The following is a 43,696-nucleotide window of genomic DNA, read 5'->3' on the forward strand; positions in this document are numbered from 1 at the left end:
CCGTAATTATAACATCTATTTCAATACGCATACCATCAGCGGTATCATCATCTGTGCCATCCTATACGTGATTTTCTTTGCCGGATCGTTTTCTTTTTTCAAAGACGAAATATCCGCATGGCAAAAAAACCGATCGGCCCATACCCACCAGGCCGCGGCCAACGATTATGATTTCCTCCTGGATTCGCTCCATGCCGCACACAACCTCCTGGGCAGAGACATTACCTTCTATATACAGGATAACAACGTGCAGACCTATGTAAATATGGGCGCTTCCCAGGATACCACGGTCAAGAAAAAAGCTGCCGCGCAGCTGAAGCCTGAGGGAAGAAGGGGACGTGGCAGAGGCAACGGGGATGCCGCGTACTTCCAGTATGATTTTCAGCGCAAACAACCTGCATCCTATGCGGAATCCTATGACATGGGCGAGTTTCTTTACCGGTTGCACTTTCTCGCGCAGCTCAACCAGGTGCCCATCCGTATCGGAACTCCTTTCGGCTATCTGGTGGCGGGTATCGTCTCCTTCCTCTTTCTGTTTGCACTGATTACCGGCCTGTTGCTGCATTGGGATAAGATCGTGTCCAACTTCTTTACGTTCCGGCCTTGGAACAAGTGGAAAACCGTGTGGACCGATATGCATACCGCATTGGGTGTGATCGGTTTCCCGTTCCAGCTCATGTATGCGGTCACCGGAGTAGTGCTGATTGTAAATAGCGTCTTGATCCTGCCGTTCAGCAAATTCTTATACGATGGCGACAGTGAGAAACTCTATACCGAACTTGGCTACAACGACGACACCACCTATGAATACCGCTATCAGCCGCTGCCCGACCGCGTAGCGCTCAACCCGTACCTGAAGCAGGTGGCCGACCGGTGGCCCGATAGCCACGTAAGCCGTATATACATCAAGAATTACGGCGATGAGAGCATGCACATCGCCATTGACGCGGTTCCAAACTTCAGTAGAAATTTTGCCGGTGCCGGTAAGATTGTTTTCCACCCCGCCACGCAGTCCATTGTCCATGAGAAATCGCCAGTAACATCTGCCTCTTACGTAGACCGCGTCAAGGCACTTGTATACCGGCTGCACTTTGGGGATTTCGGTGGCTATCCCGTTAAAATCAGCTTTTTCGTGCTGGGCATTATGGGGTGTCTCGTCATTATCTCGGGTATTCTGATCTGGCTGGTAGCGCGGGATAAGAAGAGCATACCCGCCCACAAGCGGAAGTTTAATTTTTGGGCGGCCAATGTATTTGTAGCCATCTGCCTGACCATGCTACCCGTCACGGCCCTTACATTTATTGCCATCAAACTCAATCCCGCCGCAGATCAGGCTTTTATCTACCGGGTGTATTTTTACAGCTGGCTGGCGCTGTCTGTTTTTTACATCGCGCGTCACAAACTGCATGTCACCAACCGGGAAACGTTGCTGACAGGTGGGCTGCTGGCGCTGTGTGTACCCCTAGTGAATGGCATCCAAACAGGCAAATGGATGTGGAATGCCCAACGCATGGGGGCTATGGATATCTTCGTGGTCGATTTTCTCTGGTTGTCTGTAGGCGTGGTTAGCCTCATCGCTTTTTACCGGATCCGGCTGGATGGCAAAAAAGCAAGCAAACCGAAACAAAAGGTCACTGCCAAAAAGGGAGTGGTGCCCATTGCCTGACGTGTTCATGAAGAAACAGGTGTTCCGGAGGATCTTCAACATCGCGGAGATCGCAAACTTATGACGACCCGGTAACCCTTTTTCCTTCTGCTCGGCTTTTCTTTGAGTATTTTGGCTACAGCAGCCTGTTTGGCGTTTTGGAGTTGGGCGATTTTTCGGCGGGTGGATATCGGAAGTTGGTCAAATTTAACAGTATCGAATTCGTGATTTACAAATTGATAACACATTGGGCATATCCGCGCGCAATAGCTATGCTGTAAAGCTAATTTATTTAGTTTTTCACCATCGTGTTTCTTATATTTGCGATATGCCTAATGAAAAGAATAAGATTACTGAAGCCGCTATCTACGATAAACTGTTTCGTGAGATATCGCCTGTTTTCCTGACGATGTTTGTGGAGAAGGTTCTCGGGTTAGATATTGTCGAGTTTACTGAACTGAAAGACAAATTGCAGATTACACGGCAGAAGGAAACCGATACGTTGCGGAAAGTAAAAGATAGCGAGGGCAACGTTTTCATCCTACAGGTCGAGATACAGGTCAAAAACAATCCCAAGATGGCTGTACAGATGGCTGATTATTGGATTCTGCTGCATCAGATACACGGATTGCCCATTAAGCAATATGTCCTGTATGTCGGGGCTGATCCATTGGCGATGCCCGATAGACTGGAGCAGTACAACTTTAATTTCCAGTATACGTTGCTGTCTTTCTCCGATCTGTCGTATGATTTGTTCATTGGAGCAGAACAACCGGAAATTAAGATGCTCGCATTATTGGGGGATTTGAAGGGAGCAGATCCATGCGGCCTTACCGAAGACATTGTGAGAACAATTGATACACTGCCCGAGCCGGTGAGCATCAAAGAAAGCCGGCTGATGCAGTTGCGGATATTAATTCAATTACGTAAATTTACACCACGATTGGAGGTAGCTATGTTAAAAGCAGCATCATTTTTTAAGGAAGAAAGAGACCCATTTTATAAAAGAGGGCAAGCGAAGGGTATCGAGAAGGGAGCGGAAGCTAAAAGCTATAAGGTGGTGGCCAATCTAATCCAGCAATTGGGATTGGATGATGCGACTGCTGCAGGAGTGGCCGAGGTCCCAGTCTATTTTGTGCAAAAAGTTCGTGCTGATCTAGACAAGAAAAAGAGGTAACGGTAACGTGTAACGTTTTATCAATAATGATATCAAGCCATGCCTTTACGGGTGTGGCTTTTTTCTTTACTTCTTCGCCGCCGCGATATTGATACTGCTGTTCGGGTTTCCATAGTCCGCTTGATTCGCTGCCTTCACCACGAATCTTACGGCAGTACTCTTCCCCTTCGGTTCTAACTTATTCAGCAATTTGGCAAACTTACCCTTACTAAGCGTGCCGGTGATTTTAGTAAGTTCTTCGGTGTAGTTCCCAAAAGTGGATTCGGGGATGCCTGGGTTCAGTTTAGCAAAGGCTTGCCGGGCTGTTTTAGGTCGCTTGAAAAAGCCCTTGTCAATCAATGCATGTAATTGGGCCGCCCTGCCAGGCAACCCTTTTTCCTTTTGCTCGGCTTTTTCTTTGAGTGTTTTGACTTTAGCAGCTTGCTTGGCTTTTTGGAGTTGGGCGATTTTTCGACGGGTGGATGTCGGGAGTTGATTTATGAAGCTCCCGTTTGCATAAGTGAGGCATAGTCCCCTTACTTCTTACAACAAAAAAAGCTAATTTATTTAGTTTTGTCAATTTTATGTCTATCTTTGTCACAAATAAATCTATACCATGGAAAGACAACTACCTGAACTGCCTGGCGAGGGTAAGTACATTGACATCCTCACCGACTGGGCTTTCAAGCGAATTTTCTCCGGGGATTCCAACAAGAGAAATCTCATCGAGCTGCTCAACGACCTGCTTGCCGGAGAAAAGCATATAACCGATCTGGCCTATATACCCACCGAAGAACTCGGCGGCAACAGCAGCCACCGCCGGATCATTTTCGACCTGAGGTGCGTGGGCGATTGGGGCGAGGTGTTCCTGATCGAGATGCAGCGGATGGACCACCGCAATTTCCGTGACCGCACGGTGTTCAGCACCTCGCGCATCATCAGCAACCACTACGCCCAGGGGGATGATTACCGCACCACGGCCCTGCCGGAGGTGTATTTCATCGGCATTCTGGAGTTCCGGATGGATCCGGACGAGCGCGAGCGATACATCCGCAGGATGGAACTGGCCGAACGGGAGACGGGGCGTAAATTTTACAATAAATTGCAGTATATATTCCTGGAGTTGCCTAACTTTGTGAAAGCGGATGAGGAAATCCGGACGGCCATGGACCAGTGGTTCTGGTTGTTCAAGCACCTGAGCGGGGCTGACCGATTGCCGGCATTCATGAAGAAACGGGTTTTCCGGAGGATTTTCAACATCGCGGAGATTTCTAACTTGACGGAGGAGGAACTGATGGCATACAACGCAAGCATACAGGCCAAGTGGGACTGGCAGAACGCCGTGTCCCTAGCCGAGGAACGGGCGGTGGAAAAGGCACTCAAAAAAGAGCGGGCCCAAGCCGCGAAGCTTCTCGAACAGGAACGGATTAAAGCCGAAGCAGAGAAGATTCAATCTGTACAGAAAATGCTTGCCAAAGGCCTTTCTATTGCCGACGCAGCCGAAGTTTCAGGCCTTTCCATCGAGGAGGTCGCCGAAATCCAAACCCGGATCGGTAAGTAGATGATGGCATACAACGCAAGCATACAAGCCAAGTGGGACTGGCAGAACGCCGTATCTCTGGCTGAGGAACGGGCTACGGAACGGGAGCGCGCGAAAGCGGCCAAACTTCTTGAAAAAGAACGAGCCGAAGCAGAAAAAATCCAATCTGTTAAGAAGATGCTAGCCAGAGGCTTGTCTATTACGGATGCCGCTGAATTTTCTGGTCTTTCCATTAAAAAAGTAACTAAAATCCAGACACAGCAGGCTGATCTCACTGGGAAAAAGAAATAGCGGAAGCTTTTTTGCCGTTCCGCGATATCAAGCTATACCGTTAGGGATGTGGCTTTTCTTTACTCTTCTCCGCTGCAACGTTGCCGTTTACGTGCAAGTCCGCATATCCGGTTTGATCAACAGCCTTCTCTACAAAGCGCACGGTAGTAGTGCCCGGTGCGGGATCTAATTTATCAAGAAGTTTAAGGAATTTACCCTGTCCCAGGGTAACCGTAATCTTGCCGATTTCGGCCGTATGGTCAGTAAGCTGCTTTTTGGATATACCCGGGTATAATTTTAGAAAGGCATCCTTTCCTGTCTTGGGTTTTTTGAAGAAGCCAGCTTCCAACAACGTATGTAGCTGTTTCGCACGGCCCGGCACCCCCTCCTGCTTGTTGGTCTTCTTTTGTACCTCCACCTTTTCCTTAGCTTTTTGTTGCCGATTTTTCAGTGTATGAATCGCCTTTCGGGTTGCGGAAGGAAGCTGATCAAAGCTGGGAATAGGAAAATTTGGGTTGGCCAACTCGTAAAATTCGATACCGTAGAAATTCGCATAGCGGATTAGCATTTCCAAAGAAGGGTTAGATAGACCATTTTCCAATTCAGAAATATAATTTGATTTGGTATTCATAAAGTCAGCGAAATCCCGTTGGGTCAAATCCGCTGCTCTCCTGAACTCCTGTAATCGTTTCCCGAATCTTACCTTTTTGGCTAAAACTTTTTTCGTTACCAAATTAAAATATTTTGTATTTGTTTTGTTATCAAATATTATTTGCTTACTTTTGTCTTAACGGTTTAATCAAGCAGCCAAGAGACGGCACCAGTGTTTAAACCAAAAAATAAACAGCGGCGCAATGCTGCTCTTAACAGGTCTCTCGCCTCGAAACCGCCAGTTTCATCCGACGAGAAGACCGAATGTTCGCCCATTTTCTTGGGTTTGCGTACCTTTGCAGGTGCCATCCAGTGGGGCGGGCTTCGTGTCTTGCTTTTGTCGGACTTAGATTTCGATCTAAGGGGTTCTTGGCGGTACCAGAGGCAAAGCAACCGAGGCTCGCCCCGTTGGGGTTTTAAACCCGTTTGCTATTTGCCCGCATCCGCGGGAGACCTGTTTTCAAACTGACTAATTTATCAATTATGAAAACAGGAGCGACCAAACCCCGATTAACCCTTTACCGCAAATTACTTGCGACACTCGATGCTTATTGCATCCAGCAAAGCGCGTCTAGCCAATCCCAACAAAACCCGCTAAAAAACATCATCCGGTCACCCGAATAAACGATAAATCGCAAACACCGGTCACAAAAAACGGCCTCGGCCGCATACCGGTGCTACCGACCTCCTACCAGCGGAAAACGCATAAGTTTGCCATAGGTTGAGGACGGCCTATTTTTATCGGTTATTCGCAATCTCCATAAAAGTAGCGTCTTTTCCCTTTATCCGCAAATAAAAGCAGTCATTTTCTTCCGGTATGGCGGTCGGTTACACAAAACTTGAACTTGTAACTGACTTAAATCCAATATTGAATGAAGCAAAAATTACGCTTAATGGCCGCGCTTTGGCCTATATTAACCTTATTAACGAGCATGTGTTTGGAAGCCCGCGCACAGTCCCCGGATTATTCCGGGGCTGTGCCTCCGGGCAATCTTCCGGATACAATTACGCCCCTGCAAATCGGCGATACCATCCCCGATTACCTGTGGCATTTGCCTATACAGGTGGTGAACCATCCGGATCAAAAAGAAATAATAACTCTCAACGACTACAAAGGAAAAGCCATTCTGCTCGATTTCTTATTCACCGGATGCAAGGGCTGCATAGCTGCATTACCGGTATTGGAAAAGATAAGCTTAGCGTTTGACAGTGAAGTGGGAATAGTAGCGGTTACACCAGAAAAGCGACAACGGGTAACCGACTTCATTCCCAGTAATAGTTATGTGAATAAAAGCCAGCTGCCATTTATAGTGGAAGACCGGATACTTAAACAGCACTTTCCCCACTTATATATTTCGCATGTAGTGTGGATAGATGTACAAGGGATAGTCCGTGCATTCACGGGGACAAAGCATGTGACCACACGCACCATACGCGAGTTGCAAAACGGCAATACCCGTAACTGGCCGGTGAAAACGGAAATGACATCATTTTTTAATGCACCACTCGTGAGACTCAATCCGGAAGCAAACAGCATGCGAAATAATGTCGGTCGTCCCTTATACTATTCGGCTATTACCGGTTATACGGAAGGGGTGGGGGTCTTGGTCCCTACCAAAGCAGATAGTCTTCTGGGAATAAAACGCATATCGTTTAAAAATATGCCGATCATCGATCTGTACAGGATAGCTATAGGGAGTGAGTTTCCCCTAAGAAAACAGATCTGTTGGGAAGTCGAGCATCCCGAGAGGTACGCGGTTTGGATGGCCACCCTTGATAGTGGGCAAACGTTAGAAGAATGGTATCAGCAAAATAGCATTTGTTACGAGGGAACATTCCCCATAGCGACCGATGAGGAGACGTGGCAAGCATTTCTACGTGCCGATCTAAACAGATTTCTGAACCTAAACGGTCGTCTGGAGCACCGCGAAGGTGAGACTTATTTCGTGCTTTCCGAACTGCCCTGAGCATTCAGATTTTAATCAAATAAACCAACAACAATGAAACTTTTTATTCTTACCGTACTGATATGTTGCACAATCAGCACAAGCAAGGTATGGGGCCAAACAACAAAACTAACAGGCCGCGTTGTGAACGATGCAGACGGCAAGCCGCTGGTCGGAGCACTGGTGAGGTCTTCCAACGGAAATTCGCCCACGAAAACTGACGAATCAGGAATGTTCGTCTTAACAATAAGTCCAAAAGATACAGTGCTGTACGTATCCTTTCTGGGATATGAAACCAGCGAAATAAACCTACGTACGCCCTATGCAAAGCCGCTGACGGTGATGCTCCAGCCTGGAGTCCGGGCACTAGAGGAGGTTATCGTTTCAACCGGTTATGAAGAAATCCCCTTGGAACGCGCTACAGGATCCTTCGAAAAAATCGACAATGCCCTGTTAAACCGCAGTGTAGGTATGGACGTACTTAGTCGCATTGAAAACATCGCTTCGGGCGTCTATTTTAACAATCGAAAGGTTGACATCAACTCGGTTGGGCCTCCGGACCATGATCTTTACGTGCGTGGAATCAGTACGCTGCGAAATGCTCAGGTCGGAGCGACTGCCCCGCTCATCGTGTTGGATAATTTCCCCTACGAAGGTAGCATTGCCAACATCAACCCGAATGACATAGAAAGCGTAACAATACTGAAGGATGCAGCTGCCTCATCGATTTGGGGGGCCAAAGCGGGTAATGGCGTAGTCGTCATTACCACTAAAAAGGCGGACTTCTCGCAGCCTACGCGTGTCTCCTTCAATCATTCGGTCAATGTAACGGCCAAACCCGATCTATACGCCCGAAAAGTGATGGAAGCTAGCGATATTATAGATATGGAGATGTTTTTATTCGACAAAGGGTTTTATAACAGCAACGAAACAAAACGGTCCAAGCCTGCGCTATCACCCATTGTAGAGTTGCTTATCCAGCTCCGAGACGGCAAAATGGATACAACAAACGCATACAACGCGATTGATCAGTACCGGGCAAACGATATCCGGGAAGACATGCTGGATTACATATATCGACAATCGGTTAACCGGCAATATGCGCTCAGCATGGATGGAGGAAACGCGTACCACAGATTCAGGCTATTTGGCGGGTATGACAAGATGTTGAACTCACAACGGGGCAGTGAGAATGACCGCATTAACGTCAAGCTTGAAAACTCATTTAACATCGGTACAAAACTATTACTGGACAGCCGGATATTTTGGACACAGACCCGGAATACATATGCTTCCCTCGGCACCACCGGTGCCAACTATGGAAGTAATGGCTATCCGTATCCTTATATCCGCTTTGCCGATGACGATGGGCAACCACTGCCGGTTCCCAACGATTACCGGATGGGATTTTTAGATACCGCGGGGCAGGGTAAACTGTTGGACTGGCAATATAGACCGTTGGATGAGATTCGAAATCCCGCAAACCACGTGTTAACGCGGGAAATTCTCATGAATGTTGGGTTAACGTACAAAATTGCTCAGTGGGCTAATGCGGAACTAAAATACCAGTACGGCAACGAAAACGGCATTCATCAAAACCATGGATCGCTTGAAAATTATGCAACACGAGACCTGATCAACCGCTATACCCAAATTGATGCAAATGGTGTAGTAAGCTACGCTGTGCCTCTTGGAGGAATCCTCAGATTGACAAACACAGCAGCTTCGTCACACCGGTTAAGGGGACAGGCCAATATAAACAAGGATTGGACAGATAGACACCGGCTAAGAGGGCTTTTGGGAATGGACGTACAGCAACGTAAAACCACTTCCAACGCTTACGATACCTATGGGTATGATGACGAATACCTTACCTTTGTGACCAATATTGACCATAATACCCGGTATCCGATTTATGCCAATCTTGCCGCTGCGAGCTTTATCCCCAATACCAGGGCATTTGCAGGCTCCGTAAACCGGTTCGTATCGGTCTATGGGAATCTGGCATATACCTTTTTGGATAAATATACTATAACAGGTAGTGCCCGGAAAGATGCTTCTAATCTGTTTGGTGTTAGCACCAATAACAAGTGGACGCCTTTATGGTCGCTGGGCGTAAATTGGAATTTGGCCAAAGAATCCTTTATCCCGGATGGTTGGTTCGATCGTTTAAACATTAGATTTTCGACCGGCTACAGCGGTAACGTAGATAACAGTATGTCGGCGCTTACTACGATTTCTTATACCACGGTAAACAGTGTGTGGGGAATCGATTGGCCTGCTGCACAAATTGCAAATCTCCCGAACAGGGAATTGCGGTGGGAAAAAGTATCGACCCACAACCTCGGCTTGGATTTTTCGATCTGGAATCGGCGGGTTTCCGGTAGTATAGATCTATACAAGAAAAACACCTTCGATCTGCTAAGCCCGTTTCCGGTAGACCCATCCACGGGTAGAAGTTTACTGATTATGAACGTCGCGCGTACAGAAAGTCGGGGGCTCGATTTGCAGTTGCACACACAAAACACGGTTGGAAAGTTGAAATGGTCAACGGATTTGGTGTTCGCATATAACAATAACTGGATTAGGGAAACCTTCGAAGATGAACTGAATCCGGTATCTTATACAAATTTAGGATCCTTGATTGTTTATAAGGGAGCGATGGCATACGGGGCCTACAGTTATCAATGGGCCGGGCTGAATCCGGAAAATGGCCAGCCCATGGGGTATCTCAACGGGGAAGCAAGTGCGGACTATCGGCAGATTGCCTCGCGGGAAAATACCAGGTTAACAGACTTGGTATTGCATGGATCAGCCAGGCCGCTGTATTTTGGTTCGCTGAGAAATACAGTCACCTTCCGTAACGTCTCTATATCGTTCAATTTAACAGGCAAATTTTCATACTACTTCAGAAGAGAAGGACTGGATTATGGCAGTCTCATCGAGTTAAACAATGGACACGCTGACTATTACCGACGGTGGCAACATCCGGGGGATGAACTCCACACCAACGTACCTGCCTTTGTCTATCCTACGGACTCACGGGCAAATAGCTTTTACAGGAATTCCGAGGTGCTCGTCGAACGGGGGGATCACATACGGCTACAAGATATACGGATTGCCTATCGACTCGATCCCGTTCGTGCTGGCCAAACCGTGCTTCTGAAAAACGCCGAGGTGTTTCTGTTCGGAAATAATGTGGGATTCGTCTGGCGTGCCAACCGCCTTGGACTTGATCCCGATGTGGCAGACGGCATTCCACTACCGAGGAGTATAGCAGCAGGCATCAATCTTTCATTTTAATAACCTGATAAAAAACTGACATGATGAAAACACATTTGATTCGGGGTGTCGCATTTCTAATTGCGCTGATACTGTGGGGCTGTGAAGATTTTCTCTCCATAAAGCAAGACCAAACCATGGCCGTACCACACACGGGAGCGGATTTACAAGCGCTTCTTGATTATGCGCTCTTAGCGAATAACGAGTACACCGGATTGGGAGAAATAGCTACCGATGATTACTATTTGGAGGATGCAATATGGGCGAGTTTGACCGTCCAATACAAGGAATATTATGGCTGGGAAAAAGTTCCCGTAAATGTGCTCCACTGGCGATCTACCTACAATAAGGTAACGCATTTCAATACGGTCATCGATTTGATTGATGAGGTAAGTTATGATAATTCCTCAATAGAAAGGGATCAACTATTGGGTGCAGCGGTTTTCTTCAGGGCGTATGCATTCTATATGCTTACGCAAGTTTTTACGAAGCCTTATGATCCGATAAAGGCTGAAACGCAACCCGGTGTTGTATTGCGGCTCACCGCGGATGTTAATGCCGAATCAACGCGATCTACACTGGAAGACACCTACGGGCAGATAATCAAGGATCTGAATACGGCCGTGGCCCTGCTTTCTTTGGACAAACAGCGATATCCCACCCGACCCACGAAACAGGCCGCTTATGGAATGTTAGCAAGGCTTTATCTATCGATGGGTAACTATGAGCAAGCCGGATTGTACGCCGACTCCTGCCTTAAGATGGGTTATGAAATGATGGATTTTAACAGTTTGCCAAAAAACACCCCCTACCCATTTGAACGCTTCAATAGCGAAGTGATTTTCTTTTCAACTATTTTGGGCGATGTGAATCTGGTTCCATCAAGAGCGAAAGTCGATTCGGTTTTATTCGACATGTATATGCCTGACGATCTAAGGAAACAACTTTTTTTCACGCTTAACACGGATGGCTCCTATTTCTTCTCGGGGAATTTTAATCCGGTTAATTCCAGTACGCTTTTTAATGGGATCACATCGGCGGAAGTCTTGCTGATCCGTGCGGAATGCAATGCCAGACAGAATAACTTAAACGGGGCATGGCAAGATCTAAACGAGATTATGAAACATCGTTTTGCAAACGAACACGTGATAAACGGACTGAATCAAGACGAGACGGTTCGATTTATATTGGATGAACGCAGAAGGGAATTGGCCTTTCGCGGATTGCGATGGGAGGATATAAGAAGATTGGCCGCAGATGATCGCTATGCGGTGACTCTCGTAAGAATAGTGGATGGTCAGGAGATAAAACTAACGCCCGCGGATCAGCTGGATTTTGCCTTTTTGATACCGCTGGAAGTGATTGAACTGACTGGAATTAAACAAAACTGATATAAAATAAGCCGATGCCTTACGTTGAAGGACATCGGCTTAACCTAATAGAGATTAAAGAGTTTGGAATGCGATATCTGAATCCGACATGTTGCTTAGAATCTCTGTTTGACGTGATTCTAGTTCTTCTTCGTCTGGTTCTTCGCCATTGTCTGTAAGTTTGATGGCACAAAGTGTGGTGCCATTGACACAACCAGCGGTATTTGTTGAACCAATGTTGGTGTAATGCTCTGGTTTCATCACTTCTTCCTCATAATCAAAATTAGGATCGGTAGCGGATGGTCCGGTATATTGATACCAGGCTTCGCTCAAAACTTTAGGGGCCTTGTCTAAAACTTCTATCGAAAGCGGATTGCCTACTTTCTTTTGGAATCCATCAGTATTCAATTTCTGCACGGTAAAAGCAAATATTTTGGCCTCAACAAATTCCGCGCTTGCCTTATCGGTCGGAGCGTCTACGTGATCCTGCGCAACTACGCTAAGCGTCATCGCGAACATAAAGGCGAATGCCATACAAGCACTCAAGCCCATTTTTACTATTTTTTTCATGTTTATGTTTTTTCATTTAAGAATATTGATAGTCAGTCATCGACAGACCACGCCGCGAACGCCCCGGTATCTGGAACGGAGACATCCGGTATAAATTATCCACGGCCCCACGCCGAAACAGCGCATACCTACTGTCATGGACGGATACGCTTATGGTTACCGAGTTCCTATAGCTTCCCTTACCAATTGCTTTCATCATGAAAGCAAAAATAAAGTGGGTTTGCAGCGATCATACGACAAACGCGGACAAGCCTACGCGACAATTTGGGACAGACTACGCTAGAGGCTGTCGTTTTTATCTTCCCACAGAAGCTTCAATGCCTTTTGACCATGCGATACCGTCTTGTAGTGATCATTGAAATCGGCAAGCATGTCTGTGGCGATTGGCAGGTAAAAATCCATGAGCGCTTTGCCGGTTTTGAACCGGGTGTGCTTTTTTTGCATGTAGCCAACCAAGGTATCAGCGAGTTGTTCGCTGTCGGGGTGGACCAAAAGTTTGCAAAATTGATCGGCCATTTTAGCAAAATAAAACGACTGCATACCGTCTAATTCGAATCTGGTCATGTTTATCCGGGCTTGTTCTGCCGCGGAGATGAGTTCAAAAACACGGAACTCGTCAAGCTGTTTGATGGCCTCCGCGTTCGATTTTTTCAATAAAGGACCGATGCCTAAATGCTGGATAAAAAAAATGGTGACATAACCGAAATCCCATTCGTCGCCCCCATAGGCGAATCGGAATTGGACAACACCTCGTTTACCAAATTTTGGATCAGAACGATCTGCGTAACTCATTGAAATTGGTTTTTAAGGTTTATAATAATCGAAAGGTGCTTATTGTTTTCCATTCCGGTAAACTTCGCCGGGTGTTTTTCCATAATATCGCTTAAACGCCCGCTCGAACGTACGGAAATGTTCATAGCCGAGTTGGTAAGCTACGGGCGTAGGCGGTAGGCCTTCCATAGCCAGCAGCCGTTCCGCTTCGACCATCCGGATGCGATAGATGTATTGGGACGGCGTGTCGCTCAGTACACGTTTGAAATGCCGGATGAGTGTTTTTTCGGTGTACCCAAATTGTTCCGCCAGATCGGCAAGCGTAGGCACGTTGCCTTTGATAACCTCCCGCTGCAAGTACCGGCTAATTTCTGCAACGTTTTCTTCTGGCGTGTCGATAGAAGGATCTTTCTCCGTTGAACTGATTTCGGCCAGGTAAAGGTAAAAAAGGTCAGCCAGATAATCGTAAAGGGTTACATCCTGCCGAAAACCTGGAGTACCCGTGATCTGCTGTAAGCGGAATAAACAGCGGAGATGCCGGATGTGAATGGGCTGTGGCTCGCCGGTAACGAAGCCCGTCTCCGGGCCAGATAATAGATGTTGGATGGGCGCAAAACCTGTATCTGCATATCGTTTTACCCAGTTTAGCTGGGCGGCTAGCAGCAACAGCCGATGCCTGCCCGGAGATACAGTGATTATGTAGTCGCCCGTACCGGCAAACAACGGCGCATACTGTCCTTCTTTTAGGGAGAGGTATCGCGTAGGCGGACCATCGCCATCGGGAGCAATCCGCAATGCGCCTTCCAACTGGTAGAGCCAAAGTAAATCGGGGTGGACGGCTTTGGCAGATAGCGCCAATCTGATATCGGTGTCAATTTCAACCAACGCAGCATACGCGTGCTTTCCATTGTGATATTGTTCGGCCATCCAGAATTCAGGATGTTGCCAACTCGCCCTTTCGGCATGGTGCAGGCGGTAGCGCACACCGAAAGGAAGTCTGCCGCGGTTTGGCAGCGTGAAATAACGCGGATAAAGGTCAAACGTTATCGATTTAATCATGGTTTGGAGTGTGTCTGTGCCGTTAAATTAGTAATGCAGGATACATCCGTCAAGTGACAGGCGTGACGTACAATGCCTAGGGTAAGGGAGAAGAAACATTGTTTAATGCGGAGAAAACCCTAAGCCGCATAACATCTTCGGTAAAAAAATTAGGGATAGGCAGGGTGTATCCGGTTTCTAAAAACGGGTGGTTCCGTTGGCCAATTTATCGGATTTTTTGCGACGTAAATTGCCGGATTGGGCATAACACGCGTGACAATAGCAGCTAGCCATATACGTTCGGTCGGCAGGCGTAACAGTATGAGGCGTAACATACGTGACATATTACAGAAGTGAATAGTGGGGCAAATTTTCTCTTTTCCGGGTGTTCGTCAGTTAGTTTAGGGGTTTCATCAGATGGAATTTTCAACCCGGAAAACTGTTGCCATCTTCGTTCTGTCGACAGCTTCTTCCATCGGCCAATGGAAGCAGGACGAAGCCGAGCCTGTAAGGAAATATAGACGGCAAGATAAATCTAGTAATGAAAAGAAGAACAATGGAAACGTTATTCAATGCTGATTTGCTGAACAATCTGGAACAACTGGTGACTAATCCCATCCCGCTTGACCAATTGCTTGATTCGGTTCAACTGGACGACCTTTGGCGGTGCGATGAGTTCATTTTCTGACGTTGATCGAGGGGCCACATGGCCCCTTCTTTGAAAATACCTTACCTGATTTGAAGACCTATGGAAACCGAAGATTACCAAAAAAGAGCTTCGTATATACGCAAACTGGCGGCTACGATGAACCCTTACGAAACGATGAATAGACTGTATCAGTTTACGTTTTTAAGTGCTAACTTGATCAATTTTTTGCCGACAATGGCCTACAGCCAGCATCTCAGCATGTTCGGAGCGTCTTTTTTTAATCAACAGATGAACCGGTTGGATTATGAATGCTTTGCGGACGAACTTCCATACGGCACAACCGGTTGGACGGAGGCAACAATCGATCGGTTAAAGGCAACCCCAGGGATCATTTGTACCTTACATATGGGAGCATATAGGCTCATCAACTACCTATTGGCCCGCTCGGGCGTACCGTTTGCCATATTGATGTCTGCACGTGCCAGCCAACAGCAGGGTGAAGACTTCAAACGGCTGTTCCAGGCAATCCAAACCGGACAGCCGGATGCAAAACTGGCCATCATTGAAGCGGAAAGCCGTGGTACAATTTGGCAATTGATGGGCTTGTTAAAACGGGGATATAACCTACTGATGTACCTCGATGGTTATAGCGGACAACCTACCCAGCAAGACCAACTGGTGACCGTCCCGTTTTTGGCGCAGCACGTATTGCTGCGAAAAGGCGCTGCTTTTTTGGCGAACCGCTTGGAGAAGCCGCTTTATCCGATTCTTTGCGTGAGGCAACCGAACTACGATGTCCGGATACTGGAGGGAACTTCCCTCTATGGCAGTCGGACTGCCGATGAGACTTGGCCCGAACTGGCAATGAACCATCTTTTTGCGTTTTTCGGTACCGTAATACAGCACCATCCTGCGCAGTGGGAAAACTGGTTTTTCCTACACCAGCAAGTGAATGTCAAGCAGTTGTATGCAGGCCAAACAAACAATTTTTTCCATTCCGCCCTTGACCCTGCTGATTTCGGGATATTTGGCCTGCACGGAAAGCACTATCTCCTGCGTAAGCGTGGATATGAGTCGTTCGAGATTAGCAAAAATGTATTCCATGAAGTATGGAAATTGTGGACTAAAAAGGATTAGCAGATACCAAATAGCTATATTGGTGGTTTTTACAAAACCTAATAGCTATTATGAAAAGTATCAAACACATCAAACGAACCTATTTGAAATGGTTTATCGCGTTAAATTTCGGGTTGGTAATTGCATTATTTTCCATGAATCTGATCTATAATCACATCCTGAACAAAGATCTTTGGAATACGTCCCGTTACACGGTATTGTCTGTCGTGGCAATCTACACACTCGCGGCAGCTTATTACTTTCTTCTCTTCAACAGCAAACGGAAATGGGGCATCCTACTGTTTTTGGCGATATTGGTTTTTTTGTTTTATTCCACACGGGCGGTCATTTTCGAGATATTTCCGCAGTGGGACAATGAGCTGTATAACGTGGGTCAGCAGCCCGATATGAAAGCGTACGTAATGATCATGTTGCCGCGGCTTTTTTACTATTCATTCATTGCGATTGCCATTGTGCTCAACCTCCGCATAGGAATGTTGTTGCTGCGTACTATGCGTGCAGAAATGGAAAAAATAGCAGCAATTCAACAAGCCAAGGAAATGGAGCTGAGGGCATGGGGGGCCTATACGAACCCTCATCTATTCCACAACGAACTGAATGGCATTGCGAATGAATTGGCCGACGAAGATTACCCCGAAAAGCGGCAATACGTAGCCAGGCGTTTGACACTGCTCGCGGAAATTTCCAAGTACAATACCGAAAACGTTCGGTACGACCGGCGCATCGTGGTGATTAAGCGTGAGTTGGAGCAACTTGAAAATTACCTCGAATCCCGCGATGTGGGGCGGCCTGGATACGTACGTCCCGTGGTCGATGTCATCGGTGCAGTAAAAGCGCAGAAAATCGTACCCATGACACTCGTATACCTGGCAGAAGGAGCTTTCAAACATGGCGATTTGGTCCATGAACCCTTGGCCATTCGCGTGGAACTGCAGGACGCCCAGATTGGTATAACCTTCAAAAACCGCATCTCGACCGCATCAAGGACGAAAGAATCGCTGGGGAGCGGGCTTGATGTGATACGGCGCCGGTTGGAACTGGCCATTCCGGGCCGGTTTTCATTTGAGGCGGGCGCTAAGGGGGCATATTTTGAAGCCGTAGTAATCATTAACCAATCCTAACAACATGCCAGTATTGAAAACTTATATCCTGGACGACGATCCGCGCGCTGTAAAACGCAGCCGCAAACTTGTAGACAGCAGAAAAGATCTTGTTTTGGTCGGTACCGCCACCGATCCGCAGAAAGCGTTGGACGATATCGTGAAATACAGGCCGGAGTTGATTATCCTGGACCTGGAGATGCAGCCCATGGACGGCTGGCAGGTAATGGAAAAGCTGGACCCAGCCATTCGCGTGGTCATCTGTACCGTAGAAACCACGGCTGGACCGAAATCCTATAAATTCCGTGCTACCTACTACTTGTCCAAGCCCTATAGCAAGGCTGACTTTGACCAAGCCATCGATTGCGTATGGAAAAGTGTGGATACCAATGATTTGTGGCCACTGCCGGTGCATCGCAGCGATATATGGTTTACCTCAGGCGGTAGAAAGCGAAAGGTGAGGCTTTACTTGGACGATGTAGAGGCGGTTGTGGCAGACGGCAATAATAGCAAAGTCTTTTATTCGCACGGAGTGATGATGATTGACCAAAGTCTGAAAGAGGTGGAGCGGATGTTACCGGCACACCGATTTATGCGCATCCACAAGAGTCACATCATCGCACTCGATAGATACTTAGAGCACGACAACGACAATGTGCGGCTGCAACATGTGGAAAATAAAGAAATCGAACGACTGAAAATAGGCGAGCGTTATGCCGAGCGTTTTTACGATTATTTGGATGGAAAGTAAAATTGTAGATGTATGGTATTCAGTAAATTAGAGCAATTGTCGCTGCAGGTGGAAGGCGGCGTTGGCCTAGCGGGTGACGTGCAAAACTTCCTGGAGCAACTGCAACATATAAACGGTGGAATAAGCGAGATGTTGGAAGCCGTTGTGGCCCGCCAACAGGAATTTGAAAACCGGCTGGCCATTCGCAGGCAGCTGCAGGAAGTATTCGGCTCGGGGAATGAAATGCCCGCCGGGGCTAGAAGGATGTATGTTGAAGACCAACTGGCTTTCTACCGCCAGCTGATCGGTGAGATGCTGGCTTTCTTCACGGGGAGCGAGCATGGCCGCTGCGTTTCCTTTTCGCTAACGGTGGAGGAACTTCTTTTTTTTATTCGCCTATTGCTCGAAGAAAAAGTAATGGATGCCGGAGCACTCAAACCGATTTTTCTGTTTCTGAGTAGGCACGCTCGCACAGCAGGGAGCGGAACACTCTCTTATGAGAGTCTCCGCAAAAAATACAGCGGCGTACAGCTAGGTGCTAAACGGCGGGTGGGCGAGTTATTGTTGAGGCTCGTGCAACGTGCGGAACGTCATATAACAGACAAATAGTTTTTATCCGGACATCAATAAACAATTACCAAATACAGAAGGAGGTCTCTATGGAAAACAATCCTTATCTTTCGTATCCTAACCAGGGTAAGGGCATGGTGGAAGCTGTGCTCCCTTTACTTAACCTACTGGCCGAACTGCTTAAACGCCTGCTCGCCGGACTCGGTAATCCGGCACACCGGCATGGGTTGCTATTGCCCGAAGAGGTGACCCGGATGCTGCATATCAGCGAACGTACCCTGCGGCGATACAACGAACACGGCATCCTGCGGCCGCTTAAGATTGGAAGGATGCGCTACTACCTGATGAGCGATATCATCAACGCGGGAAGGAGCGACGACGTAGGTTGATCAATGTCGCGAAATAAGCCCCATCGCCGGTATGCGCGGTGGGGGCTGTTTACCTCGTTAGCACCGGTAGCTTACCAGTTGTTTAGTCTTCGCTTACTCCTGGTTTACTTCTTCCTTACAATCGGGTTACCATTTCTTTACCAACTCCCTATCATTTCCTTACCAAACGTTACCTCCAGCTTACCAGTTCCTTACCAAATGCTTACCAATTCTTTGCCTCCGCCATACCAAAAGGGTAAAGAATCGGTATCGAAAAGGTAAACGAAAGGTATACGGATCAAGTCTCGCTCAATAATCGGTCGCAAACGTTGATGCAACGAGCGGGCAGTTACCAAATCTACTCGGATGCCTAGTTTCTTGGATAATTCGTTTTCAAGACCAATGAGATCCAATAGATTCACTCGATGATCGAAATCGATCAATATATCAAGATCGCTTCGAATCCCTTGTTGACCCCGAGCATAGGAACCAAACACACCAACCAGCGATGGGTTGAATTTCGCAGTGATTTCTTTGATAATCTGTTGTTTTTTCGAATCAATCATTTGTTCAAAATATAAATTTCGTCGGAGCATTCAACGTATTTACCGGAATCCGCGGCCAACTCCGGCTAACTTCGGTCATTGCTGGCCATTTCCGGCCACTGGCGGTCACGCCCTTTCGTTGATGACACTTATCGTTGATGTTTGTCTTCGGAAACGGCAGCGTACCGGTACGCAAACGAGTAATGAACGCCTGTTGTCATCCGCTGTTTCCCGGCAACAGGCACAGGTTTAATTTTTTAAAGGAAGTAATTATGGGAAGTTTCAATAGAGGAGTCCATGGCGGATTCTCAGGTAAAATAGGAAATGTGGTAGGTGCTCATTGGCGCGGCATCGATTACATGCGTAGCCTGCCGAGGGTATCGAAAGGTAGGCCCGTTACCGAGGAGCAGATGCAGCATCGGGTGCGGTTTGCTGCTGCCGTCGCTTTTGCCAAGCCGATTAGTTTTGTGTTTGATGCGGGCTACGGCAAACTTGCTAAGCGGAAGTTGACGGGCTATAACCTGGCCGTTCGGCAGATTTACAAGAAGGCACTTGTGGGGGAGTATCCCGATATATCGGTAGATCCGACGCTGGTACGCATCAGCGCGGGTGATCTGGTGCGGCCACATAATCCTGCGATGGAAGCATTACCCGGACAGGTGCTGCGGGTCTCGTGGAAAGACAAAACGCAAAAACGCAAAAAGATGGACCACAGTGATCTGGCAATCGTGGTGGCGTACAGCCCCGCCAAGGCGGAATATCAGTATGATATTGGCGGCGCCAAGCGCCTTGATGAGGAGCTTATGCTGGAACTGCCGGATTATTTCGCCGGTGATGAGGTCCACGTATACCTGGGTATGGTGAGCAAGACAGGTGGTATTGCCTGCAATAGCCTGTATCTGGGAACGGTCGTGGTGGATGAAAATCCTGCCACCGAACCAGAAGAAGAGCCCGAACCGTAGCGGCGCTTAAGCAGTGGGGCAAGGGAAGCCCCGCTGCTTTTTTCGCATGGCTAGTTCGCAAATAGGTAATTCATCGGCTTCGCGATTTTGCAATTCAGCGGCTTCGCAACTCAGCAAAAAACAACACAAGCAAATGATAAAAATCATCCGCGTGGCGCAGGGGAAGAACAGTACCCTCAGTCACCTGTATATCCATGGGCTCTTCGCCTGCTACCTACTGGAAGACAGCATCCGCAAGGAGAAGATCCCGGGCCTCACCTGCATTCCCGAAGGGGAATACGGATTGTCGCTCAATCACGGTGCAGGTATGAACGCCCGCTATGGGGTCAAATACCCGCACATGCATGCCGGCATGATCGAAATTACCGAAATACCCAACTATCGCCTGGTGTTCATCCACATCGGCAACTACCATACGCAAACGGCGGGCTGTCCGCTTACCGGCTCGTACTGGCAGCGGCTGGATGGCGACTATCAGGTGATGCATTCGGCGGCGGCGTATCACTATGTGTACCCGTTGCTGCTGGATCAGATTGAGCGGGGTAATGACCGGGTAGTGGTAAAGAATGGGTTTTACGCCTGCTGCACGCCAGCTGGACCTCCGTCGCTGCGCTAGGATCTCCTAGGCTGGCTTTGCGGTAGGCGTAAAACCCGGGGGGAAAAGAGGGGATGGAAAGGGCGATTTGGGTGCGCGTAAGCAACCTAGGGGCGTAAGCGGAGCGAGCGTTCCAATTGCGTCGCACATCCAAAGCGCCTTATCTCAACACCGGAGTCAATAATCAAAAAATCAGAAATCAAAATGAACCCGACATGCTTAAAATAATCATTAAGCACACAGGGCAATGCTTAATTTAAGCATCAAAGGCTCCATCTGACAACTGAAAAACAAAAAATAAACAGATGAAATCAAAAGAAAAGGCTGTTGGACTTCCCGAAGCGGAGAAGCCGACATTATTTAATAGGATCAAGGAAACATTGGCCATAGCGAGTCAACTCATCATGGCCGCACCGGTAAAACTTCCGCCCAAAGTGGTGATGGTTGCCAACTATGTGGCCTTGGCGTTGGGCGTGCTGGAAGCAGTGGAAGGTGCAGCAACGAAGCAGGAAGGCAACGACGATGAAGAATAGCCAGCAACTGGGTATTGGCACGGGCAGTGGTACGCTGCTCAGTGCCCTGGCCTTCATCGGGGTGGATGATGTGGCCCAGACTGTCGTGCTGGCGGCTATCGGCGCCGTCGTGAGTTTCGTAGTGAGCTGGCTGCTTCAAAGGTTGCGACGAAAAAGCTAACCCGTGCGTCGCTTAAAGGTGTTTATCGGCAAAATCCAGGTATCGCTCCCAATCGTAACGGTTGATGTCATGCTTGCCGGGACGGTTGTGGTAGCCTAAGTTGCCGACGGTCCTGACCTCACCCACAACAGGCGGTTCGGCATCCTGCAACACCGGTTGTTTATACAATCGATATACCGGACCCGCGTGATACAGCGACAGGTACTCGCCTTGGGGGTCGGCCCAAAGGTCTTCGGACCCACTCGCCACATACAAGGGTCGCGGGGCAATCAAGCTGAGCAGCTCGTGAAAGTCTACAGGCAATTGGTCTTCTTTTCCATCAAACTGCTTGAAATTACCATTGAACCAATGTGGAAATGACCGATTGAGGTCTTCTATCCGCTCGCCATAGGCCCGGCGGGCGATGGCTGCGCCACCCTCTCCGGAGTTGTTGGAGATGGCCATCGCAAAACGTTGGTCTTGTGCCGCAGCCCAAAGCGCGGTTTTGCCGAGTCGTGAGTGGCCAATTACCGCTACCCGTTTGCTGTCGACATCGCGATCTTCTTCTAGATAATCAAGCATCCTGGAAAGCCCCCAGGCCCAGACGCCGATGGCTCCCCAGCTGCTGCTATCCTGCTGTTTGCCGGTTTGTTGAGCAAACCAGCGATGGAAACTATCGTCCATTGTATCGATGTCCGGACGGTCGACCTGCAGGTCTCCGTAGTAAGAGGTAACAATTCCGTATCCCCGCGAAAGGATCAGCTCAATGGGCCACCGGGAAGCGTAAACCCCTCTGCTTTGCGCATTGGCATACCCATCGGGGAAACCGGGTTGCTTAGCAAAACGTGTCCAGCGGGTAGTGATCCGGATACCCGGATCGGCAGATACGCCTTGATTGCCGGCATAATTTAACCCCATGAATACCGGTACAGCACCTGAACGGTTATTGGGTAGGTAGATGAGTACGTGGAGCGGCCGCGAATGGTCGGCAGTAAGGTAAATTACTACTTCTTTGCGGGTAGCCAAGCCACCGAGTGCCTGCTTATCAACGGCAATGACCTTGTGTGCTAGGGTATCTCCGCCCAGGGTATGTCCATATACATACTGGCTAAAAAGTAATAAAATTTCGGGTCTACGTTGCTTCTCCCATTGTGAAATGTTGCGTACGGACTTTCCATCTTCGGCGAGCAGCGGATCTGGCAGGGTATAAGGGGGCACGTTTGCTTCATCGTAGTTGGTTTGGGCCAGTGCCGTGCCGCTGATGGCTACTAAGAGCATACTGATGATGGTGTTCATGCTTATCAATGTTAATTTTTTCAATCCATTACCTGTGTTTTGCGGAAACGCGCCCGCTCCGCCCTCAGTGGACCGGTTCCGAACCCGATGGTTTCAACTGGCAGTTTCTATATCGCAATGGTAACTAAAGTTACTTCGATATGCAAATTAGGCTGAGAAGGAAAGCGTGAAGGATAAAAAGTACTAAATAATTTGGAGTTTCATTTTTCAATTCTATATTTGTAGGACATATCCCTCAAATGGGATTTATAGGACTAATTATTTATCCGACAAATATGGAAGATTATAAAGGTGCGACGTTGGTCGATTGGGTTGAAAACAGCATTATCAAGGATATCCGCGACAATAAATTGTCAAAGGGTGCCGAAATTCCTAACGAGCTCGAGTTGGCCGAAAAGTTTGATGTGGGTCGAAATGTAATCCGTGAATCATTGAGTCGCCTGCGGATGTTGGGCATTATCGAAAGCCGAAAGCGCCGCGGGATGGTCGTTGCCCAACCCAATGTGATGGCTGCTTTTCACAAAGTGGTCAACCCCCACATGCTTAGCCGCGAAACCATTATCGATCTGTTGGGTATGCGGGTATCGCTTGAAATCGGTTCGGCGCCGATGATCATCAACAACGTGACCGATGAAGACATTGCAGCGCTCAAAAAAATAGTCGCACAAGAGCGGGTCACTAAAAAATCAAAGGTGGACATTGAGGCTGAAAAGGCGTTTCACTTCAAGGTATACGAAATCTCGAAAAACAAGGCCATGTTGGATTTCCTTTCCTTGCTGTTGCCGGTGTTCACCTTCGTCTATGAGAATTTTTCGGATTTCGACCGCTTCAACAAGGGGAAAAAAGAGGGGCAGCGTATCGTGCGTCACAAAGACCTGGTAGGCTACCTCGAAGCGCGGGATCTGCCGGGGTATCAGAAAGCCATGGAAGATCACCTGATCGCGTATATAGACTTCATCAATTACTGGAATAATCAAGAATCAGAAAAATAAACATGAGCAAAACTGCTAAAATCAATGGCCTCATAGCGGCCACATTCACCCCATTTCATGAAGACGGAACCGTAAATACGTCCATCATTCCGGAATATGCCGAGCGGCTCAAAGCCGGTGGTGTAGCGGGCGCATTCGTCAACGGGTCGAGCGGGGAAGGAGTGTTGCTCTCCAATGACGAGCGGAAATTGCTTGCGGAGGCGTGGGCCCCGTACAGCGATGAAAATTTTAGAATTATCGTGCACGTGGGTAGTACGAGCGTAGCCATCGCGAAAGAGCTGGCCGCCCACGCAGCGGCTTTGCCCGGCATCGATGCGATAGCCAGCATGGCACCCAACTTCTTCCCTTCTTCAGAAGTTCCCGTTATCGCCGATTACTGCCAGCAGGTTGCCGGCTCGGCGCCGCAACTCCCGTTTTACTATTACCATCTGCCCGCGGCTACCGGCACATACATCAAGGTGCACGAATTGTTGCAGTACGCGGGGCATGCTATTCCCAATCTGGCGGGTGTGAAGTATACGCATGTCGACTTCATGGATATGCATCAGTGCTTGCAACTCGATGGTGGACGTTTCGACGTGCTGCATGGGCACGATGAAATTCTCATCAATGGGTTGGTTCTTGGCGTGAAAGGGGCTATTGGAACTACATTTAACTTCATTCCCCAGGTTTACCACCGCCTGATGGAGGCGTATCATGCGAATGACCTCGACTCGGCACGTAGTTATCAGATGAAATCCATTGAAATCGTATCCATCATGCTTCGTTATGTCAATGCCATCGTGGGGGGCAAAGCCATCATGAAGCTGACCGGCATCGACTGCGGCCCATGTCGTACCCCGCTGCGTAACCTCGATGCCGCAGCTTTCGGCTTACTGGAACAACAGCTGTCTGAAGCCGGCTTCTTTGAACTGCTGGCCAATCCCAATTAACCATGGCACTTGCATCGCTCATACTCCTTTCTACCTCCCTACTGGGCGTTACTGTACCGGCGTGCGGCGGCGATACGACGGCGCGCAGCAGTTATATGGCCCTGTTGACGGAGGCATTGGCATGTGACGATTTCTGGGTAGCCGTGCATGCGACCGAGTATATGATTGATTTAGGGCACACGACTCAGGCGGAAGCCAACTGCAGGGAGCGCCTGTCCGCATACGAAGCGATACCCCAGAAGCGTGTCGGCCTGTGGCGCGTACAGTATCAACTGGCGTCTGCCGAAGACGCAAAAGCCCGGATCCTTGATAAACTCGTTGCTGCTTACCTCGCGCCGGAGGGGCCCGACCGGGTGCATGCAGCCGAAACGCTGGCCAAACTCCGTTTCTGTTTCAACGCGCTCGATCAGCAAACGTTGCGAAAGGATAGGGAACAGGGCGGTATGATGGGAGCGTTTGTGACCTGGGGCCTATCCGTGGCCTGTGACAGGCAACGTCTTGATGACCCAACACGGCTGCTTGATCTGCTGAACGCAGGGGCAATAGAACAGAGGTTGGCGGCCTACGGGCTCTCATTCCTCGGTAAACCGACCGCGCAGCAATGGCAGGTGCTGGCAACGGCTGCTTTGAAAGAAACGGAAGAAGAACCAAAGGCATACCTGCTCGGAGCGGCCTATCAGCTGTATGATACCGGCTACACCGCCGATGCAACGATGTATAGGCAGGTACGTGCGCAATTGCTTACCCTTAGTCATTCGAATGTTAAATCGGTCTGCATGGAGCTCTGCCGGGCACTGGCAAGCCGGAAAGACAAAGCGGGTAAAACGGTGCTGGCGCGATTGGCAACCTCATCGAATACCGATATCCGGGCTACGGCAGCCTATGCCTTGCTCAAGCAATACATAAATGAATAATTAAATGAATAACAACTAATGAACGTTATGAAAAGAAAGTTAAAATTAACTTGGATGCTCGTGGTAGCGCTCCTCATGGGTGCGCAGGCGCAACTTCCCAAAGGGGTTACCGTGACTAAAATCTGGGATCAAGCCCCTCACAGCGCTTTTACAGATTTAATTTGGTTCGATGGAGCCTTTTATTGCTCATTCCGCGAGGGTGAACACCATGTGTTTGGCGAGGATGGTACCGTACGGGTTTTAAAATCGGCCGACGGTAAAAGTTGGAAAAGTGTGGCTGATCTGGCTGTGCCGGGTTTCGACCTGCGCGACCCCAAGCTTTCGATCACCCCGGATAACCGGCTGATGGTCATCATCGGCGGATCGATCTACGAGGGGAAAACACAGAAAGGACGTAAACCGCATGTGTCGTTCTCTGCAGACGGTGAAAACTTCAGTACACCCGAGCAGGTGACAATGGATGCAGACCTTGCTTACTGGGGAAACTGGATTTGGCGTGTTACCTGGCACGAGGGCGTAGGGTATGCGGTTGATTACCAAATCGGACCTGACGAACGCAAGGGGCCAACCCGGATTTTTGTCGTCAAAACCACCGATGGCAAGCACTTCAGCAAAGTGTCGGCGCTCGACGTCGACGGATTTCCGAATGAGTCGACCGTCAGGTTTAACAGCGCCGGCAAGATGTACGTGATGGTGCGCCGTGAGCTGGACGACCAGATGGGGGTAATGGCCACCAGCACGGCACCGTTTACCGATTGGACTTATGAGAAAATGAATTATCGCCTAGGCGGCCCCAACTTTATTTTCGGAGACAAGGGGGTCATCCTCGCTACCAGCCGGGTGCATGGGGCAGAAGTACACACCGGATTACTGGCCAATAAAGGCAGCGGCGCAACGTTCCATGAAATCTTGTCGCTTCCGTCGGGAGGCGATAACAGCTATGCAGGGATGGTTCTCAAAGGGAAATACCTCTGGTTGTCCTATTATTCGGCGCACGAGGGAAAGAGTGCGATTTACCTGGCGAAGGTACCCAGGAAATTTATTCGAAAACAATTGCGTGAGCTGGCGGATTAACGCGGGCGAAGCGCCTGAATAACGGAAAGAAGGAGCTTTCCGAGAGCTCCTTCCTAATTAACCAATCATTGGCTAACATTAAAATTATGCAAAATTATGAAAAATGCAGTGAAAATTCTCTTTTTGCTTTCCTTGACGCTCTATGGGTACATGGGGGCTGCACATGCGCAGGCTAACCCCGTGACAGGCCGCGTTACCGATTCGTCGACGGGCGATGCGGTTGCAGGCATCACGGTAACCGAGAAGGGAACAGCAAACCAAACCGTCACGAACAGTCAGGGTGTCTTTGATCTTTCAGTCGCGTCGGGAGCGGTATTGGTATTCTCCGGTTTGGAGTATACCACACAGGAAGTTGCCGTAGGCAGCAGTACCACCGTGAATGTCGTGCTCGAGGCAGCGGTGTTTGATCTCGATGAGGTGGTTGTGGTTGGATACGGTCAGCAGAAGAGTTTCGAGATCACCAGTGCTATCAGTAAGGTGCGGGGCGAAGATCTTGACGAGCGGCCGATTAGCCGGGTAGACCACGCCATGGCCGGCAAACTTTCAGGGGTACAGGTGCAGGAGGCTAGCGGTAGCCCAGGCCGCGGCTTTACCGTGAAGGTGCGGGGCATCGGCTCCATCACCAATTCCAGTGCGCCGCTTTATGTGGTCGATGGCTTCCCCTTGAGTTCGGGGCTGGATAATATCAACCCGGCGGATATCGAATCCATTGAGGTACTTAAAGATGCCGCTTCGGCCGCTATCTACGGTTCGCGAGGTTCCAATGGTGTGGTGCTGGTCACCACTAAATCAGGTAAAGGCGGTAAGCCGGTTATCAGTCTTGACAGTTACTACGGAATCCAAGAGCGGTTCAGTAAGGTCGATGTGCTTAACCGCGATGAATACATTCAGTTTGCAATCGAAGAGCGCAACAACAGCTGGATACTGCAAGGCGGCCAAGCCTCGGATCCCAACAGCGCACGTTCCAACGCCAACTATTGGATAGACCCGCTTTGGATAAGCGATCCCCAGTCTTTCCCAGATCACGATTGGCAGGAGCTCATCTCCCGAAATGCGCCGGTGCAGAGTTACCAGCTCTCGGCCTCCGGCTCATCAGATTTCATCAAATATTACATTTCAGGTAACCATTTCAATCAGAAAGGTATTATCCTAGGCTCCGATTTCAAGCGGTTGTCCTTTCGTGGCAATGTGGAGGCCAAGGTGAGTGATTGGTTTTCCCTAGGGCTAAATCTATCGGCCAATTCTGTAGACCGCAATGATTCCGACGGCGATGGCAACCAAGGACCGGTGAGCCGTTCTACCAGGGTGGCGCCCATCGTTGGATTAGAACAGCAGACCCAAGAAGGAGGCTTTTACCCCTATCATGCTGCTTTTTATCTCAACCCCCTAGCACTGGCTACCGAACTTACGAACAAAGGCAAGGCGAAAAATATACTGGCCAACGTGTATGCATCGGTCAATCTGGCTAAAAACCTGACCTTCCGGACGTCATTTGGCACAGACTATTCCAATGGGTTTTCCCAGTATTTTAAACCCGACAACATCAACCGCGGCCTTGGCCACACGGGGCGGGTTAATGCCGATTTCAGGGAAAACTACCTGACGGAGAATATCCTCACGTATGAGCACGCGGCGGATCGCCTCAACCTGAACGCCATGGCCGGATTTACCTATCAGGAAGAGACGTATACCGAGGCAAACCTGACAAAAGCGGGTTTTCCAGACGACGAAATCCGTACGCTGAACATGGGAACGCTTCTCAATTCGGGGGGGTCTTCGGCTGCGCAGTGGAGCCTGATGTCGTTTCTGGGAAGGGTGAACGCATCGTGGGACCAAAAGTACCTGCTCACCGCAAGCCTTCGACGCGACGCGAGCTCCCGCTTCGGAGCCGATAACCGCTGGGGTTGGTTCCCCGCGGTATCGCTGGGATGGCGGATTTCTGAAGAATCTTTCATGAAAGATGTGGAGTTCGTTAACGAACTGAAGCTCCGAGCGAGCTACGGCGCTGCCGGTAATAATAACATCGGAAATTATGCTGCCATCGGCGCCTTGAACCAAACCAATTATGTCCTTGGGTCTAGCCAGCGGGTCATTGCCGGTTTTAGTCCCGCCGGTTTCAGTAACCGGATGCTCGGCTGGGAACGCACGAATACAATTGATGTAGGTTTCGACGTTTCGATACTAAGGAATCGGGTCAGCTTGGTAGTCGATTATTATCAAGCCGATGTGAACGATCTGTTACTCAACGTGCAGATCCCTGCGGTCTCCGGATTCAGCAATGCGATGGTCAATGTGGGTGCGATCCGAAACCGGGGGGTGGAGTTCGAACTGAATACCATTAACCTGAATGGACCCTTCAAATGGTCAACGGCGTTCAATATATCACATAATACAAACACAGTAACGGCTTTAGGCCCTGACTCAGCGCCGATTTATGGGTACCTCGAAGGCTTTAACGTTACCATTACCCAGATCGGGAAACCCATCGGTAGTTACTATCTTTTCGAACAGGAAGGTGTGTTCCGCAATCAGGACGAATTGGATAACCATCCGCATTATCGCGTGCAGAACGTAGGCGACATCAAGTATCGCGATGTAAACAATGACGGCGAAATCAACGAAGACGACCGGGTGATTGCCGGTAACAACAGCCCGAAGTTTTTCTGGGGGATGCAAAATACGTTTGCTTATGGTGCGTTTGATCTCACGGTTGCCATGGATGGTCAGTGGGGCAATAAGCTGTTGAATATCGGTATCAGTCAACACGGCCAATCGCGTGGCAATGTGGACGGTTATTGGCGCGACCGCTGGCGATCGCCCGAAGATCCCGGCAACGGATGGGTGCCTCGTGCAGCGGTGACGGCAAACCTCACCACCCCATCCACATTTTGGCTGCGAAATGCATCGTTCTTCCGTATGCGCACGGTATCTTTGGGTTACCAGGCTCCCGCTCGCTGGTTTGAACAAACAAACGCCATTAAATCGATCCGGCTCTATGCAAGCGTGGATAATGTGTTCATGCACGACCATTATTACCGGAACCCTCAGACTGGAACGTGGTCAAATTCTAACACGGTGCCAGGTGCTGACTTTGATGCCACCTACCCGCTTGCAAGAACGTACACTTTTGGTTTGAATGCTAGATTTTAACACCATGAAAAGACACATTTCTTTATTCATTCTATTCGCTATAATAAGCTCAGCTTGCTCACGGCTTGAGTTGGTGCCCATCTCGCAGAAAAGCACCGGTGGGTTCTATAAAACGGAAACACACATCAATCAGGCACTTATCGGTGCTTACAATGGCTTGCGGAGTGCTTGGGTTACGTCTCAAGGTTCGTACATGCTTACCGAGGCGCGGAGCGACAACACTTTTCAGGGACAAGCCTACAACGACGGGCCGATTTCTCGCTTTGAAGTCACGCCTGATCTGCCGATACTGAACACTGTATGGAGTAGTTATTACAACTATATCCAACGGTGCAATGAAATTCTGGAAGCGCTCGGTGATGTCGCCATGAGCGACGAGGCTCGTCGGCAATATGAAGGCGAAGCACGGTTTCTGCGGGGGCTATTTTACTTCGACTTGGTGCGGCTTTTCGGCGCCGTTCCGCTCGTCACAAACACCCTTACGATCGACGAAAGTTATAAAATGACACGTAGTAGCGTGGAAGAAGTTTACAAACAGATTGAGTCAGACCTCGCAATCGCGGCAGATTACTTACCGGCAAATCACGATACAGATAATACGGGTAGAGCAACCACGTGGGCAGCTAGGGGTTATCTCGGTAAAGTATATCTTTTCATGAGCGGATACCCGCTTGGTGCAAACCGTTGGGAAGACGCAGGGAAGCGCTTCAAAGAGGTGATCGACGCGGGGGTGTTCGAATTTTTTACGGATTATGCTGCCATCTATGATCATGGCAATGAGAGCGGGAAACAACAAGTGTTTTCCATCCCCTTTGTGAGTGGCCAAAATGGAAATGGAAATCCATATCCTACGCGCAATGCGTCAAACGATGTGGCGCCCGTTTCTTTCGCTGAAGGGGGGGTGCCCTTCGGTGGCTCGCCGTTCAATCTTTTCCTTAGCAACGATATTGTAGAAGCCTATGAGCCCGGAGATCTCCGGAAAGATGTGTCCATTCTATTCAGCTGGCGCCACAAATCGGGCGAAACGATTACGACGTTGCCCACGGCGAGGAAATATCAGAATGGTCCGGTGGTACAGGCAAACGATTGGGACATCGACTGGATTGCATTATCGTATACCGATGTGCTGATGATGTACGCGGAAGTGCTCAATGAACAGGGGTATCAATCCGGCGGCGAGGCATTCTCGATTTTAAACGACGTGCGGCAACGTGCAGGCCTGGAACCGAGAACTGCTGCAGATGTACCCAACCAGGAGGCCTTCCGGCGATGGGTAGAAGCCGAGCGGCGGGTGGAGTTTGCTTTCGAAAACCTGCGTTGGTTTGACCTGGTACGCACGGACCGGGCGGTCGATGTGATGAGCGATTTTTTAAGTGAATACGGGCTCGAAGGGAATGTAAAAAGCAAGGACCAGTACATCTATCCGATTCCGCAAGCTGTATTGAATATAACGCCGCAGTTGGGGCAAAACCCAGGTTACTGATTTCGTTACGTTATGGGGCAAGCCAATCCGATACCATTCGTCAACGCAGACCACGTAACAGGCCGGGCATGGCTCTATGTCTTTCTGCTCTGCATCGTGGGCTGTCTGAACTACCTGGATCGCATCATGATCACAACGATGCGGACTTCCATTGTAGATGCAATTCCTATGTCTGATGCGCAGTTTGGGCTGCTCACCGCCGTATTCCTTTGGGTCTACGGCGTACTTAGCCCATTCGGCGGGTTTCTGGCCGATCGGTTCAGCAGGCGTAAGGTCATCATCGGCAGTTTGTTGGTGTGGTCTATTGTTACCTGGCTTACGTCAAAAGCGACAACTTTCGAAGAGCTGTTAGCTACGCGGGCATTGATGGGCATCAGCGAAGCGTGTTATATTCCTGCCGCGCTGGCATTTATAACAGATTACCACCGCGGCAAAACACGGTCGCTGGCGGTAGGGCTTCATATGGGAGGCGTTATTGCGGGGCAGGCGCTTGGCTTTGTCGGTGGCTGGCTCGCCGAAGGCCACAGTTGGGCCTTCCCGTTTTCCCTTTTCGGTCTTTTCGGCATCGGATATGCCATCGTGCTCGCTTTTATCCTGCGCGATGCCCCCCCTGTTCGGCACGTCGAAACCCATGGTGGAGACGAAGTTGCGGCAAGTAAGCGGATCGGCTTTGGTGAAGCAGTAGCGGCTCTGTTCGGGCGCCGTGGCTTCCTAATCGCGCTGGTTTTCTGGAGCCTGTTCGGTGTATCTGGCTGGCTGATCATCGGTTGGTTGCCTACGTATTATAAAGAACATTTCGGCCTGTCACAGAGCGTGGCCGGGCTCTACGCCACCGGTTACCTGTATACCGCTTCATTGATCGGCGTGTTGCTGAGCGGATTGTGGGCAGATTGGTGGAGCAAGACAAATCCCAGGGCACGCATTCTGGTGCCTGCCCTGGGACTGCTTGTTGCCGCACCGGGAATATGGGTAGCAAGCACGACGGGGGTAGTTGCCATCGCGCTGGCAGGGTTTACCCTATATGCGTTTACCCGGGCATTTACCGATTCGAATATGATGCCGATACTTTGCATGGTGGCTGACACGAGATACCGGGCTACCGGCTATGGGATATTAAACTTCTTCAGCTGCCTTATTGGAGGGATCGGGCTTTATATGGGAGGCTATTTGCGGGATGCGTCGGTCGACTTGTCTAACCTATTTATCCTCGCCGCGATCACCACCGCGGCGGGCGGACTACTGCTCTTTTTGATTAAAGACTATAAGTATGCAGGAAGGGATTAATCGAATATCCCCGGCCGCTTCTGGCCGGGGATATTCTTTAAATAGATTTTTTAGACAGCCGGTTTATTGTAGAAAAATTTCGAATTATTAAAAAAAATTCTCATAATTGCCACTGAAATGTCACCCTAAACTGGATCTGAGGTGGAATGTTGTGAGGGATGCAGCGATGGTTAAGTGACTGCTCAGCTGATTACCGATGCTAAAAACAAAAAGACAACTACCACTTATGAAAGTTAAACCGCTCTCTATCGTACTACAGCGTAAAATGCAAAGCCGTACTTGGCTTGTTAATGAATAAGCAGCACGTCAGCGCCGCACATAAAACAATCAAGTACATGAAGCACTTTCACTTTATATCGGGCCTGCCGCGTTCAGGATCGACGTTGTTATCGGGTATACTGACGCAAAACCCCAACGTGCATGCCGCAATGAGCAGTCCAGTGGCTTCGCTAATCAACGGCTGCCTGGAGCAGATCGGCGCCGGTAGCGAATTTTACTCGTTTTTCGATGAAAAGAAGCGAAAGACAATTTGCTCAGCGTTGTTCAATGCCTATTACCAGGATAACCCTAAAGACGTTATTTTCGATACCAACCGCCTGTGGACCGCACGTATGCACCAGTTGGTCGAGTTGTTTGACGACTTTAAAGTCGTCTGCCTCGTGCGCGACCCGGCATGGATCATGGACAGCTTTGAGAAAATCTACCGCAAGAATCCCTTCGATTACAGCCGGATGTTTTCTGCAGGCAACCGGGCTACGGTGTACACCCGCTGCGAGAGCCTGCTGAATGGCGTAGTGGGTATCGCACTCACCGCACTTAAAGAAGCGTTCTACGGGGAGTATGCAGATCGGTTGCTATTGGTGGACTACGAGCTGCTGGCCCGTTTTCCCGAAAAGACCTTGAAACTGATTTATGAGTTTACGGGCGTAGCACCATATCGGCACGACTTCGACAATGTTGAGTATTCGCACGACGAATTTGATTATACCTTGGGTGTGAAAGGATTGCACACCGTTGCCCGCAAAGTGGCATTCAAGCAGCGACGGTCCATCCTACCGCCGGATTTATTCCAGAAATACAGCGAAATGGCATTCTGGAAAGATACGGCAGGAAGCGACGCGCATGTCATTGCCCCGAAAGAACATAACCTACAACAGACAACCAAATAAACGTCACCTTACAACGATGAGTTTTACCAATCGTACGATGAAAAGCAAAAGAATCAGCACGGCCTTGATGCAACTGGCCATGGTGGCCAGTCCGTTTTCAGTTAGTGCAGCCACCTCGGCCTACTACAGCGGCCGGCGGGGTGCATACGGCTCAGGCAGTAAAACCCATTGGGTCGATCCGGCATTGGCTCGAATATCCAAAGGCTTGGTTAATAATGGTAGTTCCCGACTAAGCCGGATGCGGGAATTGCCGTTGAATGGCGATGGTGAACTGGCCATCCGGAAGGTGTTGGTAAAAGAAGTATTGGTGGTTGACCAAAACATAGCGGATTACCGGCAGTTCAGCCATTTGGTAAAACCGGGGGTCGAACTGGTGGAGATTCCGCGGGATGTGGATGGGCTAGCGTTTTTGATGCAAGCCCTGGCGCAATACGACGGCTTGAATGCCCTGCATGTGGTTTCGCACGCCCGTGCGGGGGAGCTGTTGCTGGGCAATGCGCGCATAACGGCTGACCTGCTTAAAAATCATTCCGGGTTTGCAGGGGTGGTTAACAGGGCCGTCAAAACCGGTGGCGACTTGCTGTTGTACGGCTGTGAACTGGGCAAAGGGGAGGCGGGTGATGAATTCCTGGAGGTGATCAAGGGAAGCACGCATGTAGATGTGGCCGCTTCGGACAACCTTACGGGGAACGCGGCTTTCAATGGCGATTGGGAGCTGGAAATCCAGAAAGGGGATATTGAGGCAAAGCCGTTGGCCAATTCGGTGGCGATGAAGGATTTTACGGAGGTGTTGCAACTAAGTGGAACAAAAACGTTTGTAACTTGGAATGGGGAATACTACTCCGCTAATCCGACCAAAAGCTGGGAAGGTTTCACAACTTACATTTCGACAACCGGGAGTAATATAGAAGTAATCAGCGGAACAGCGACGGATAATCTTTACGTAAGTATCCTCAATGCTGACTCTAAATTTTTCATCCGCGCGGACCCCGCAGGAGATGCTTTTGGAGTAAGCAGTATAAATATCGCTACACCGGACAGGGGTGGAAATCCAGCGACTGATGTGACCATTTATGGCTATGAAGCTGGTAATGCTATACCGGTGGTCACCAAGAGCAATGTAGATGTGGCCAGCGATAGCGGAACTGAAATCGATCTGACCACGGAGATTACAGGTACGGGTTCATTTGCCAATATTGTTCGGTTACGAATAAAGCAAAATAATGGCGATTCTTTCGACTTGATGTCGGTGACGTTTACACCGGTAATTGACGCGCCGTCAGTGCCGGACCTGATGGCCAGCAGCGATAGAGGCTCCAGCAATACCGACAACCTCACGAACGACACCACGCCGACCTTCACAGGTACCGCCGGGGCAGGAACGATCGTCCGGCTCTACGCAAACGATGTGGAAGTCGGCTCTGTAACAGCCGACGGCTCCGGCAACTGGACCATCACCTCGGCCCAGCTCGTCGAGGGCACGTACGACATTACCGCGCGTGCCGATGACGGCAACTTGAGCGCGCCCTCGTCTTCGCTCTCCGTTACCATCGACGTGACCGGACCGGTTGTATCCACCCCGGACCTGGCCGCCACGTCCGACAGCGGCAGCTCCAATACCGACAACATCACCAACGTGCGCCGACCCGAGTTCACGGGCACGGCCCCGGCCGGAACCCTCGTCCAGCTCTTCATCGACAATGCCGGCAACGGCGATGCCACCGACCCGTTGAATGAAATTATCGGCACCGGCACCGCCGGCGCGGGCGAAACCTGGTCGATTACCTCCACCGTGGATCTTTCCCCGGGAACCTGGTCCATCAAGGCACGCGGCCAGGACGATGCGGGGAATTTCGGCGCGGCTTCCTCCAGCGTGAACGTCACGATTGACATCACACCACCGGCGGCCGTCCCCGCTGTACCCGATCTGGCGACGGGCAGCGACACCGGTTCATCCGATTCCGACAATATCACCAACGACACCACCCCGACGTTCAGCGGTACCCACACGGCCAATAACGTGGTCCGGTTGTACGCAGACGGCGAGCTGGCCGGTTCCGCGACCGCCAACGGCTCGGGGATTTGGACCATCACCTCGGACGCCCTTGGTGCAGGTACCTATTCTTTTACCGCACGCGGCGTCGACCTCGCAGGCAATGAAGGCACATCCTCCAACGGCTTATCGGTGACCATAGACACCGACAAACCCGCAGCGCCCTCCACGCCCGACATGGATGCGGACAGCGACACCGGCAGCTCCGACTCGGACAACAATACAGACGACACCACCCCGACCTTTAGCGGCACGGGCGCGGAAGCCAACGCCACCGTGTACCTGTACGTCAACGGGGTGGAGGTAGGCGAGAGCACGGCGGATGGCTCCGGCAACTGGAGCGTCACCGTCAGCGCTGGCATGGCGCTGGACGCTGGCGACTATTTCGTCGTGGTTCGTACCATAGATGCGGCCGGCAATCTCAGCGACGCTTCGGGGGCGCTGCCAATACACATCAATACCGCCCCAACGGCCAACGGCAATCTCTCCCAAACAGTCAGCTACACGGAGGATCCGGGTGGCAGCGTGGCCTTGGGTGACATCGTCGTCTCCGACATCGATCCCGGCGAGGCCATCACCGCCACGCTCACGCTCAGCGACGCTGCTGCCGGCTCGCTGAGCACCGGCACCTTTGGTTCGGCGACATCAACCTATAATGCCGGCATCGGTGTATGGACGGTAACCGGTTCGGTGGCCGACGTAAATGCGGCGCTGGCCGCGGTGGCTTTTACACCATCGGCTGATCACGATCAGAATTTTACGATTACGACGCATATCGAAGATGCGGCAGGTACAGGGCCTGCTGATGGTACGATAAGCGTTGAGGTCACCGCGGTGAACGATGCGCCCGTGATAACGGCACCGGTTGCCATCACTGTGACCGAGGATATTGAGACGGCACTCACCGGCATCAGCGTTGCCGATGTGGATGCAGGATCGGGTAATGTAACGGTGACCTTATCGGTTCCGAGCGGGTCGCTTTCAGCGACCAGCGGAGGCGGTGTTACCATTGGGGGTACCACCAGTGCCCTGACATTGAGCGGAACAATCGCGGATGTCAATGCGTTTATCGCTGCGAGCAACGTGACATACACTACTGCGCTGAATACGGCGGGCAATGTAACGTTAACCGTGGAAATAGATGACAACGGCAACACAGGAACAGGTGCGGCCCAACAGGATTCCGAAACGGTTACGCTACAGGTTACGGCAGTAAACGATGCGCCCGTGATAACGGCTCCGGCCACCATCGATGTCGATGAGGATGTATCTTCGGCGCTCACCGGCATCAGCTTTGCCGACGTGGATGCGGAATCAGGAACCATAACCGTGACCTTATCCGTTCCGAGTGGGTCGTTGTCGGCGACAAGCGGAGGCGGTGTCACCCTTGGCGGGACCGCCAGCGCCCTGACATTGACGGGAACGATCGCGGACGTCGATGCGTTTATCGCTGCAAGTGGCGTGACGTACACCACCGCGCTGAATGCGACTGCCAATGTGACCCTTACTGTGGATATAGACGACAATGGCAATACAGGGGCTGGTGGATCACAATCTGTTACTGAAACGATTACGTTACAGGTTACAGCAGCCAACGATGCACCGGTACTGGATGACAGTGCTTCGCCCGCGTTGAACAGCGTCACGGAAGATGCAGCGGCCCCGATAAATGGTAGCACCGCTGGCAGCACGTTGGTATCTGCCCTTACCGGAGGCATCAGTGATGCCGACGCCGGAGCATCGCAGGGAATCGCGGTAATCGCGACCAGCGCACAGGGCACTTTCTGGTATTCACTCGATGGCGGCACGACCTGGACTTCCGTTCCTTCAGTGTCGGAGACTGCCGCATTGTTGCTTCAAACCGATGTGCGGGTATATTTCCAGCCCGTTTCCGATGTCAATGGCACGATCAGCGATGCACTTACATTCCGGGCGTGGGATCGCACTTCGGGCAGTAACGGCGGTACGGCCAACACAACAGTAAACGGCGGCGGGTCTGCATTCTCCACTGCCTCCGATGTCGTGTCTGTCGACATTACAGCCGTCAACGATGCCCCTACGGCAACCAACCTGACGCAGTCGAAGACCGCTGCGGAAGGTGGCAGTGCCGTTGCGCTGGACGATATCGTGGTGACTGACCCGGATGCGGGGGAGACGATCACCGCAACATTGACAATGAGTAATCCGGCGGCTGGATCACTGAGCACGGGTACCTTTGGCTCTGCGACATCAACCTTCAACGCCGGTACGGGTGTATGGACGGTAACCGGCTCGGTGGCCGATGTGAATGCGGCGCTGGCCGCGGTGGCCTTCACCCCTTCCGCGGATAACGACCAGAATTTTACGATTACGACGCGCATCCGCGACGTCGCAGATACAGGGCCTGCCGATGGTGCGATCAGTGTCGCCGTAGTCGATGTGACGCCGCCGACGGTAACGGCTGTAGAAGTGGCCGGCTCGCCTTCGGCGAATGCAGAGGCCATCCAGTTTACCGTTTATTTTGATGAGGTGCCAGCGAATATCTCTACAAGTGATTTTGTCCTTACATCAACGGGTACGGCAAGCGCGAATATCGCTAGCAACTTTCCGGTGAATGCCAATACCGTAACGGTGATAATTGACGAGATAAACGGTACGGGCACGTTGCGGCTGGATGTGAATGCGAACTCGGGGATTACCGATACGGACGGGAACGGCAATGGCACCAACGGTTTTGTACCGGCTTTCGCCGGCGGTGAATTGCATATCGTAGACCGAGATGCACCCGGAATACCGGCCGGCCTTGCGTTGGATGCTGCATCTGATTCCGGTACCGCCGCCGATGGCATAACGAACGATAATACACCGACCCTGAACGGGACGGCTGATGACGACGTGGCCATAACGGTCACCTCCGATATGGACGGAGTGCTGGGTACCATCACGTCAGATGGCAGCGGCATCTGGAGCTATACGCCCACCACGTCGCTGACGGATGGCACGCATAACCTGACGGCCACGGCGACGGATGCTGCAGGGAATACTTCCGCAGCGTCCCCTGCACTGGAAATTACCATCGATATCACCCCGCATGCGAAGCCTTTACCTCCGGTGCTGGCGACGGCCTCGGATACGGGCGAAAGCAATACAGACAACATCACGTACCTGACCGACCTGACCCTGCAGGGAGAGGCCGGTTCGGTGGAGGCTAATGCACGGGTACATGCCCGCTCTGATCTGGAGGGTGGCCTGACCAATGCCACGGCCAATGCCGACGGCAGCTGGAGCCTGGATGTATCGGGCTTGGTGGAGGGTACCCACCAACTGCAGATTACAGCCACCGATGTGGCGGGTAACACAAGTGTCTACTCCGACGCGTTGACGGTAACAATTGACAGAACCGCCCCGCTTGTCAGCAGCGTAGCATTCGACCAGGCGAGCGTTACCGCGGCCAATCAGACCGCCATCAGCCTGAGCTTGGCCGGTGCGGAAACGGGTACCAAAGCGGCATTCACAATTACCGGCAACAACGGCGGTACGCCTGTCGCCGCTTCTGGATTGGCGGTCGGTTCGGCAACGCAGCAATTCACGGATATCAATGTGACCAGCCTGAACGACGGAACACTGACGGTGGACCTGACACTGGTCGACATCGCGGGCAATGAATCCGCGGCGGTCACCACTACGATCAGCAAAGATGCGGATGTGCCAACAGTATCCGGCGTGGTGATTGCCGATGGTTACTATGCCGAAGGCGATATCATCGCGGTGAGCATCACCTTCGATGACGATGTGACCGTGAGCGGTACGGGTTCCACGCTGGCGCTCGATATCGGCGGAACGATTCGACAAGCCAGCTTTGTGAGTGAAAATGCCGGCATACTGGTTTACCAATATACCGTACAGGCCGGAGACCATACGGATGGCACGGGTGTACTTGTTCCCTCCAACGGTATTTCGCTCAATGGCGATATTATCCGTGATGCAGGAAACAATGATGCGATCCTGACTTTCGTGCAGACCGGCAATGCCAACGCCCAAGTGGACACGGAGGCCCCGGTGGCGCCCGCCGTGTCGTCACCTGCGGCGGAAACGGTTGTAAATGCGGATGATCATACCATCAGCGGAACACATGCGGAAAACGGCATTACCGTTAAGGTCTATATGGATACAGATAACGATGGGGCGGCGGACAATGCCCTGGCGCTGGACATGTCGGTAGTTGTTGACGGCACTTGGAGCCTAACTGCTCCGTTGGTAGCGGATAGCGAAAATGATTTTGTAATCATCGCGGAAGATGTGGCGGGTAATACCTCCGCTGCCATGGATGTGCCGACCATCGTGGAAGATTCGCAGGCCCCGGCGGCTCCGGCCGCACTTGACCTGCTGGCCGCCACCGATACGGGGGTGAGTGACAGCGACAACCTGACCAGCAACAATGCGCCGATGCTGAGCGGTACGGCAGAACCCAACAGCACGGTAGTCCTGACCAGTGACCAGGACGGCGTGGTGGGTACCGTTACGGCAGACGGATCGGGCAACTGGAGCATTACGGTTAGCCCGCTCAATGACGGTGTGCATGGCATTACTGCAACAGCAACCGATGAAGCAGGCAATACAAGTGTTCTATCTGCGGCCCTGCATATCACGATTGATACCCAGGCACCGACACTGACCGCAATAGCTGACCAGTTTCTAGCCCTGAGGGGAACCAGCAGTTTGCTGGCGGTTACGTTGGGGGACGATGGCAGCTTGCCTGCAGACCTGGATTTGACTGCCACGAGTTCTAACCCGGATGTGGTATCGCTGGCCGATATCGTGCTGGGCGGCTCGGGGGCAAATCGGACCGTGACGGTCGAAGCTTCCGGTTCGGGAACGACCACCATCACGTTGAGTGCGGAGGATAAAGCCGGTAACACAGGCACGGCGGCCTTCACTGTGACAGTAAACAGTGCGCCGACAATAAGCGGTTCTCCGGCGTTGAGTGTGGATCAGGATACGGCCTACAGCTTTGTCCCAGTAGCGGAAGACATCGACGGGGATACGTTAACCTTCAGCATTACCAACAAACCCGCGTGGGCGAGCTTCGATACAGCCACGGGTGAACTCAGCGGCACGCCAGGCAATGGGGATGTGGGGGAGACCACAGGTATTGTAATGACGGTGAGCGATGGTTCGTTGAGTAGCAGCCTCCCGGCCTTTGATGTGGAGGTGGTGAATATAAATGACGCACCGGTGATCAGCGGTATGCCAGCGACGAGTGTGGCGCAGGACATTGCCTACAGCTTTGTTCCGATGGCGGAAGACATCGATGGTGATGCGCTTACGTTTAGCATAACCAACAAACCAGACTGGGCGGATTTCAATACAGCCACGGGTGAACTGAGCGGCACGCCAAGCAATGGGGATATAGGCATTACCGGAGGTATCGTTATCGAAGTGAGCGACGGTGAACTGGGTGCAGCGCTTCCGGCGTTTGAGCTGGAGGTCGTCACTGTTGATACGGTTGCCCCTGAGGTTTTGGGCGTGATCGATGGGGGGATTTATAAGGTTGAGGTAATGATTGTCTTCAACGAAGGCACGGCGACGCTGAATGGTGAGCCCTTCACCTCGGGTACTGTGATTACGGAAGAAGATGAATATACGTTGGTGGTCACAGACGACGCAAGGAACGAAACTACGGTAAGCTTTGCAATAGACAAAACCGGACCGGTTGTCACCGGCGTTGAAGACGGCGGGCTTTACGCCGGAACGACTACAGCATCTTTTGACGGGGGCACGGCCACATTGAACGGCGCACCGTACGCGGCGGGCACGCCGATCACGGTGCCGGGTGCATACACGCTTACCGTTACGGATGCCGCGGGCAACGAGACCACGGTCCTCTTCACGATGGGAGCCCTTCCGGATGCCCCGGCGGGACTTTCGGCCACGGCTGGCAACCGGCAAGTGATGCTGGAGTGGGGGGCACCGGAAGGGGCCGTTCCGGAGGTCACCGATTACATGATCGAGTACTCGGGCGACGGCGGTTCCACCTGGACGGTACCGGAGCGTGAGGCGTCTTCATCGGCAAGGTCGCTGGTGATCGGCCTTACGAACAACCGCTCCTACCTGTTCCGTGTCTCGGCGGTGAACGCTGTGGGCACGGGAGCGGCCAGCGGCACGGCGGCGGTGATCCCGGCGGAACCGGTACCGGACGGGGAGGGTAACCTTCCAGAACCGGATCCGGGTGTTCCGGTGGTGGTGACTGACGGTAAGGTCGAGGCGGTGATGCTGGAAGTGGTGGACAGCGAATACCTGCGCCTGAGCGGCGAGGGCTATGCAATGGTACTGGCCTCGGTGGGCCCGGACGGGGAGCGCATCCCGATCTCGGCGATCGATGCCATCATCCGGCTGCTCAAAGGGAACGGGACGCAGGTTTACGTGGGCGGCAACGGTTTCGAGCCGGGAACGGTGGTGACGGTGTACCTGTTCTCCACCCCGGAATTGGTGGGCCACCTTCCGGTGGGCGCGGACGGCAGCTTCGGCGGCTCGCTTCCGGTTCCGGCGGACCTGGAGCTGGGCGAGCATACGCTGCAGGCTAACGGCGTGGTTGCCGGCGGTGGCGGCGAGCGTTCGGTATCCATCGGGCTGGAACTGGTCGATAGGAAGCCTCAGTGGCTGGCATTCGATGCGCTTGCTGACAGGGTGTATGGCGACGGCCCGATCGCACTGGAAGCCACGGCGACTAGCGGCTTGGCGGTGACCTACGCGGTAACGGACAGCGACGGCAACCCGACGGATATAGCGGTTATTGAAAACAACAAACTTATCATTCACGGCGCGGGCGATATCGTGATCACGGCAGGGCAGGGGGGCAATGCGGACTACTCGGCAGCCCCGCCGGTGAGCCGAACGCTGCACATTGCCAAGGCGCCGCTTTCGGTGCGCACATCGGATGCTACGCGCGCCTACGGGGAGGCCAATCCTGCATTTGAACTGGACTATAGCGGCTGGATGAACGGTGAGGATGCCTCTTCGCTTGACCGGATACCTTCGGCAGCAACGGATGCAACGGAAACGAGCGTACCGGGCAGCTATGCCATCACGGTAAGCGGCGGAGAGTCGGCGGATTACGCATTCACCTACCACGGTGCCACATTGGCGGTCACGAAAGCAGGGCAGGCGATCACCTTCACGGCCCCCGGGGAGGTGAACCGGGATGCGGGCAGCATCCAGCTGGATGTGTCGGCGAGCAGCGGGCTGCCGGTGACATTGAGCCTGGACGATCCGCAGGTTGCCGTATTGAGCGGCAGCACGCTGGACATCCTCCGGTTGGGTACGGTGACGATCACCGCCACGCAGGCCGGCGACGGCAACCACGAAGCGGCCGAACCGGTAACGGTGACCATTGTTGTGACGGATCGTTCCTCGGACTTTGCGGTACGTGTACATCCGGCGGTATCGCCGAACGGCGACGGGATCAACGAGTTCCTGATGGTGGAAGGTATAAAGGATTTCCCGGAGAACCGTGTGACGGTGATCAGCCGTAACGGGACGCTGCTGTGGGAAGCCGGCGGTTATGATAACGACCGGGTGGTGTTCCGCGGCGTCAGCACGGCGCAGCAGCAATTGCCCGCAGGCACGTACTTCTACATCGTGGAGGTGAAGGTGAACGGAAAATGGGAGCACCGGAAGGGATACTTTGCAATACGGTATTAGTGAATAAGGGGAAAAAAGATATATGAAACGGAAATTACTGATCATGGCATCGGCGTTACTGTGTACGTCGGTTGCCACCTACGGCCAACAGGCCCTGACACA

34 protein-coding genes (1 of these 34 only partly in view) are annotated in these 43,696 nt (G+C 51.3%); 26 read left to right on the forward strand and 8 right to left on the reverse strand.

All coding sequences use genetic code 11. From position 1 onward, the window contains the following. Nucleotides 1-1,666, forward strand: partial view of a PepSY-associated TM helix domain-containing protein gene (locus BMZ56_RS21815; protein ID WP_090630834.1) — the 3' portion only. It extends 8 nt beyond the left edge of the window; only the last 1,666 of its 1,674 coding nucleotides appear in the window; the start codon falls outside the window, past its left edge; its stop codon occupies nt 1,664-1,666. Nucleotides 1,667-1,973: 307 nt separating this feature from the next. Continuing rightward, a complete protein-coding gene (locus BMZ56_RS21820) occupies nt 1,974-2,822 on the forward strand; it encodes a hypothetical protein (protein ID WP_090630837.1) in 849 nt (282 codons plus the stop codon). A 66-nt stretch (nt 2,823-2,888) separates the two neighbouring features. On the opposite strand, the gene BMZ56_RS21825 is transcribed toward BMZ56_RS21820, so the two are convergent. Further along, the gene (locus tag BMZ56_RS21825; protein WP_143072989.1) at nt 2,889-3,191 is read right to left on the reverse strand and encodes a hypothetical protein; all 303 of its coding nucleotides are present in this window, start codon (nt 3,189-3,191) and stop codon (nt 2,889-2,891) included. Nucleotides 3,192-3,417: 226 nt separating this feature from the next. On the opposite strand from BMZ56_RS21825, the gene BMZ56_RS21830 reads away from it, so the two are divergent. Together BMZ56_RS21830 and BMZ56_RS21835 are read left to right on the forward strand one after the other, a co-directional pair. Then, entirely contained in the window at nt 3,418-4,362 is a 945-nt protein-coding gene (locus tag BMZ56_RS21830; RefSeq protein ID WP_090630843.1) for an Rpn family recombination-promoting nuclease/putative transposase, read from the forward strand. Further along, entirely contained in the window at nt 4,363-4,632 is a 270-nt protein-coding gene (locus tag BMZ56_RS21835) for a hypothetical protein (protein ID WP_090630846.1), read from the forward strand. Nucleotides 4,633-4,672: 40 nt separating this feature from the next. On the opposite strand, the gene BMZ56_RS21840 is transcribed toward BMZ56_RS21835, so the two are convergent. Further along, nucleotides 4,673-5,344 carry a helix-turn-helix domain-containing protein gene (locus tag BMZ56_RS21840; RefSeq protein ID WP_177195254.1) on the reverse strand — a complete coding sequence of 224 codons (672 nt, stop codon included), beginning with the start codon at nt 5,342-5,344 and terminating at the stop codon, nt 4,673-4,675. 790 nt (nt 5,345-6,134) lie between these two features. On the opposite strand from BMZ56_RS21840, the gene BMZ56_RS21845 reads away from it, so the two are divergent. The 3 genes from BMZ56_RS21845 to BMZ56_RS21855 are packed head-to-tail and all read left to right on the forward strand — an operon-like array spanning nt 6,135 to nt 11,881. Further along, nucleotides 6,135-7,229, forward strand: coding sequence for a peroxiredoxin family protein (locus tag BMZ56_RS21845; RefSeq protein ID WP_090630852.1), 1,095 nt, complete (start codon nt 6,135-6,137; stop codon nt 7,227-7,229). Between the two features lie 33 nt (nt 7,230-7,262). After that, entirely contained in the window at nt 7,263-10,511 is a 3,249-nt protein-coding gene (locus BMZ56_RS21850; RefSeq protein ID WP_090630855.1) for a SusC/RagA family TonB-linked outer membrane protein, read from the forward strand. Between the two features lie 20 nt (nt 10,512-10,531). Beyond that, nucleotides 10,532-11,881, forward strand: a complete 1,350-nt coding sequence (locus tag BMZ56_RS21855) for a RagB/SusD family nutrient uptake outer membrane protein (protein WP_090630858.1) — start codon at nt 10,532-10,534, stop codon at nt 11,879-11,881. 54 nt (nt 11,882-11,935) lie between these two features. Here BMZ56_RS21855 and BMZ56_RS21860 read toward each other — a convergent pair whose 3' ends face one another. The 4 genes from BMZ56_RS21860 to BMZ56_RS21870 all read right to left on the reverse strand — a co-directional run bounded on the left by BMZ56_RS21860 (nt 11,936) and on the right by BMZ56_RS21870 (nt 14,260). Then, nucleotides 11,936-12,430, reverse strand: a complete 495-nt coding sequence (locus BMZ56_RS21860) for a hypothetical protein (protein ID WP_104443730.1) — start codon at nt 12,428-12,430, stop codon at nt 11,936-11,938. 16 nt (nt 12,431-12,446) lie between these two features. Beyond that, nucleotides 12,447-12,629, reverse strand: a complete 183-nt coding sequence (locus BMZ56_RS25475) for a hypothetical protein (RefSeq protein ID WP_143072990.1) — start codon at nt 12,627-12,629, stop codon at nt 12,447-12,449. A gap of 80 nt (nt 12,630-12,709) precedes the next feature. Further along, the gene (locus tag BMZ56_RS21865) at nt 12,710-13,222 is read right to left on the reverse strand and encodes a hypothetical protein (protein WP_090630864.1); all 513 of its coding nucleotides are present in this window, start codon (nt 13,220-13,222) and stop codon (nt 12,710-12,712) included. Nucleotides 13,223-13,261: 39 nt separating this feature from the next. Beyond that, the gene (locus BMZ56_RS21870) at nt 13,262-14,260 is read right to left on the reverse strand and encodes a helix-turn-helix transcriptional regulator (RefSeq protein ID WP_090630867.1); all 999 of its coding nucleotides are present in this window, start codon (nt 14,258-14,260) and stop codon (nt 13,262-13,264) included. A 520-nt stretch (nt 14,261-14,780) separates the two neighbouring features. Here BMZ56_RS21870 and BMZ56_RS25695 point away from each other — a divergent pair. From BMZ56_RS25695 to BMZ56_RS21895, 6 genes are read left to right on the forward strand one after another with little or no spacing between them, the layout of a single operon-like run. After that, a complete protein-coding gene (locus BMZ56_RS25695) occupies nt 14,781-14,927 on the forward strand; it encodes a hypothetical protein (RefSeq protein WP_177195255.1) in 147 nt (48 codons plus the stop codon). Between the two features lie 60 nt (nt 14,928-14,987). Next, a complete protein-coding gene (locus BMZ56_RS21875; protein WP_090630875.1) occupies nt 14,988-16,025 on the forward strand; it encodes an LpxL/LpxP family acyltransferase in 1,038 nt (345 codons plus the stop codon). A 50-nt stretch (nt 16,026-16,075) separates the two neighbouring features. After that, nucleotides 16,076-17,146 carry a histidine kinase gene (locus tag BMZ56_RS21880; RefSeq protein WP_090630878.1) on the forward strand — a complete coding sequence of 357 codons (1,071 nt, stop codon included), beginning with the start codon at nt 16,076-16,078 and terminating at the stop codon, nt 17,144-17,146. A gap of 4 nt (nt 17,147-17,150) precedes the next feature. Next, nucleotides 17,151-17,876 carry a LytR/AlgR family response regulator transcription factor gene (locus tag BMZ56_RS21885; protein ID WP_090630881.1) on the forward strand — a complete coding sequence of 242 codons (726 nt, stop codon included), beginning with the start codon at nt 17,151-17,153 and terminating at the stop codon, nt 17,874-17,876. 12 nt (nt 17,877-17,888) lie between these two features. After that, nucleotides 17,889-18,464, forward strand: a complete 576-nt coding sequence (locus tag BMZ56_RS21890; protein WP_090630883.1) for a hypothetical protein — start codon at nt 17,889-17,891, stop codon at nt 18,462-18,464. 50 nt (nt 18,465-18,514) lie between these two features. Further along, nucleotides 18,515-18,814, forward strand: a complete 300-nt coding sequence (locus BMZ56_RS21895; RefSeq protein ID WP_090630886.1) for a helix-turn-helix domain-containing protein — start codon at nt 18,515-18,517, stop codon at nt 18,812-18,814. Nucleotides 18,815-19,005: 191 nt separating this feature from the next. Here BMZ56_RS21895 and BMZ56_RS21900 read toward each other — a convergent pair whose 3' ends face one another. After that, a complete protein-coding gene (locus BMZ56_RS21900; RefSeq protein ID WP_090630988.1) occupies nt 19,006-19,359 on the reverse strand; it encodes a nucleotidyltransferase family protein in 354 nt (117 codons plus the stop codon). Nucleotides 19,360-19,610: 251 nt separating this feature from the next. Here BMZ56_RS21900 and BMZ56_RS21905 point away from each other — a divergent pair, with 251 nt between their 5' ends. The 4 genes from BMZ56_RS21905 (at nt 19,611) to BMZ56_RS25480 (ending at nt 21,588) form a co-directional block, all read left to right on the forward strand. Next, on the forward strand, nt 19,611-20,300 hold the full coding sequence (locus tag BMZ56_RS21905; RefSeq protein WP_143072991.1) for a DUF6266 family protein: 690 nt from the start codon (nt 19,611-19,613) through the stop codon (nt 20,298-20,300). 133 nt (nt 20,301-20,433) lie between these two features. Further along, nucleotides 20,434-20,916, forward strand: coding sequence for a DUF5675 family protein (locus tag BMZ56_RS21910; protein WP_090630990.1), 483 nt, complete (start codon nt 20,434-20,436; stop codon nt 20,914-20,916). A gap of 284 nt (nt 20,917-21,200) precedes the next feature. Continuing rightward, the gene (locus tag BMZ56_RS21915; RefSeq protein WP_090630892.1) at nt 21,201-21,428 is read left to right on the forward strand and encodes a hypothetical protein; all 228 of its coding nucleotides are present in this window, start codon (nt 21,201-21,203) and stop codon (nt 21,426-21,428) included. Next, nucleotides 21,349-21,588 carry a hypothetical protein gene (locus tag BMZ56_RS25480; protein ID WP_143072992.1) on the forward strand — a complete coding sequence of 80 codons (240 nt, stop codon included), beginning with the start codon at nt 21,349-21,351 and terminating at the stop codon, nt 21,586-21,588. Before BMZ56_RS21915 ends, BMZ56_RS25480 begins: the two co-directional genes overlap by 80 nt. Before the next feature lie 12 nt (nt 21,589-21,600). Here BMZ56_RS25480 and BMZ56_RS21920 read toward each other — a convergent pair whose 3' ends face one another. Continuing rightward, the gene (locus BMZ56_RS21920) at nt 21,601-22,863 is read right to left on the reverse strand and encodes an alpha/beta hydrolase family protein (RefSeq protein ID WP_090630900.1); all 1,263 of its coding nucleotides are present in this window, start codon (nt 22,861-22,863) and stop codon (nt 21,601-21,603) included. Nucleotides 22,864-23,138: 275 nt separating this feature from the next. Between BMZ56_RS21920 and BMZ56_RS21925 the strand changes: the two genes are divergently transcribed. The 9 genes from BMZ56_RS21925 (at nt 23,139) to BMZ56_RS21965 (ending at nt 43,594) form a co-directional block, all read left to right on the forward strand. Beyond that, a complete protein-coding gene (locus tag BMZ56_RS21925; protein WP_177195256.1) occupies nt 23,139-23,855 on the forward strand; it encodes a FadR/GntR family transcriptional regulator in 717 nt (238 codons plus the stop codon). Nucleotides 23,856-23,857: 2 nt separating this feature from the next. Further along, a complete protein-coding gene (locus BMZ56_RS21930; protein ID WP_090630906.1) occupies nt 23,858-24,787 on the forward strand; it encodes a dihydrodipicolinate synthase family protein in 930 nt (309 codons plus the stop codon). Nucleotides 24,788-24,789: 2 nt separating this feature from the next. Then, nucleotides 24,790-25,701 (forward strand): hypothetical protein, encoded by a 912-nt coding sequence (locus BMZ56_RS21935; RefSeq protein WP_090630909.1) that lies wholly within the window; start codon nt 24,790-24,792, stop codon nt 25,699-25,701. A 27-nt stretch (nt 25,702-25,728) separates the two neighbouring features. Further along, the gene (locus tag BMZ56_RS21940) at nt 25,729-26,775 is read left to right on the forward strand and encodes a glycoside hydrolase family protein (protein ID WP_143072993.1); all 1,047 of its coding nucleotides are present in this window, start codon (nt 25,729-25,731) and stop codon (nt 26,773-26,775) included. Nucleotides 26,776-26,871: 96 nt separating this feature from the next. Further along, entirely contained in the window at nt 26,872-29,925 is a 3,054-nt protein-coding gene (locus tag BMZ56_RS21945) for a SusC/RagA family TonB-linked outer membrane protein (protein ID WP_090630915.1), read from the forward strand. 4 nt (nt 29,926-29,929) lie between these two features. Further along, on the forward strand, nt 29,930-31,408 hold the full coding sequence (locus tag BMZ56_RS21950) for a RagB/SusD family nutrient uptake outer membrane protein (protein ID WP_177195257.1): 1,479 nt from the start codon (nt 29,930-29,932) through the stop codon (nt 31,406-31,408). A 12-nt stretch (nt 31,409-31,420) separates the two neighbouring features. After that, a complete protein-coding gene (locus tag BMZ56_RS21955; protein WP_090630921.1) occupies nt 31,421-32,692 on the forward strand; it encodes an MFS transporter in 1,272 nt (423 codons plus the stop codon). 335 nt (nt 32,693-33,027) lie between these two features. Further along, complete coding sequence (locus tag BMZ56_RS21960; protein ID WP_090630993.1) at nt 33,028-33,861, forward strand: sulfotransferase family protein; 834 nt, start codon at nt 33,028-33,030, stop codon at nt 33,859-33,861. Nucleotides 33,862-33,898: 37 nt separating this feature from the next. After that, nucleotides 33,899-43,594 carry an Ig-like domain-containing protein gene (locus BMZ56_RS21965; protein WP_177195258.1) on the forward strand — a complete coding sequence of 3,232 codons (9,696 nt, stop codon included), beginning with the start codon at nt 33,899-33,901 and terminating at the stop codon, nt 43,592-43,594. Nucleotides 43,595-43,696: the final 102 nt, after the last annotated feature.

Source organism: Parapedobacter indicus (assembly GCF_900113765.1).
In the GTDB taxonomy this organism is placed as follows: Bacteria; Bacteroidota; Bacteroidia; order Sphingobacteriales; family Sphingobacteriaceae; genus Parapedobacter; species Parapedobacter indicus.

Excerpts from the sequence above, each read along its gene's own strand:
- BMZ56_RS21945 (WP_090630915.1), top strand. The coding sequence starts at position 26,872 with ATGAAAAATGCAGTGAAAATTCTCTTTTTGCTTTCCTTGACGCTCTAT.
- BMZ56_RS21830 (WP_090630843.1), top strand. The coding sequence starts at position 3,418 with ATGGAAAGACAACTACCTGAACTGCCTGGCGAGGGTAAGTACATTGAC.
- BMZ56_RS25695 (WP_177195255.1), top strand. The coding sequence starts at position 14,781 with ATGAAAAGAAGAACAATGGAAACGTTATTCAATGCTGATTTGCTGAAC.
- BMZ56_RS21925 (WP_177195256.1), top strand. The coding sequence starts at position 23,139 with ATGGAAGATTATAAAGGTGCGACGTTGGTCGATTGGGTTGAAAACAGC.
- BMZ56_RS21960 (WP_090630993.1), top strand. The coding sequence starts at position 33,028 with ATGAAGCACTTTCACTTTATATCGGGCCTGCCGCGTTCAGGATCGACG.
- BMZ56_RS21920 (WP_090630900.1), bottom strand. The coding sequence starts at position 22,863 with ATGAACACCATCATCAGTATGCTCTTAGTAGCCATCAGCGGCACGGCA.
- BMZ56_RS21865 (WP_090630864.1), bottom strand. The coding sequence starts at position 13,222 with ATGAGTTACGCAGATCGTTCTGATCCAAAATTTGGTAAACGAGGTGTT.
- BMZ56_RS21890 (WP_090630883.1), top strand. The coding sequence starts at position 17,889 with ATGGTATTCAGTAAATTAGAGCAATTGTCGCTGCAGGTGGAAGGCGGC.
- BMZ56_RS21935 (WP_090630909.1), top strand. The coding sequence starts at position 24,790 with ATGGCACTTGCATCGCTCATACTCCTTTCTACCTCCCTACTGGGCGTT.
- BMZ56_RS25475 (WP_143072990.1), bottom strand. The coding sequence starts at position 12,629 with ATGATGAAAGCAATTGGTAAGGGAAGCTATAGGAACTCGGTAACCATA.
- BMZ56_RS21930 (WP_090630906.1), top strand. The coding sequence starts at position 23,858 with ATGAGCAAAACTGCTAAAATCAATGGCCTCATAGCGGCCACATTCACC.
- BMZ56_RS21845 (WP_090630852.1), top strand. The coding sequence starts at position 6,135 with ATGAAGCAAAAATTACGCTTAATGGCCGCGCTTTGGCCTATATTAACC.
- BMZ56_RS21850 (WP_090630855.1), top strand. The coding sequence starts at position 7,263 with ATGAAACTTTTTATTCTTACCGTACTGATATGTTGCACAATCAGCACA.
- BMZ56_RS21955 (WP_090630921.1), top strand. The coding sequence starts at position 31,421 with ATGGGGCAAGCCAATCCGATACCATTCGTCAACGCAGACCACGTAACA.
- BMZ56_RS21855 (WP_090630858.1), top strand. The coding sequence starts at position 10,532 with ATGATGAAAACACATTTGATTCGGGGTGTCGCATTTCTAATTGCGCTG.
- BMZ56_RS21895 (WP_090630886.1), top strand. The coding sequence starts at position 18,515 with ATGGAAAACAATCCTTATCTTTCGTATCCTAACCAGGGTAAGGGCATG.
- BMZ56_RS21860 (WP_104443730.1), bottom strand. The coding sequence starts at position 12,430 with ATGAAAAAAATAGTAAAAATGGGCTTGAGTGCTTGTATGGCATTCGCC.
- BMZ56_RS21880 (WP_090630878.1), top strand. The coding sequence starts at position 16,076 with ATGAAAAGTATCAAACACATCAAACGAACCTATTTGAAATGGTTTATC.
- BMZ56_RS21905 (WP_143072991.1), top strand. The coding sequence starts at position 19,611 with ATGGGAAGTTTCAATAGAGGAGTCCATGGCGGATTCTCAGGTAAAATA.
- BMZ56_RS21875 (WP_090630875.1), top strand. The coding sequence starts at position 14,988 with ATGGAAACCGAAGATTACCAAAAAAGAGCTTCGTATATACGCAAACTG.
- BMZ56_RS21900 (WP_090630988.1), bottom strand. The coding sequence starts at position 19,359 with ATGATTGATTCGAAAAAACAACAGATTATCAAAGAAATCACTGCGAAA.
- BMZ56_RS21910 (WP_090630990.1), top strand. The coding sequence starts at position 20,434 with ATGATAAAAATCATCCGCGTGGCGCAGGGGAAGAACAGTACCCTCAGT.
- BMZ56_RS21870 (WP_090630867.1), bottom strand. The coding sequence starts at position 14,260 with ATGATTAAATCGATAACGTTTGACCTTTATCCGCGTTATTTCACGCTG.
- BMZ56_RS21940 (WP_143072993.1), top strand. The coding sequence starts at position 25,729 with ATGAAAAGAAAGTTAAAATTAACTTGGATGCTCGTGGTAGCGCTCCTC.
- BMZ56_RS21820 (WP_090630837.1), top strand. The coding sequence starts at position 1,974 with ATGCCTAATGAAAAGAATAAGATTACTGAAGCCGCTATCTACGATAAA.
- BMZ56_RS21950 (WP_177195257.1), top strand. The coding sequence starts at position 29,930 with ATGAAAAGACACATTTCTTTATTCATTCTATTCGCTATAATAAGCTCA.
- BMZ56_RS21885 (WP_090630881.1), top strand. The coding sequence starts at position 17,151 with ATGCCAGTATTGAAAACTTATATCCTGGACGACGATCCGCGCGCTGTA.
- BMZ56_RS21965 (WP_177195258.1), top strand. The coding sequence starts at position 33,899 with ATGAAAAGCAAAAGAATCAGCACGGCCTTGATGCAACTGGCCATGGTG.
- BMZ56_RS21835 (WP_090630846.1), top strand. The coding sequence starts at position 4,363 with ATGATGGCATACAACGCAAGCATACAAGCCAAGTGGGACTGGCAGAAC.
- BMZ56_RS25480 (WP_143072992.1), top strand. The coding sequence starts at position 21,349 with ATGTGGCCTTGGCGTTGGGCGTGCTGGAAGCAGTGGAAGGTGCAGCAA.
- BMZ56_RS21915 (WP_090630892.1), top strand. The coding sequence starts at position 21,201 with ATGAAATCAAAAGAAAAGGCTGTTGGACTTCCCGAAGCGGAGAAGCCG.